This window comes from Stenotrophomonas maltophilia (assembly GCF_004920835.1).
GTDB classification, from domain to species: domain Bacteria; phylum Pseudomonadota; class Gammaproteobacteria; order Xanthomonadales; family Xanthomonadaceae; genus Stenotrophomonas; species Stenotrophomonas maltophilia_AQ.
The window spans coordinates 1-56922 of record NZ_QFHO01000023.1; the positions used below are offsets into that span (position 1 = coordinate 1).

General features: G+C 66.1%; 52 protein-coding genes and 1 tRNA gene (1 of these 53 only partly in view). 33 read left to right on the plus strand and 20 right to left on the minus strand.

Annotated elements, in window-relative coordinates; translation table 11 throughout:
• The 6 genes from DI041_RS21330 to DI041_RS15375 form a co-directional block, all read left to right on the plus strand.
• Positions 1–189, plus strand: a 189-nt coding sequence (locus tag DI041_RS21330) for a hypothetical protein (RefSeq protein WP_211195543.1), incomplete at its 5' end; no start/stop codon positions are given.
• Between the two features lie 376 nt (positions 190–565).
• Positions 566–1741, plus strand: a complete 1176-nt coding sequence (locus DI041_RS15355) for a phosphoglycerate kinase (protein WP_136639347.1) — start codon at positions 566–568, stop codon at positions 1739–1741.
• Positions 1738–2391: an HAD hydrolase-like protein gene (locus tag DI041_RS15360; protein WP_136639346.1), complete on the plus strand. Its 654-nt coding sequence runs from the start codon at positions 1738–1740 to the stop codon at positions 2389–2391. The genes DI041_RS15355 and DI041_RS15360 overlap by 4 nt, the downstream gene beginning before the upstream one ends.
• Before the next feature lie 180 nt (positions 2392–2571).
• Positions 2572–4038 (plus strand): pyruvate kinase, encoded by a 1467-nt coding sequence (pyk, locus tag DI041_RS15365; protein ID WP_006388586.1) that lies wholly within the window; start codon positions 2572–2574, stop codon positions 4036–4038.
• A 164-nt stretch (positions 4039–4202) separates the two neighbouring features.
• Complete coding sequence (locus tag DI041_RS15370) at positions 4203–5207, plus strand: class I fructose-bisphosphate aldolase (RefSeq protein WP_006388532.1); 1005 nt, start codon at positions 4203–4205, stop codon at positions 5205–5207.
• Between the two features lie 129 nt (positions 5208–5336).
• Positions 5337–6482, plus strand: a complete 1146-nt coding sequence (locus DI041_RS15375; protein ID WP_136639345.1) for an iron-sulfur cluster assembly protein — start codon at positions 5337–5339, stop codon at positions 6480–6482.
• Between the two features lie 117 nt (positions 6483–6599).
• On the opposite strand, the gene DI041_RS15380 is transcribed toward DI041_RS15375, so the two are convergent.
• Together DI041_RS15380 and cysK are read right to left on the minus strand one after the other, a co-directional pair.
• A complete protein-coding gene (locus DI041_RS15380) occupies positions 6600–7199 on the minus strand; it encodes an O-acetyl-ADP-ribose deacetylase (protein ID WP_006388480.1) in 600 nt (199 codons plus the stop codon).
• Positions 7200–7474: 275 nt separating this feature from the next.
• Entirely contained in the window at positions 7475–8434 is a 960-nt protein-coding gene (gene cysK, locus DI041_RS15385; protein WP_012511957.1) for a cysteine synthase A, read from the minus strand.
• Positions 8435–8641: 207 nt separating this feature from the next.
• Between cysK and DI041_RS15390 the strand changes: the two genes are divergently transcribed.
• The 8 genes from DI041_RS15390 (at position 8642) to DI041_RS15435 (ending at position 20399) form a co-directional block, all read left to right on the plus strand.
• Complete coding sequence (locus DI041_RS15390) at positions 8642–9625, plus strand: LysR family transcriptional regulator (RefSeq protein WP_012511956.1); 984 nt, start codon at positions 8642–8644, stop codon at positions 9623–9625.
• A 572-nt stretch (positions 9626–10197) separates the two neighbouring features.
• On the plus strand, positions 10198–10605 hold the full coding sequence (locus DI041_RS15405; RefSeq protein ID WP_136639344.1) for a DUF2946 domain-containing protein: 408 nt from the start codon (positions 10198–10200) through the stop codon (positions 10603–10605).
• Positions 10606–10677: 72 nt separating this feature from the next.
• Positions 10678–12741 (plus strand): TonB-dependent copper receptor, encoded by a 2064-nt coding sequence (locus tag DI041_RS15410; RefSeq protein ID WP_136639343.1) that lies wholly within the window; start codon positions 10678–10680, stop codon positions 12739–12741.
• Between the two features lie 304 nt (positions 12742–13045).
• Positions 13046–14152, plus strand: a complete 1107-nt coding sequence (locus DI041_RS15415; RefSeq protein WP_046985475.1) for an efflux RND transporter periplasmic adaptor subunit — start codon at positions 13046–13048, stop codon at positions 14150–14152.
• The gene (locus DI041_RS15420; protein ID WP_046985474.1) at positions 14149–17274 is read left to right on the plus strand and encodes an efflux RND transporter permease subunit; all 3126 of its coding nucleotides are present in this window, start codon (positions 14149–14151) and stop codon (positions 17272–17274) included. Before DI041_RS15415 ends, DI041_RS15420 begins: the two co-directional genes overlap by 4 nt.
• 16 nt (positions 17275–17290) lie before the next feature.
• Complete coding sequence (locus DI041_RS15425; protein WP_136639349.1) at positions 17291–17863, plus strand: GNAT family N-acetyltransferase; 573 nt, start codon at positions 17291–17293, stop codon at positions 17861–17863.
• A 189-nt stretch (positions 17864–18052) separates the two neighbouring features.
• Positions 18053–19570, plus strand: a complete 1518-nt coding sequence (locus DI041_RS15430; RefSeq protein WP_136639342.1) for an alanine/glycine:cation symporter family protein — start codon at positions 18053–18055, stop codon at positions 19568–19570.
• Positions 19563–20399 (plus strand): TrmH family RNA methyltransferase, encoded by an 837-nt coding sequence (locus tag DI041_RS15435; protein WP_136639341.1) that lies wholly within the window; start codon positions 19563–19565, stop codon positions 20397–20399. The genes DI041_RS15430 and DI041_RS15435 overlap by 8 nt, the downstream gene beginning before the upstream one ends.
• A gap of 146 nt (positions 20400–20545) precedes the next feature.
• On the opposite strand, the gene DI041_RS15440 is transcribed toward DI041_RS15435, so the two are convergent.
• The 4 genes from DI041_RS15440 to DI041_RS15455 all read right to left on the minus strand — a co-directional run bounded on the left by DI041_RS15440 (position 20546) and on the right by DI041_RS15455 (position 23726).
• Positions 20546–21967 (minus strand): M28 family peptidase, encoded by a 1422-nt coding sequence (locus DI041_RS15440; protein WP_136639340.1) that lies wholly within the window; start codon positions 21965–21967, stop codon positions 20546–20548.
• A gap of 225 nt (positions 21968–22192) precedes the next feature.
• Positions 22193–22597 (minus strand): large-conductance mechanosensitive channel protein MscL, encoded by a 405-nt coding sequence (gene mscL, locus DI041_RS15445; RefSeq protein WP_046985469.1) that lies wholly within the window; start codon positions 22595–22597, stop codon positions 22193–22195.
• 55 nt (positions 22598–22652) lie between these two features.
• Positions 22653–23369 (minus strand): fumarylacetoacetate hydrolase family protein, encoded by a 717-nt coding sequence (locus DI041_RS15450; RefSeq protein WP_006387611.1) that lies wholly within the window; start codon positions 23367–23369, stop codon positions 22653–22655.
• A gap of 75 nt (positions 23370–23444) precedes the next feature.
• On the minus strand, positions 23445–23726 hold the full coding sequence (locus tag DI041_RS15455) for a hypothetical protein (protein ID WP_046985468.1): 282 nt from the start codon (positions 23724–23726) through the stop codon (positions 23445–23447).
• A 178-nt stretch (positions 23727–23904) separates the two neighbouring features.
• On the opposite strand from DI041_RS15455, the gene DI041_RS15460 reads away from it, so the two are divergent.
• Positions 23905–24240, plus strand: coding sequence for a Rieske (2Fe-2S) protein (locus tag DI041_RS15460; RefSeq protein ID WP_046985467.1), 336 nt, complete (start codon positions 23905–23907; stop codon positions 24238–24240).
• 394 nt (positions 24241–24634) lie between these two features.
• Here DI041_RS15460 and DI041_RS15465 read toward each other — a convergent pair whose 3' ends face one another.
• The 4 genes from DI041_RS15465 to thiS form a co-directional block, all read right to left on the minus strand.
• Positions 24635–26482, minus strand: a complete 1848-nt coding sequence (locus tag DI041_RS15465; protein WP_046985466.1) for an SLC13 family permease — start codon at positions 26480–26482, stop codon at positions 24635–24637.
• Between the two features lie 27 nt (positions 26483–26509).
• Positions 26510–27244 (minus strand): tRNA (guanosine(46)-N7)-methyltransferase TrmB, encoded by a 735-nt coding sequence (gene trmB, locus DI041_RS15470; protein ID WP_136639339.1) that lies wholly within the window; start codon positions 27242–27244, stop codon positions 26510–26512.
• Positions 27244–28038, minus strand: a complete 795-nt coding sequence (locus tag DI041_RS15475; protein WP_006387459.1) for a thiazole synthase — start codon at positions 28036–28038, stop codon at positions 27244–27246. The genes trmB and DI041_RS15475 overlap by 1 nt, the downstream gene beginning before the upstream one ends.
• Before the next feature lie 145 nt (positions 28039–28183).
• On the minus strand, positions 28184–28384 hold the full coding sequence (gene thiS, locus DI041_RS15480) for a sulfur carrier protein ThiS (protein ID WP_046985464.1): 201 nt from the start codon (positions 28382–28384) through the stop codon (positions 28184–28186).
• A 207-nt stretch (positions 28385–28591) separates the two neighbouring features.
• On the opposite strand from thiS, the gene DI041_RS15485 reads away from it, so the two are divergent.
• Together DI041_RS15485 and DI041_RS15490 are read left to right on the plus strand one after the other, a co-directional pair.
• Positions 28592–30427, plus strand: a complete 1836-nt coding sequence (locus DI041_RS15485; RefSeq protein WP_046985463.1) for an autotransporter domain-containing esterase — start codon at positions 28592–28594, stop codon at positions 30425–30427.
• A 121-nt stretch (positions 30428–30548) separates the two neighbouring features.
• Positions 30549–30622, plus strand: a tRNA-Gly gene (locus DI041_RS15490).
• A 136-nt stretch (positions 30623–30758) separates the two neighbouring features.
• On the opposite strand, the gene DI041_RS15495 is transcribed toward DI041_RS15490, so the two are convergent.
• Positions 30759–31496: a hypothetical protein gene (locus DI041_RS15495; RefSeq protein WP_046985478.1), complete on the minus strand. Its 738-nt coding sequence runs from the start codon at positions 31494–31496 to the stop codon at positions 30759–30761.
• Positions 31497–31783: 287 nt separating this feature from the next.
• Here DI041_RS15495 and DI041_RS15500 point away from each other — a divergent pair, with 287 nt between their 5' ends.
• Both DI041_RS15500 and DI041_RS15505 read left to right on the plus strand, forming a co-directional pair.
• Positions 31784–32188 (plus strand): DUF805 domain-containing protein, encoded by a 405-nt coding sequence (locus DI041_RS15500; protein ID WP_136639338.1) that lies wholly within the window; start codon positions 31784–31786, stop codon positions 32186–32188.
• A 39-nt stretch (positions 32189–32227) separates the two neighbouring features.
• Positions 32228–33409, plus strand: a complete 1182-nt coding sequence (locus tag DI041_RS15505; RefSeq protein ID WP_136639337.1) for a hypothetical protein — start codon at positions 32228–32230, stop codon at positions 33407–33409.
• An 80-nt stretch (positions 33410–33489) separates the two neighbouring features.
• Here DI041_RS15505 and DI041_RS15510 read toward each other — a convergent pair whose 3' ends face one another.
• Entirely contained in the window at positions 33490–33912 is a 423-nt protein-coding gene (locus DI041_RS15510) for an acyl-CoA thioesterase (RefSeq protein WP_046985460.1), read from the minus strand.
• Between the two features lie 79 nt (positions 33913–33991).
• Positions 33992–34357 (minus strand): hypothetical protein, encoded by a 366-nt coding sequence (locus tag DI041_RS15515; RefSeq protein ID WP_248298490.1) that lies wholly within the window; start codon positions 34355–34357, stop codon positions 33992–33994.
• Positions 34358–34523: 166 nt separating this feature from the next.
• On the opposite strand from DI041_RS15515, the gene rimK reads away from it, so the two are divergent.
• The 6 genes from rimK (at position 34524) to DI041_RS15545 (ending at position 39428) form a co-directional block, all read left to right on the plus strand.
• A complete protein-coding gene (rimK, locus tag DI041_RS15520; protein WP_006387331.1) occupies positions 34524–35402 on the plus strand; it encodes a 30S ribosomal protein S6--L-glutamate ligase in 879 nt (292 codons plus the stop codon).
• A 246-nt stretch (positions 35403–35648) separates the two neighbouring features.
• Entirely contained in the window at positions 35649–36125 is a 477-nt protein-coding gene (locus tag DI041_RS15525) for a hypothetical protein (RefSeq protein WP_046985458.1), read from the plus strand.
• A gap of 94 nt (positions 36126–36219) precedes the next feature.
• Complete coding sequence (locus DI041_RS15530) at positions 36220–36690, plus strand: hypothetical protein (RefSeq protein WP_046985457.1); 471 nt, start codon at positions 36220–36222, stop codon at positions 36688–36690.
• A gap of 102 nt (positions 36691–36792) precedes the next feature.
• On the plus strand, positions 36793–37254 hold the full coding sequence (locus DI041_RS15535) for a hypothetical protein (protein ID WP_046985456.1): 462 nt from the start codon (positions 36793–36795) through the stop codon (positions 37252–37254).
• A 166-nt stretch (positions 37255–37420) separates the two neighbouring features.
• A complete protein-coding gene (locus tag DI041_RS15540; RefSeq protein WP_005410804.1) occupies positions 37421–38098 on the plus strand; it encodes a response regulator transcription factor in 678 nt (225 codons plus the stop codon).
• Positions 38061–39428 (plus strand): sensor histidine kinase, encoded by a 1368-nt coding sequence (locus DI041_RS15545; RefSeq protein WP_012511942.1) that lies wholly within the window; start codon positions 38061–38063, stop codon positions 39426–39428. Before DI041_RS15540 ends, DI041_RS15545 begins: the two co-directional genes overlap by 38 nt.
• A 200-nt stretch (positions 39429–39628) precedes the next feature.
• Here DI041_RS15545 and coaE read toward each other — a convergent pair whose 3' ends face one another.
• From coaE to DI041_RS15560, 3 genes are read right to left on the minus strand one after another with little or no spacing between them, the layout of a single operon-like run.
• A complete protein-coding gene (coaE, locus tag DI041_RS15550; protein ID WP_136639336.1) occupies positions 39629–40240 on the minus strand; it encodes a dephospho-CoA kinase in 612 nt (203 codons plus the stop codon).
• An 11-nt stretch (positions 40241–40251) separates the two neighbouring features.
• The gene (locus DI041_RS15555; protein ID WP_032128827.1) at positions 40252–41115 is read right to left on the minus strand and encodes a prepilin peptidase; all 864 of its coding nucleotides are present in this window, start codon (positions 41113–41115) and stop codon (positions 40252–40254) included.
• A gap of 7 nt (positions 41116–41122) precedes the next feature.
• The gene (locus DI041_RS15560) at positions 41123–42382 is read right to left on the minus strand and encodes a type II secretion system F family protein (RefSeq protein WP_136639335.1); all 1260 of its coding nucleotides are present in this window, start codon (positions 42380–42382) and stop codon (positions 41123–41125) included.
• 352 nt (positions 42383–42734) lie between these two features.
• Here DI041_RS15560 and DI041_RS15565 point away from each other — a divergent pair, with 352 nt between their 5' ends.
• The 3 genes from DI041_RS15565 to pilB all read left to right on the plus strand — a co-directional run bounded on the left by DI041_RS15565 (position 42735) and on the right by pilB (position 45695).
• On the plus strand, positions 42735–43175 hold the full coding sequence (locus DI041_RS15565; protein ID WP_136639334.1) for a pilin: 441 nt from the start codon (positions 42735–42737) through the stop codon (positions 43173–43175).
• 157 nt (positions 43176–43332) lie between these two features.
• Positions 43333–43740: a pilin gene (locus DI041_RS15570; RefSeq protein ID WP_136639333.1), complete on the plus strand. Its 408-nt coding sequence runs from the start codon at positions 43333–43335 to the stop codon at positions 43738–43740.
• 221 nt (positions 43741–43961) lie between these two features.
• A complete protein-coding gene (gene pilB / locus DI041_RS15575) occupies positions 43962–45695 on the plus strand; it encodes a type IV-A pilus assembly ATPase PilB (RefSeq protein ID WP_136639332.1) in 1734 nt (577 codons plus the stop codon).
• An 83-nt stretch (positions 45696–45778) separates the two neighbouring features.
• Here the strand turns inward: pilB and DI041_RS15580 are convergent, their stop codons facing one another.
• Both DI041_RS15580 and DI041_RS15585 read right to left on the minus strand, forming a co-directional pair.
• Positions 45779–47152, minus strand: a complete 1374-nt coding sequence (locus DI041_RS15580) for a sigma-54-dependent transcriptional regulator (RefSeq protein WP_136639331.1) — start codon at positions 47150–47152, stop codon at positions 45779–45781.
• 60 nt (positions 47153–47212) lie between these two features.
• A complete protein-coding gene (locus DI041_RS15585; RefSeq protein ID WP_046985447.1) occupies positions 47213–48826 on the minus strand; it encodes a sensor histidine kinase in 1614 nt (537 codons plus the stop codon).
• A gap of 376 nt (positions 48827–49202) precedes the next feature.
• Here DI041_RS15585 and sucC point away from each other — a divergent pair, with 376 nt between their 5' ends.
• The 3 genes from sucC (at position 49203) to DI041_RS15600 (ending at position 53083) form a co-directional block, all read left to right on the plus strand.
• Complete coding sequence (gene sucC / locus DI041_RS15590) at positions 49203–50372, plus strand: ADP-forming succinate--CoA ligase subunit beta (protein ID WP_004154430.1); 1170 nt, start codon at positions 49203–49205, stop codon at positions 50370–50372.
• Between the two features lie 20 nt (positions 50373–50392).
• Positions 50393–51268 carry a succinate--CoA ligase subunit alpha gene (gene sucD, locus DI041_RS15595; RefSeq protein WP_005410793.1) on the plus strand — a complete coding sequence of 292 codons (876 nt, stop codon included), beginning with the start codon at positions 50393–50395 and terminating at the stop codon, positions 51266–51268.
• A 180-nt stretch (positions 51269–51448) separates the two neighbouring features.
• Entirely contained in the window at positions 51449–53083 is a 1635-nt protein-coding gene (locus tag DI041_RS15600; RefSeq protein WP_046985446.1) for an NAD+ synthase, read from the plus strand.
• Between the two features lie 92 nt (positions 53084–53175).
• On the opposite strand, the gene DI041_RS15605 is transcribed toward DI041_RS15600, so the two are convergent.
• Both DI041_RS15605 and DI041_RS15610 read right to left on the minus strand, forming a co-directional pair.
• Positions 53176–54378: an alpha/beta hydrolase family protein gene (locus tag DI041_RS15605; RefSeq protein ID WP_136639330.1), complete on the minus strand. Its 1203-nt coding sequence runs from the start codon at positions 54376–54378 to the stop codon at positions 53176–53178.
• 210 nt (positions 54379–54588) lie between these two features.
• Entirely contained in the window at positions 54589–55476 is an 888-nt protein-coding gene (locus tag DI041_RS15610) for an outer membrane protein assembly factor BamD (protein WP_046985444.1), read from the minus strand.
• Between the two features lie 113 nt (positions 55477–55589).
• On the opposite strand from DI041_RS15610, the gene rluD reads away from it, so the two are divergent.
• Both rluD and pgeF read left to right on the plus strand, forming a co-directional pair.
• Complete coding sequence (rluD, locus tag DI041_RS15615; RefSeq protein WP_080103094.1) at positions 55590–56579, plus strand: 23S rRNA pseudouridine(1911/1915/1917) synthase RluD; 990 nt, start codon at positions 55590–55592, stop codon at positions 56577–56579.
• On the plus strand, positions 56579–56922 hold the beginning of the coding sequence (pgeF, locus tag DI041_RS15620) for a peptidoglycan editing factor PgeF (protein WP_136639329.1). Its footprint extends 427 nt past the window's final position; only the first 344 of its 771 coding nucleotides appear in the window; the start codon lies at positions 56579–56581; its stop codon lies beyond the right edge, outside the window. The genes rluD and pgeF overlap by 1 nt, the downstream gene beginning before the upstream one ends.

A 56922-nucleotide genomic window follows, 5' to 3' on the forward strand; every position in this document is an offset into this window, starting at 1 on the left:
ACCTCTGACAGTTTCCGTGTGCGTCCACCCACGGAAGAGAAAGAAGAAGAGCAAGAGCGGAAGCGGGTCGCTTCGCTCGACGGCCATTTGGGTCAGATCCGTTTTCCACAGGAAAACGGATCTGACCCCTTCTTTTTCCAACCGACATCAGAAACCGCTTCTGCTTTTGCCATCCGCTCCGCCTCATGAACCTTTCGAGGCCAGGGTGGTGTGGGCTGGCAGGGGTGTGAGCGGCATGGGCCCGAGGCATGCCTCGGGCGGGTTGGGCAGGACGCCCAACCCCGGTCTTGCCGTGTGCACAGGACAGCGCACAGGAGCAAGCGGCGACCAAGCCCCCATGGATGGGTTTACGGCGTCGCCTGCCAGCCCACACCACCCCGGCTCATCCACAGCACCACGAAGCGCCAGCGCTTTGGCTTCGGCCGTTGCTGTTGCTGTTGCTGTCGCTGTTGCTGTCGCCCTGCGCTTCTGCCTGCCGCAGGCATCGGCCCTCCCACCACCCGCACCCGATACAATGGCCGTCTGCCGTAGCCCGGCATCCCGTCCCTGAGCCAAAGAGTTGCCCATGTCCATCGTCCGCATGACCGACCTCGACCTCTCCGGCAAGCGCGTGCTGATCCGCCAGGATCTGAACGTGCCGATCGAGAATGGCCGCATCACCTCCGAACAGCGCATCACCGCTTCGCTGCCGACGCTCAAGCGCGCGCTGGAGCAGGGCGCGGCGGTGATGGTCACCTCGCACCTGGGGCGCCCGAAGGAAGGCGTGTGGAGCGAAGCAGATTCGCTGGCGCCGGTGGCCCAGCGCCTGTCCGAGCTGCTCGGTCGCGAGGTTCCACTGGTGCGCGACTGGGTCGACGGCGTCGAGGTGCAGCCGGGTCAGCTGGTGCTGCTGGAAAACTGCCGCATGAATGTCGGCGAGGCCAAGGACGATGAAGCCCTGTCGAAGAAGTATGCCGCGCTGTGCGACGTGTTCGTGATGGATGCCTTCGGTACCGCGCACCGCGCCCAGGCCTCAACCCATGGCGTCATCCGCTTCGCACCGGTCGCGGCCGGTGGCCCGCTGCTGATGGCCGAGCTGGATGCGCTGGCACAGGCGCTGGACGCCCCGGCCAAGCCGCTGCTGGCGATCGTCGCTGGCAGCAAGGTCAGCACCAAGCTGGAACTGCTGGCCAGCCTGGTTGGCAAGGTCGATCAGCTGATCGTCGGTGGCGGCATCGCCAATACCTTCATCGCCGCCGCTGGCTACAACGTCGGCAAGTCGCTGTATGAGCCGGACCTGCTGGACACCGCGAAGAAGATCGTCGCCGATGCCAAGGCCCGTGGTGCGGACATCCCGCTGCCGGTCGACGTGGTCACCGCCAAGCAGTTCCTGCCCGACGCCGTGGCTGAAGTGAAGGCGGTCGACGCCGTCGCCGAAGACGACCTGATCCTGGACATCGGCCCGCAGACCGCTGCGCAGTATGCGCAGCTGATCGAAAACGCCGGCACCGTGGTCTGGAACGGTCCGGTTGGCGTGTTCGAGTTCGAGGCCTTCAGCAAGGGCACCGAAGCGCTGGCTCGCGCCATCGCCAGCTCCAACGCGTTCTCCATCGCCGGCGGTGGCGACACCCTGGCTGCGGTCGACAAGTTCGATATCGCCGCGCAGGTCAGCTACATCTCCACCGGCGGTGGTGCGTTCCTGGAGTTCCTGGAAGGCAAGACCCTGCCGGCCGTGGCCGCACTCGACGCGCGCGGCGCATGAATGCCGACCACGGCAGGGATGTGCTGTTCTTCGACCTCGACGGCACGCTGATCGATTCGCAGGTGGGCATCACCGCCTGCATCGCCTACGCGCTGCAGAAGATGGACCATCCGGTGCCGCCGCAGGACACCCTGCTGGGCTGGATCGGTCCTTCGTTGCGGACCACCTTCGCGCCGCTGTTCGTCGAACCGGCGCGGGTGGAACAAGCCGTGGGCTACTACCGTGAACGTTTCGATGCCGAAGGCTGGCGCGAGCACACGGTGTATCCGCAGGTGGAAGACACGCTGCGCACGCTGCACGGTCGTGGCCACCGCCTGGCGGTGGTCACCGCCAAGAACGAGCCGCACGCGCGCCGCATCCTTGCCCACCTGCCGTTCGGCGGGTTGTTCGAGGAGATTGTCGGCTCGACCCTGGACGGCTCGCGCAGCCACAAGCCGGAACTGGTCGGCGAAGCGCTGCGCCGGTTGCAGGTACAGCCGGCGCAATGCTGGATGATCGGCGACCGCCGCATGGACATCGAAGGTGCGCGTCACCACGGCCTGCGCAGTATCGGTGTGCTGTGGGGCTTCGGTGGCGAGCAGGAGCTGACCGAAGCCGGCGCCGGGCAACTGGCACGCGAACCGGCGCAGTTGGAAACGCTGCTGGCGTGATGCGCCTTTGATCGGTAGCGCCGGGCCCTGCCCGGCGCTACCACGACCCTGCGCCAGCGTATGTCCGGCCGATGTCCGTTCGATGACCCGCGAAGTCAGGCAGCGCAAGGCTGTAACCGTATACATGCGGCGTGAAGGATGTGCTAATTTCCGTTCTTTATCGGGAGAGGCCCATTCACCATGTTCGAGCGTCAGCGTCGCACCAAGATCCTTGCCACCCTCGGCCCGGCCACTGATCCGCCGGGCGTGCTGGAGGATCTGTTCCGCGCCGGCGTCAACGTGGTGCGGCTGAACTTCAGCCACGGTGATCCGTCCGGCCAGGCCAAGCGTGCCGCCGAAGTGCGTGCGGCTGCGGCCCGCGTCGGCGTGGAAGTGGGCATCCTGGCCGACCTGCCGGGCCCGAAGATCCGCATCGAGCGTTTCGCCGAAGGCAAGGTGCAGCTGAAGGCGGGCGACCGTTTCGACCTGATCGCCAGCACCAATGCCGGCCCCGGTGATGCGACCCAGGTCGGCGTCAGCTACCTCGGCCTGCCGCAGGATGTCGGCCCGGGTGATGTCCTGCTGCTCGACGATGGCCTGATGCAGCTTCAGGTAGTCGAAGTGGAAGGCGAGCGCATCATCAACACCGTGCTCAACGACGGCGCGCTGTCTGATCGCAAGGGGTTGAACAAGCAGGGCGGCGGCCTGTCGCTGGGTGCGCTGACCGAGCGCGACAAGGAGCTGATCGGCATCGTCGCCAAGATCGGCGTCGACTTCATCGCCGTGTCGTTCTGCCGCAATGCGCAGGACATGAATGACGCGCGCGAGATCGCTGAATCGCACGGCTGCTACGCCGCACTGGTGTCGAAGATCGAGCGCACCGAGGCCATCGAAAACCTCGAAGAGATCGTCGAGGCCAGTGACGTGGTGATGGTTGCGCGCGGTGACCTCGGTGTGGAAATCGGCGATGCCGAACTGCCGGGCCTGCAGAAGAAGATCATCAAGGCCTCGCTGGCGCAGAACAAGGTGGTCATCACCGCTACGCAGATGCTGCAGTCGATGGTCGAAAGCCCGATCCCGACCCGCGCCGAAGTGCTGGACGTGGCCAACTCGGTCATCGACGGCACCGACGCGGTCATGCTGTCGGCCGAAACCGCTGCCGGTGCCTACCCGGTCAAGGCCGTGGAAGCGATGGCGCGGATCTGCCTGGGTGCCGAGCGCCAGTTCCAGACCGAGACCGACTTCAATGCCTCGCCGCGCAACCTGGAACGTGCCGACCAGGCCATTGCCATGGCCACCATGTTCCTGTCCCAGCACGTGGGCGTGCGCGCGATCGTGGCGATGACCGAATCCGGTGGCACCGCCCGCTATCTGTCGCGTTTCCGTGCCAAGGCGCCGGTGTTCGCGGTCACCCGCCATGACGGCGCCCGCCGGCAGATGGCGCTGATGCGCGATGTGTATCCGATCAACTTCGACAGCCGTGGCCTGACCCCGCGCGAAGCCGCGCGCGGCAGCATCCGCCTGCTGGTTGAAGCCGATCTGCTGCAGGCCGGTGACCGCGTGGTGTTCACCAGCGGCGAGCACATGGAAACCCTGGGGGCGACCAACACCCTGCGCCTGCTGGAAGTGGGCGAAGACGGCCGTGCCAGCGGTCTGGGCGACCTGTAAACCCTGGAGCCCGGGTCAGTTCCCCGAAGGGGCTCTGACCCGGCGCAACAGGACATCGCCTGTCCTGTGCGGACATTGGAATCGTTTCCAGCCTGGCCTCCACGGCGAGGCAACGGGTAGCGGGGCTATACTTACGTTTTTCCCGCACCCGCCACAGGAAGTACATGAGCATCGAACAGCTGGCTGAAACCGCCCAGGCCATGGTTGCCCCGGGCAAGGGCATCATCGCGATCGACGAATCCACCGCTACCATCGCCAAGCGTTTCGCCGGCGTCGGTATCGAGAACACCGAGGAGAACCGTCGTGCCTATCGCGAACTGCTGCTGACCACGCCCAAGCTCAACGAGCATATTTCCGGCGCCATCCTGTATGACGAAACCATCCGTCAGTCGACCAAGGACGGCGTGCCGTTCGCCAAGTACATGGCCGACCACGGCATGATTCCGGGCATCAAGGTGGACAAGGGTGCGCACCCGCTGGCCGGCTGCCCGGGCGAGCTGGTGACCGAAGGCCTGGACGGCCTGCGCGAGCGCCTGCAGGAGTACTACAAGCTGGGCGCGCGCTTCGCCAAGTGGCGTGCGGTGATCAACATCGGCGAGAGCATTCCGTCGGGTACCTGCATCGAGTCCAACGCCCACGCGCTGGCCCGCTACGCAGCGCTGTGCCAGGAATGCGGCCTGGTGCCGATGGTCGAGCCGGAAGTGATCATGGACGGCGACCACGACATCGAGACCTGCTACGAAGTCACCGAAGCGACCCTGCGTTCGCTGTTCGATGCGCTGTACCAGCAGAACGTGCTGCTGGAAGGCACCATCCTGAAGGCCTCGATGGTCATCTCCGGCAAGAACTGCGATGAGCAGGCCGACGTCGAGGAAGTGGCCGAGTCGACCGTGATGTGCCTGAAGAGCACCGTGCCGGCGATCCTGCCGGGCGTGGTGTTCCTGTCCGGTGGCCAGAGCGACGAGCAGTCCACCGCTCACCTCAACGCCATGAACCAGATGGGCAACCTGCCGTGGCCGCTGAGCTTCTCCTACGGCCGCGCGATGCAGCAGGCTGCGCTGAAGCTGTGGGCCAAGGACATGAAGGGCAACTACGCTGCTGCCCAGAAGACCGTGTACGAGCGCGCCAAGGACAATGGCCTGGCCGCGCTGGGCAAGTGGAACGGTTGATCCGTCCCATCGCAGGATGAACAGGGCAACGCCGGCATCACGCCGGCGTTTGCTTTTGCGGGTATCTTTTCCGCCCCCACGCACCGGGCCGGTGTGCGGGACATACATGGAAGGCCAAGGAGAAAAAACATGCGTTTGGCAGCAATCACAGTGGCCGTTGCCACGGTCCTGATCGCCGGCGGTTGCAACCGCATCGGTGGCGGTGGTGACGCAGGCAAGGCCGCGTCTCTCGATTTCGACAAGCCGGTGTCCGGCGAAATCACCTCGCGCAGCGGCATCAACTTCAACGACGGCAGCCACCACCAGCTGTACCAGATCAAGCTGGAAGACAAGGACCTGGTCGGTCTGAAGTTGACCGGTGCACTGACCGGTTCGATCGCCGTGTTCAACAACGGCAGCCTGGTATCCACCAGCAATACCGGCTACGAACGCGAAGGCGACGTCTCGCTGGCCTTCCGTGCAAACGGTGGCGGCACCTACCAGGTGGCGGTCAACGCCGATGGCCCGAGCGCCTTCGGTCCGTATCGCCTGCGCGCCGAGAAGCTGAAGCCGTATGACGGCAAGCCGCTGGTGGGTAGCGGCGAGATCGCCGACATGCTGGCCGGCAGCTCGCAGGACTACACCCTGCAGGTGGAGAAGGCAGGCCTGTACGAGATCCGCCTGGTGTCGGATGTGTTCGACCCGGTGCTGAAGCTGTCGGGCCAGGGCGTTGAGGCCGAGAATGATGATGGCAACGACAGCACCAACTCGCGCCTGACCCTGTCGCTGAAGCCGGGCAAGTACACCTTGACCGCGCGCGGTCTGGGCGACGGTGTCAATGGCATGTTTACCCTGTCTGCCAATCGCATCGAACTGCCGGGCAATCTGGTTGAACGCGATGGCACCGCCCTGCCGAAGTCGGGCAGTGTGTACACCATGCTCGACAACGATGGCCGCCGTCGTTTCCTGCTGACCCTGGACCGCCCGGCCGACGTGCGCCTGGATGCGATCTCCAGCCAGGTCGATACCGTGCTGCGCGTGGTCGGCGGTGATGTCGAGCTGACCGACGACGACGGTGGCAACGGTACCAATTCGCGCCTGGAGGAGACCTTGCCGGCCGGTCACTACACCATTGACGTGTCCAGCCTCAATAATGGCGCGGGCATGGTGGAAGTGCGCGTGCAGGTGGAGGGTGCCAGCGCCGACGGTGCTGCCGCCTCGGCCGCGCGTGCCGCTGCGGACGCTGCTGCCGCAGTGGCCGATGATGCCGCCGCAGTGGATGCCGCCAGCCGCTGACATCGCTCCATGCGGTGCATGGATGGGTAGATCCAAGCGACGCGTGGATGGAAGCAGTCGCACAACAGAAAAGGCCGGGCATCGCCCGGCCTTTTCTGTTCCAACCACGTCAGCCGTTCAATGCGCGGCTGCAAATCCGGTATCGCCCAATGGCGGCAGCATCGAGCTGCGCGGCTCGTTGTCCGCGTTCTGTCCGGCAGCGGTCAGCGCCTGCTGGTAAGCCTTGGCGGTAGCGGTATTGAACGCCACCAGCACGATGCGCATCGGCTGTGCATGGCTGCGCTGCCATGCCAGCGTTTCGGTCACTGCGATCTGCGCGGCCTGGTACAGCGGGTAGCCGTACACGCCGCAGCTGATCGCCGGGAAAGCGATCGATGTCACTCCCAGCGATTCGGCCAGCTGCAGGGATTTCCAGTAGCAGTTGGCCAGCAGCGCCGGTTCGTCGCGTTGACCGTCGTGCCAGACCGGGCCGACCGTATGCAGCACATGCCGCGCAGGTAACGCATGGGCGTCGGTGGCACGCACTTCGCCGGTCGGGCAGCGCACACCGGGCCGCAGTTCCGGCAGCTGTTCGCATTCGGCCAGCAGCGCTGGGCCTGCGGCGCGATGGATCGCACCGTCGACACCGCCACCGCCGAGCAGTGTTTCATTGGCCGCGTTGACGATCGCATCCACCGCCAGGGTCGTGATGTCGCCCTGCCAAACTTCGATCTTCATGCGCCCGTCTCCTGCCTGTGAGGTGTTCCGCGCAGCATCTGCGCCGGCTGTTCCCAAGGTAGGGCACAGGGCATTGATACTGCGTCATGACCGTCTCACGCGCTGCGATCCGGCGGCCTTCACGCACGATGGCGGGTGGCGCCTTCACGCAGGCTGAAGCAGAAAGGGGTCAGAGCCTTTTTCCGCACGGAAAATGCTCTGACCCCTGCGATCCATAGTTCTGGCAAACCGGGTCAGAGCCCTTTCCCTGCAGGAAAGGGATCCGACCCGATGCATCACGGCAGGCCGGCCAACCAGTCGTCGTCGGAACCTTCGTTCACATCGGCAAATAGCGGCGTGGAGAAGTAGCGTTCGCCGGTGTCCGGCAGCATCGCCAGGATCACCGAGCCCGGTTCGGCGCGCGCGGCGACATCCAGCGCGCTGGCGACAGTGGCGCCAGCGGAGATGCCAACGAAGATGCCTTCCTCCGCCGCCAGGCGGCGGGCGGTGGCGATCGCGCGGTCATCTTCCACCGTCACCAGTTCATCCACCACATCACGGTTGAGTACATCGGGCACGAAGTCCGGGGTCCAGCCCTGGATCTTGTGCGGCTTCCAGTCATCGCCCTTCAGCAGCGCGGCACCGGCCGGTTCGGTGGCGATGATGCGCGTCTGCGGGCGCGCGACCTTCAGTACTTCGCCCACGCCGGTGAGCGTGCCGCCGGTGCCCCAGCCACTGACGAAGTAGTCCAGTCGCTTGCCGGCGAAATCGCGCAGGATCTCGGCGGCGGTGGTGTTGCGGTGGTAGGCCGGGTTGGCCGGGTTGGCGAACTGGCTGGCCAGGAACCAGCCGTGCTGCTCGGCCAGTTCGGCCGCCTTGCGTACCATGCCGCTGCCGCGCTCGGCGGCCGGGGTCAGGATCACCTTGGCGCCATACGCGCGCATCAGCTTGCGCCGTTCCACCGAGAACGTTTCGACCATGGTCGCCACGAACTTATAGCCGCGCGCGGCGGCGACCATCGCCAGTGCCACGCCGGTGTTGCCCGAGGTGGCCTCGACGATGGTGTCGCCCGGCTTGAGCAGGCCACGCGCTTCGGCGTCGAGAATGATCGCCAGTGCCAGGCGGTCCTTCACTGAGCCGCCCGGGTTGAACGACTCGACCTTGGCGTAGAGGCTGACCTGCGGCGGAGCCAGGCGCTGCAGCTTGACGATGGGGGTGTTGCCGACGGTGTCGAGGATGGAGTCGTACAGGGCCATGGAAGCGCTCCGGAGAGGGGCCGCGCCGGGCTTCGGCGGGCGAAGGGGGAGGGCTGGCTGTTGAGGCCAGCGGCTGCCGGCTGACCGTAGCGCCGGCATATGACGCCCGGAAATGACCAGATACCTTTCTTAAACAACCTTTGGTTATAAGCTGGTGACGGCAATTGACCCTAGAGTGGACCTCCGCCCCCACATCGCCCGCCTGCCATGACGCTGACCCAGCTGCGCTATCTGGTTGCCATCGCCGACGCCGAGCTGAACATCACGCTGGCCGCCTCGCGCGTGCATGCCACTCAGCCCGGCCTGTCCAAGCAGCTCAAGCAGCTGGAAGACGAGCTGGGTTTCCTGCTGTTCGTGCGCAAGGGCCGCAGCCTGGAGTCGGTCACCCCGGCCGGCACCGAGGTCATCGCCCGCGCCCGCTCGGTGCTGGCCGAGGCCAACAACATCCGCACTTACGCGGCCAACCAGCGCCGCGAGAGTCAGGGCCAGCTGATCCTGACCACCACCCACACCCAGGCGCGCTTCGTGCTGCCGCCGGCGGTGGCGGCGATCAAGCAGGCGTATCCGCAGGTGAGCGTGCATCTGCAACAGGCCGGTGAAGCCGATGCACTTGATCGCTTGAACCAGGGCGATGCCGACATTGCGATCATCAGCACCGCCGGCAGCGAGCCCACCGATGGCATTGCGGTGCCGCTGTTCCGCTGGCGGCGCCTGGTGGTGGTGCCCAAGGGCCACCCGCTGGACCGCGCAGGCCGCACCCCGGACCTGGCCGCGCTGGCCCGGCAGCCGCTGATCAGCTACGAATCATCGACTCGGCCGAATTCCTCGCTGCAGCGTGCCTTCGCCGCCAACGGCCTGGTGCCGGATCTGGCGTTGACCGCGCTCGATGCTGATCTGATCAAGACCTACGTGCGCACCGGACTGGGCGTGGGGTTGCTGGCGGAGATGGCGGTCAGTTCCAACGACGAAGACCTGAAGGCGTGGCCGGCGCCGGCACCGATTGCCGAGTGCATCGCCTGGGCGGTGCTGCCGCGCGACCGGGTGCTGCGCGATTACGCGTTGGAGCTGGTGCATGTGCTGGCACCGCAGATCGATCCGCGCGACCTGCGCAGGGTGCTGGATGGCAACCAGGCGGCGGCGTGGCCGGTACCACCGACGTGGGAGTCGCTGACCCAGACCATCACGGTCTGAGGCTGGTCGAGCAGGGCTGCGCCCTGCACCTGCTGCAAACCGGAGCAACAGCAACAGCAACGTCAAAAGCTCGCTATCCGTGGGATGGCGGGGCGGTGTCGGACTGCGGGGACGCCGTGAACCCGTCCCTGGGGGCCTGGCCGCGGCATCCATGCCGCGGACACCCCGCACTCCGACACCGCCCCACCTCTGACAGATTCCGATGGCTGTTGGTAGGTGTCGACCTTGGTCGACACGGTAGATCCACGCCATGCGTGGATGGAAACTGTCAGATATCGAAATACATGTGGGGTCAGATCCGTTCCAACAGACCGCAGGAATCTGTCGAAGGCGGGGTGGGTCCGGTTGCGGGGGCGTGAGCGCCATGGATGGCGCGACCGAGCCTCCATGGACGGATTTACGGCGTCCCCCGCAACCGGACCCACCCCGCCATCCCTCAGGAAACCAGCTTCTGCTGTTGCTTCGGCACCTGCCGTGGCCTCTGCGGGTGCAGGGCGCAGCCCTGCCGACAAACCCCCTCCTGCGACGGTTCGTCGCACGGGCAACCCTGGACCCCGCTCTACACTAGCGGGGTGACCCGCCTGTCCCGCCCGCAGCGCCTTCTGCTCCAGCTCGCCATCCTGGCGACGCTGCTGATGGTGCTTGCGCCACTGGTCAGCCGCGCGCTGCAGGCACAGCCGATGGACCACGCCGCCATGGGCCATGACATGCACGCCATGGCCATGGCCGGGCACGATCGGCACGGCGCTACGCCTGCAGCGCCCAGCCGTCCGGCCGACCCCCACGCCATGCATGGCGAAGCCTGCGAATACTGCGTGCTGGCGATGCGCCTGCTGCCGTGGCTGGCCGTGCTGGTGCTGCTGTTGCCGCTGTTGTGGCGGCCGCAGCTGGCGTTCCCATGGTCGCAGCAGGTGCTGCCGGCGCTGCGGTGGCCGGCACATGCCGCGCGTGGGCCGCCGCGCTTCTCCATCGTTCGCTGATGTCCCTATCGAATCCGCCGCACGACGCCTGACCGGGCGCCGTGCGCGCGTGCGTACTTTGGAGCTGTTCCGATGAAAATGACTTCCCGCCCTGCGGGCGCCTGCGCGCGCCTGCCGGTTGCCCTTGGCCTGGCCGTGGCCGCATCACTGGCACACGCCGCGCCTGCCGACGAGGCGCGCACTCTCGACACCCTGGTGGTGACCGCCGCTGCACCGTCCTCGCCGCTGCATTGGGTGACCGATCCGCGCCTGCCGCGGCAGCCGGTGCCCGCCAGCGACGGTGCTGATTACCTGAAAACCGTCCCCGGCTTCGCCGCCATCCGCAACGGTGGCACCAATGGCGACCCGGTGCTGCGCGGCATGTTCGGTTCGCGGCTGAACATCCTCAGCAACGATGGCAACCTGATCGGTGCCTGCCCGTCGCGCATGGACAATCCGCTGTCCTACATCGCGCCGGAGAGCTTCGACCGGTTGACCATCATCAAGGGCCCGCAGAGCGTGCGCTGGGGCGCGGGCGCCTCGGCCGGCACCGTGCGTTTCGAGCGCGATACGCCGCGCTTCGATGAGCCGGGCCTGCGTGCCGATGCCAGTGCGCTGGTCGGTTCGCGCAACCGCAACGACCAGGTGCTGGACCTGACCCTGGGCAATCCGACCGGTTACGTGCGTGCGAGCGGCAACCGTTCCGAAGCCGATGACTACAAGGATGGCAATGGCGACGTGGTGCCGTCGAAGTGGCGCAAGTGGAACGGCGACGTGGCCATCGGCTGGACGCCGGATGCCGACACGCTGCTGGAAATCTCCGCCGGTGCCGGTGATGCGATCGCGCGCTACGCGGGCCGTGGCATGGACGGTGCCGCGTTCGAGCGCACCAGCTACGCGGCGCGCTTCGAGAAGCGCAACCTGCCGGGTGCGTGGGACACGCTGCAGGCCAACGTGTACTACAACAATGCCGACCACGTGATGGACAACTACACGCTGCGCACGCCGAACCCGCACAGCATGATGCCGATGCCGATGGCCTCGAACGTGGACCGCCGTACCCAGGGCGGGCGGGTCAGTTCCGAATGGCGCTGGCAGGATGTGCAGCTGGTGGCCGGTGTGGATGGCGAGGACAGTCGTCACCGCGGCCGCATGGGCATGGGCCGCGACACCTACCGCCAGGCGGCGTGGGAGACCGATGCCAACTTCCGCCGCTACGGTGCCTTCACCGAACTCACCCTCGGCGCCGGCACCGACCAGCGCTGGATCAGCGGGCTTCGCATCGATCGCGCCAGCGTCCGCGATGAGCGGCAATCGGTGCGCGGGATGATGGGCAACCGGCCGAATCCGACCGCTGGCCTGCAGCGCAAGGAATGGCTGGGCAGTGGTTTCCTGCGCTACGAGCAGGATCTGGCCGACGGCTTGACCTGGTACGCAGGCCTCGGCCACAGCGAGCGCATGCCTGACTACTGGGAGCTGTTCTCGCCCAACCAGGGACCGGCCGGCACGGTGAATGCATTCAGCGGCGTGCAGCCCGAGCGCACCACCCAGCTTGATGTGGGCATGCAGTACAAGGGCCCGCGCGTGCAGGCCTGGCTCTCGGCGTACGCCGGTCAGATCCAGGACTACATCCTGTTCACCTACCACGGCAGCGGGATGATGGGCATGAGCCAGGCCCGCAACGTCGATGCCCGCATTGCCGGGGCCGAGGCGGGCGTGGAAGTGGCGCTGGCCGAACAGTGGAAGCTGGGCGGCACGCTGGCCTATGCCTGGGGCGAGAACCGCGACCAGCAGCGACCGCTGCCGCAGATGCCGCCGCTGGAGGCGCGCCTGAGTGCGAACTGGGAAGGCCAGCGCTGGAGTGCTGGTGCGCTGCTGCGTGCGGTGACCCACCAGCACCGTGTCGCCGATGGCCAGGGCAACGTGGTCGCCCAGGACCTGGGACCGAGCGCCGGCTTCGCCACCTTCGCGCTCAATGCGGCTTACCGCTTCAGCTCGCAGCTGCAGCTCAGCGCGGGTGTCGACAACCTGTTTGATCGCACCTACAGCGAGCACCTGAACCTGGCCGGCAGCGCCGACTTCGGCTTCCCGGCCGACCCGGTACGCATCAACGAGCCGGGCCGCAGCGTGTGGATGAAGGTGAACTACCGGTATTGATCCGCCGGGCATGGCCCGGCGCTACCGTCACGCGCCGGGCAAAAAAAAAACGGGGCCGGATCCCCGCCAGGATCCGTCCCCGCCCGACGCCCTCTGTCGGGCAGCTTCGACTCTACGATGGCAACGTCGGTAATGGGTCGCTGGATACACCCCGACACAAGCCGACACCGCCAACACCAGCCTTGCACGGAACCGGTTGAAGGCGCTAGCGCGGTGCCGGTTCCACGCCGGTAAACGCTTGGCACATACCGCTTTTGCGGGCCCTTGCCTACACTCGGCGGCCGTGGATCAATCAGGACCGTTCATGTTGGCTCGTATCGCTTCGACCCTGGCCTTCGGCCTCAGCCTGGCCGTGCTGGCCGGGTGCGCAGGCAAACAGGAGGCTGCCGCACGTCGGCAGGGCGAAGCAGTGCCGGTCACCGCGCAGGTCGTGCAGCCCACGCAGTGGAACGACACCCTGCAGGCGCTGGGCACGGCCAAGGCGCGCGAATCGATCAGCGTCACCGCCAAGGTCAGCGAAATCGTCGAGAAGGTGCACTTCGAGAGCGGCCAGCACATCGCCGCCGGTGCGCCGATCGTGACCCTGCGCGGGCAGGCCCAGGAAGCGGCACTGGTGCAGGCCCAGGCCACCTTCCACGAGGCCGACCAGCTGTACAGGCGCCAGCGCGAGCTGGCCACGCAGCGGCTGGTATCCAGTGCCACGCTGGATACGCAGAAGTCGATCCGCGATGCCGCCGAAGCGCGCGTGGCGCAGATGCAGTCGGACATCGGTGACCGCCGTGTGCGTGCGCCGTTTGCCGGCGTGCTCGGCATCCGCCAGGTCAGCCCGGGCACGCTGCTGACGCCGACCACGGTGATCGCCACGCTTGACGACATCGAACACATGCATATCGATTTCCAGGTGCCGGAAGTGGAACTGGCCGCACTCGGCGTCGGCGACAAGGTCAGTGCATCCAGCGTGGCCTGGCCGGGCCGCACCTTCGAAGGCGTGGTCAGTACCATCGATGCACGCATCGATCCGGCGACCCGTGCAGTGACCGTGCGCGCCGACTTCGCCAACAGCGACCACGCGCTGCGTCCGGGCATGCTGCTGGACGTACGCCTGTTCCATCCCGAACGGCCGGCGCTGGTGGTTCCGGAAATCGCGGTGGTGCAGGTCGGCCGCGATACCTTCGTGTATCGCATCAAAAGCGACGACAGCGTCGAGCGCGTGGATGTGGTCACCGGTGCGCGCCGTGCCGGCGTGGTCGAGATCAAGCAGGGCCTGGAAGCGGGCCAGCGAATCGTGGTCGATGGCACCGGCAAGCTGCGCCCGGGACTGAAGGTAGCCGCCAAGGACGCAGCACCGGCGAGCGGCGCCAAGCCGGCTGACGCGCCGGCGGCGGTGGTCGCCGAGGGCCACGGCGGATGAAGCTGTCCGACACCTCCATCCAGCGGCCGGTGTTCGCCGTGGTGATGAGCCTGCTGCTGCTGGTGCTGGGCGTGATGTCCTTCACCCGCCTGACCCTGCGTGAGCTGCCTGCCATCGATCCGCCGATCGTTTCGGTGTCGGTGGATTACACCGGTGCCTCGGCGGCGGTCATCGAAAGCCGCATCACCCAGGTGCTGGAAGACGCGCTGGCCGGTATCGAAGGCATCGATACGATCAACGCGCGCAGCACCAATGGCCGCTCGCAGGTCAGCATCGAATTCACCTCCAACCGCGATATCGAGGCCGCAGCCAACGACGTGCGTGATGCGGTCAGCCGCGTTGCCGACCGCATGCCGGAAGAAGCGCGCCCGCCGGAAATCGCCAAGGTCGAAAGCGATGCCGACCCGATCATCTGGTTCAACATGGTCTCCTCGACCATGGACACGCTGGAACTGAGCGACTACGCCGACCGCTACGTGGTCGACCGTTTCTCCAGCCTCGACGGCGTGGCCCAGGTCCGCATCGGCGGCCGCCAGCGCTATGCGATGCGCATCTGGCTGGACCGTGACCAGCTGGCCGCGCGCGGGCTGACCACCGGCGACGTGGAAACCGCGCTGCGCAACGAGAACGTGGAACTGCCGGCCGGCCGTATCGAATCGACCGACCGCGACTTCACCCTGCGCGTGGAGCGCAACTACATCAAGCCCGAAGACTTCGCGACCATCCCGCTGGGCAAGGGCCGCGACGGCTACGTGGTGCGCATGGGCGACGTGGCGAAGATCGAGCTGGCTTCGGCCGAGCGTCGCGCCTACTACCGCAGCAACGGTGAACCGGGCATCGGCCTGGGCATCGTCAAGACCTCCACCGCCAACTCGCTGGATGTGGCACGCACCGCGCGCGCTGAGGCGGAGCGGGTCGCGCTGACGCTGCCCAAGGGCACGCAGATTTTCGTTGCCTTCGACAACACCACCTTCATCGAAGCCGCAGTGGACCGTGTTTACGCCACGCTGGTGGAAGCGATGATCCTGGTGCTGGCGGTGATCTGGCTGTTCCTCGGCAGCTTCCGTGCTGCACTGATTCCGGCAGTGACGGTGCCGGTGTGCCTGGTCGCCGCCTTCATCGCGCTGTATGCGTTCGACTTCTCGATCAACCTGCTGACCCTGCTGGCGCTGGTGCTGTGCATCGGCCTGGTGGTGGACGACGCGATCGTGGTGGTGGAGAACGTGCAGCGCCGCATCGATCTGGGTGAACCGCCGTTGGTGGCGTCCAAACGCGGTACCGCGCAGGTGGCGTTCGCGGTGATCGCCACCACGGCCGTGCTGGTGGCGGTGTTCCTGCCGGTCGGTTTCCTTGAGGGCAACACGGGACGGCTGTTCCGTGAACTGGCAGTGGCGCTGGCTGCGGCAGTGGCATTGTCCGCGTTCGTGGCGCTGACGCTGACGCCGATGATGGCCTCCAAGCTGCTCAAGCCCCATACCGGGCAGGCGCCGCGTGGCCTGCATGGTTTCATCAACCGCAACCTGGAGCGCCTGGCCGGGGCCTATGGGCGGGTGCTCGACCACCACGTCGATCGCACCTGGATCTACCTGCTGGTGATGGTGGCTGCACTGGCCGCCAGCTGGGGCCTGCTCAAGCTGCTGCCATCGGAACTGGCACCGGCCGAAGACCGCGGTTCGTTCCAGATCATGATCGACGGCCCGGAAGGTGCCGGCTACGACTACACCGTGCAGCAGGTGCAGCAGGTGGAAGCGATGCTGGCACCGCATGTCGGCCCTGACAAACCGATCGTGCGCGCCAACCCGCGCGTGCCGGGTGGCTGGGGCGCCAGCGAGGAAATGCACACCGGCCGCGTCAGCATCTTCCTGCAGCCGTGGCGCCAGCGTAGCGAGGGCACGCCGGAAGTGGCCAATGAGCTGCAGAAGGAACTGGACACCATCCGCGGCGTGCGCGTACGTACGCAGGTGGGCGGTGGCCTGGTGCGCAGCGGCGGCCAGCCGTTCCAGATCGTGCTGGGCGGCCCGGAATACGCCGAGATCGCGCAGTGGCGCGACCGCATCCTGCTGCGCATGGCCGACAACCCCGGCCTGGTCGGCCCAGACTCGGACTACAAGGAAACCCGCCCGCAGATGCGGGTCAACATCGACCGCCAGCGTGCGGCCGATCTGGGCGTGCCGGTCACCGCGATTGGTTCGGCACTGGAAACCATGATGGGCTCGCGCCGCGTCACCACCTTCGTCGACAACGGCGAAGAGTACGACGTGCTGGTCCAGGCCGGCCGCGACGGGCGTGCCAGCCCGGCCGACCTTGCCGCGATCCGTGTGCGTGCCACCTCCGGCGAACTGGTGCCGCTGTCCAACCTTGTCACGCTGAGCGAAGTGGCCGAGGCCGGCACCCTGAACCGCTTCAACCGCCTGCGCTCGATCACCATCAATGCCGGCCTGGCGCCGGGTTATCCGCTGGGCGAGGCGATTGCCTGGGCGCAGCAGGTCACGCGCGAGGAGCTGCCACAGTATGCGCAGGTGAATTGGAAGGGCGAATCGCGCGAGTACCAGAGTGCTGGTGGTGCAGTGCTGCTGACCTTCGCGATGGCGCTGCTGGTGGTGTACCTGGTGCTGGCCGCGCAGTTCGAGAGCTTCATCCACCCGCTGACCATCATGCTGACCGTGCCGCTGGGTGTGCTCGGTGCGCTGGTTGGCCTGTGGGTCAGCGGTGGCACGGTGAACCTGTTCAGCCAGATCGGCATCGTCATGCTGGTCGGCCTGGCGGCGAAGAACGGCATCCTGATCGTCGAATTCGCCAACCAGCTGCGCGACGACGGGAGAACCGTACGCGAGGCGATCATCGAATCGGCGATGGTGCGCCTGCGCCCGATCCTGATGACCTCGATCGCCACCGTGGTCGGTGCGGTCCCGCTGGTGGTGGCCGGTGGTCCCGGTTCGGCCAGCCGTGGCACCATCGGCATCGTGATCATCTTCGGCGTGACCCTCTCGACGTTCCTGTCGCTGTTCGTGGTGCCGGCGTTCTACGCGCGGCTGGCGCCATACACGCGCTCGCCGGAAGCGGTGAAGCGCGAGCTGGAGAAGCAGGAAGCGGAGTCGCCGTCGGTGGGTGGACATGCCTGACCTGACCACCAACGGGATGGCTGGCGGGGTCGGATCCCTTTCCCAAAGGGAAAGGGCTCTGACCCCACACCTGCAGGGCGAGGGCTTCCTCCTGCGCCCTTGGCGCAATGAAGACCTCGAATCGCTGCTGCGCCATGCCAACGATGCCGAGGTATCGCGGGGTCTGCGTGATCGTTTCCCGTACCCGTACACGCGCGAAGATGGCGAGGCTTTCCTGGCTGGCCGCGTGCTGGCACCGGGCACGCTCAACCTGGCCATCGAGATCGACGGCCAGGCCTGCGGGAGCGTCGGTGCCCAGCAGGGCATCGCCGAGCGTGGTCACATGGCGGAACTGGGCTACTGGCTGGGCCAGTCCTACTGGGGCCAGGGCCTGATGACCCGGGTGGTCGGCCTGTTCGCACCGTGGGTGATGGACGAACTGCGCCTGTTCAGGCTGCAGGCCGGGGTGGTCGACTTCAACCTCGGTTCGGCCCGGGTGCTGGAAAAGAACGGCTTCCAGGAAGAGGGCGTGGACCGCTGCGCGGTCTACAAGCGCGGCGTGCTGCACGACCTGCGCCGCTTCGCCCGGGTGCGCACGCAGCTTCCGTAACCGGCCGCCGGGCACGGCCCGGCGCTAACGTGGGGGGGCACGGTCATTGCCGGTAGCGCCGGGCCATGCCCGGCGGAGAACACGCCCCCACATCCGGCGCTATCGCAGCGACCTTCGATCAGGGAGAATCGACCGGTCCCTTCCAGCCGACGGGACGTCCTCACAACCCGCCGACTGGAGAGAGCGCGCGTGGAAGCTACCGTACATTTCATCAACAGCATCATCTGGAGCAAGGCGCTGATCTTCATGTGCCTGGCCGCCGGCCTGTTCTTCAGCCTGCGCACCCGCTTCATGCAGATCCGTGGTTTCGTCGAGATGTGCCGCCTGACCGTGTCCGGCGAGAAGTCCGAGGCCGGCGTGTCTTCCTTCCAGGCGCTGGCCATGTCGATGGCCGGGCGCATGGGCATCGGCAACATCGCCGGCGTGGCCACCGCCATCGCCTTTGGCGGACCCGGCGCCATCTTCTGGATGTGGGTCATGGGCTTCCTCGGCGCCTCCACCTCGTACGTGGAATGCACGCTGGCGCAGATCTACAAGACCAAGGACGCCGAAGGCCGCTACCGCGGCGGCCCGGCCTACTACATTGAAAAGGCCATGGGCCTGAAGTGGTATGCCATGGCCTTCGCCATCGCCACGATCATCGCAGCCGGTTTCCTGATGCCGGGCGTGCAGGCCAATGCCATCGCCGACAGCGTCATCAATGCCTGTCGCGGTACCGCGCTGTGCGGCCCGCTCGATGGCCAGGCCTTCGGCATGGAATCGGTGCAGGCGCTGAAGCTGGGCATCGGCATCGTGGTCGCCCTGTTGCTGGGCGTGGTGATCTTCGGCGGCGTCAAGCGCATCGCCAACTTCGCCGAAGTGGTGGTGCCGTTCATGGCCGCCGGCTTCATCCTGATGGCCATCGTCATCATGATCATCAACTACGACCGCGTGCCGGAAATGTTCGGCATCATCTTCAAGAGTGCTTTCGGTACCCATGCTGCATTCGGCGCGATGATGGGCCTGGCGGTGGAGTGGGGCATCAAGCGTGGTATCTACGCCAACGAGGCCGGCCAGGGCTCGGGCCCGCATGCGGCCGCTGCGTCCGAGGTCTCGCACCCGGCCAAGCAGGGCTACGTGCAGGCGTTCGCCATCTACTTCGACACCATGATGGTGTGCACCGCCACCGCATTCCTGATCCTGGCCAGCGGCACCTACAACGTGTACTCGCCGGTGCCGGGTGGCGCGCCGATCTTCCAGGGCCTGGCCGGCATTCCGGAAGGCGCGGGCTATGCGCAGGCCGGCGTGGAAGCGGTGCTGCCGGGCTGGGGCTCGGCCTTCGTGTCGGTGGCGATCTTCTTCTTCGCCTTCACCACCATCATGGCCTATTACTACATGGCCGAAACCAACCTGACCTACGTCAACCACAACAAGCGCCGGCCGCTCACCGTGCTGCTGCTGCGCCTGGGCATCATCGGCATGGTGGTGTTCGGTGCCTTCCACAACGCCACCCTGGCCTGGGCGCTGGGTGATATCGGCGTGGGCCTGATGGCCTGGCTGAACATCATCGCCATCCTCATCATCCAGAAGCCGGCCATGCTGGCCCTGCGCGATTACGAGCGGCAGAAGAAGCTGGGCCTGGATCCGATTTTCGACCCCGATGCCCTGGGCATCAAGAACGCCGATTTCTGGCGTCAACGCAAGCTGGAGTTGTCCCGTAGTGAATGATCCCTGGAAGAATGCCCGCCGCCCGTCGTCGCGACCGCCGCGGGCCACCCCGCTGCCACCGCGTGAGGGCGGCACCCCGCCACCGCCGGGGCGTGGCAATGACGAACTGCGCCTGTATGGCTGGAACGCCGTGCAGGCCCTGTTCGACAAGCGCCCGCAGGCGCTGCGCAAGCTGTACCTGGTGGAATCGCTGATTCCGCGCATGCAGCCGGTGCTGAAGTGGTGCGTGGCCAACCGCGTGGGCTATCGCGTGGTGGAGGAGGGCGACCTCAACAAGCTGGCTGCCACCACCCATCACGAAGGCCTGGTGGCCGACGTGCTGCGTGCGCCGGTGCTGGCGCTGGACGCATGGCTGGCGACGCTGCCGGCTGATGCACCGGCGCTGGCGTTGTGGCTGGACGGTGTCGGCAATCCCCACAACTTCGGCGCGATCCTGCGCTCGGCCGCGCACTTCGGCGTCAAGGCGCTGCTGCTGCCGGCCGGCAGCACGCTGGCGCTGTCCGGCGCCGCAGCACGCGTTGCCGAAGGTGGCGCCGAATCGGTGCCGCTGGTGCAGTTGCCGGACAACGCACAGGCGATGGCGCAGCTGCGAGCGGCCGGTTTCGGGCTGGCAGCAACCCTGGTCAAGGGCGGTGAGGACGTGTTCCGCGCATCGCTGCCGGCACGACTGGTCTACGTGATGGGTGCCGAAGGCGAAGGCATGGACCGCAGCCTTGCCAGCGAATGCGACCTGCAGGTCTCGATTCCCGGCAGCGGCGCGGTGGAGAGCCTGAACGTGGCCTCGGCCACGGCCGTGCTGCTGGCTCAGTGGGTCAGTCGCCGCGATTGAACCTCTGCGCGGGGTCAGATCCCTCGCCACGGCGAGGGCTCTGACCCCGTCCGGTTCCCAATGCAGGATCTGCCGTGGTGGGTGCGAACCTTGGTTCGCACCGCTCCCGCCGCTGCGCTCGCCGGGCATGGCCCGGCGCTACTGCGTCATTCGTTCGGCGGCGTGGTCGCCTTGGCTTCGCTGCCGAAGCTGCCATCGGCTTCCGCCGCCAGATACGCGAACACGGTGTAGGCGGCCACGTTCTGTGCCAGCGCCTTCGGGTCGATCTTGTCCAGCGTGTCGTCGGCGGTGTGGTGCAGGTGGAAATAGTCCGAGCCGTCCTGCGCCAGCCACGCCCATGCACCGCCCTTGGCCGCCAGCGGGCCGACGTCCGGGCCCGGACCACCCTTGTCGGCCTGGTACTCGATGCCCAGCGGCTTCATCACTTCGGCAATCTGCTTCGTCGCTTCGCGCGAGCCTTCCGGGTTCGGCGAACCGGTGTTGAAGGCGTAGATGCGGCCAGCACCGAAGTCGCTCTCGGCGGCCAGCTGGTGCAGGGCCACATCCTTGGCATGCGCTTCGGCGTAGGCCTTGCCGCCATACAGGCCCTGTTCTTCGTTGGCGAACGCGATCACGCGGATGGTGCGCTTCGGCGCCTGCTTCAGCTGGCCGATCAGATGACCAGCGGCCATGGTGATGCCCACGCCTGCACCGTCATCCACCGCGCCGGTGCCCAGGTCCCAGGAATCCAGGTGACCACCGATCACCACCACTTCCTTGGGCAGGCTGCGGCCGGTGATCTCGCCGATCACGTTGTACGAGGTGGCGGTGCCATCCCAGCCGCAGTCCAGCGCCACCTTCACCGTGGTGCTGCCACGGGCCAGCAGGCGGGCCAGCTGATCGGCGTCGGGCACCGACAGTGCCGCCGACGGCACCGGGGTCAGGCCGTCGTCGAAGCGGGTGATGCCGGTATGCGGCACGCGGTGGGAATCGGTACCGGCCGAACGCATCAGGAAACCGACCGCGCCCTTGCGGATCGCCTCGGACGGGCCCTTGCTGCGGATCGCGCCGCCACGGCCGTAGTCGCGTCCATCGCGGAAGGGCAGCATCTGGTAATCGACGAAGGCGATCTTGCCCTTCAACGAACCGGCCGGTGCTGCCTGCAGCGCAGCCAGGTCGGCGAAGCGCACGACTTCGGCTTCCACCGTGCCGCCCGGGCTGCCGCCCAGCGCGGTGATCTGCAGCGGCTGCGGGTTCCTGCCGGTTACGGCGGCGTGTTCACTGCGGCGCTCCCATTTCGGGAAGGTCACCGGCTCTTTCCAGACCTTGTCGAAACCGAGTGCCTTGAACTTGGCTTCGGCCCAGGCCACGGCGCGAGCGTCAGCTTCGCTGCCGGCGATGCGTGGGCCGATCTCGGTGGTCAGCGATTCGACCACCTTCCAGCCGGTGTCGTCAGCCAGCGCCTGGTCGCGCAGCTGCGCAGCGGTGGCCAGCGAAGCCGGGGGCAGGGTGGTGGTGTGCGGCGCCGCGAAGGCCGGGGCGGCCAGCAGGGCGAGGGAGGATGCGATGGCAAGGATGCGGCGACGCATGGACAGCTCCGGGAAGGGACCAAGCCTTGGAGCTTAACAGTCGTTCAGGCCCGCGCATGGGCGGGAGGTCATGGCTGGCGCGAACGCTGTTTTCCGCCACGTCCGGCAAAGCGAAAGCCCCGCCGGAGCGGGGCTTTCGTGCAGTCGCGGTAGTGCCGGCCGCTGGCCGGCACCACGGTTGTTCCGACGTTGCCGGCCAGCGGCCGGCACTACCGGTAGGCCGCCTTATTTCTTCAGGCTGTCGCGGATCTCGCGCAGCAGCACCACTTCCTCGGCCGGTGCGGCCGGAGCGGCTTCCTTCTTGCGCGACAGGCGGTTGATCACCTTGATCACCAGGAAGATGGCGAAGGCCACGATCACGAACTGGATCAGCGTGTTGATGAAGTCGCCGTAGCCGATCACCACGGCGGGGATTTCCTTGCCGTCGGCACCGATGCTGGCCGGTGACAGCGTCCACGCCAGCTGCGAGAAATCCACCTTGCCGATCAGCATGCCCAGCGGCGGCATGATGATCTTCTCGACCAGCGCGGTCACGATCTTGCCGAAGGCCGCGCCGATCACCACGCCGACGGCGAGGTCGATGACGTTGCCGCGCATCGCGAATTCCTTGAACTCGGTGAGCATTCCCATTGTTGTTTTTCTCCGGTGGGGGAAGTGGACAGCGCGCAGGGTAGCGCAGGTGATGTCAGCCGGCGATCACGCCGTGGCGCTCGGCCACGTTTTCCAATCGGGCACTGAAACGGTCGCCGGGCTTCAGCGCCGCCACCCCGGACGGGGTACCCATGAACACAAGGTCGCCGGCACGCAGCTGCCACAGCTTGGACAGCTCATGCAGGATCTCCGGCACGTTCCAGATCATCTGGTCGAGCAGGGCCTGCTGGCGGACCTCGCCGTTGACCTCCAGCGACAGGTTCAGCGCGGCCAGGTCGCCCACTTCAGCGGCATGCACGATCTCGCTGATCGGTGCCGAAGCATCGAAGCCCTTGGCTGCATCCCACGGATGGCCCTTGTCCTTGGCGGCGGCCTGCAGGTCGCGACGGGTCAGATCCAGTCCGACTGCATAGCCGTAGACCAGCGCATCGGCATCGGCCACGGCCAGTTCACCGGCCGGCGCATCACGGCCGATCGCCACCACCAGTTCCACTTCGTGGTGCAGGTTGGCGGTTGCCGGGGGATAGGGGATGGCATCGTCGTGGCCGACCACGATCGCATCGGCCGGCTTGCTGAAGAACATCGGACGGCCGCGGTCGTCGGCCGCCGGCACCGCTGCGCCCATTTCGCGGGCATGGTCGGCGAAATTGCGGCCGACGCAGTAGATACGGTGCACGGGGAAGCTGCCACCACCCACCACCGGCACACGCGGCAGGGCTACGGCAGGAATCACATCGGAGACATCGGACATGCGGGCATCCAGGAAGGGCGTGCCCGCAGTCTAGAACGCATGGCGCCCGCCGTCAGCGGGCGCGGAGGGCGTGGATCAACGCGAGGCCGGCAGCACCGGCTTGCGCACCACGCGGAACTCGCCCTCGACCACGTTCGGGTCGAGAGGACGGGCAGTGCCCGGCTTGCGCGAAGCCAGCAGCTTCCATGCCAGGCCGACCAGGATCATCGCCGCACCGACGAACACGCCAATGAACACCATCGCGGCCAGGATCGCCAGGCCGAGCAGGCCCACGGCAACGCGCACCAGCGGGTGACGCGGCTTGCGCGGCGCGAACAGGGTGCGGAACTGGTTGAAGGCGGATGCGCGATTGAACATGGCGGCTCGATAGGCTGGAATCAGCGAAACCAGAGTATCGGGAGGTGCCACTGTCTTTGAGTGAAAAACTCGTTAAATATAGCCTGTGCTTATTACGAATCAATGACTTGTGTTCATGTTGCAGCCAGTCACCTGAGTGGGCGTGCGACAATGCGCGTTTACTGTCCGAGCCTTCGCCATGACTGCCGCTGCTGCCCTGATCGCCCTTGATGCCATTGCCGATGGCGCGTTCGCCGAGGTCGAGGCGGTGGTCGATGGGGATGCCGAGTCGCTGGTGTTGTATCGCGACGGGTCTCAGGTGCGGGCGTTCCTGAACATCTGCCCGCATGCCGGTCGCCGCCTGGACTGGGCACCGGGCCAGTTCCTGAAGAGCCGCGAAGGCCACCTGGTATGTGCAGCGCACGGCGCCTCGTTCGCGCTGGACAGCGGCGACTGCATCGCCGGCCCCTGCAAGGGCGACCGCCTGCGCGCGGTGCCGGTGGACGTGCGCGACGGGCAGGTCTACCTGGCCTGAGGCCGGAAGCAGTCGAGCACGGCTCGACTCTACAAAAGTCGTGTCGACCAAGGTCGACACCTACCAACAGCGGTCCATGCCGTTCCGACAGATCGCGGAAATCTGTCGAAGGCGGGGTGAGTCCGGTGGCGGGGGTGTCCGCGGCATGGATGCCGCGGCCAAGCCCCCATGGGTGAGGGCGCTTTGCTTGCGAAGCACTGCTTCGCAAGCGCCCGAACGCACAGCCGCCAGCGGCTGGGCCGGTCTGGGGGTTTACGGCGTCCCCCGCAACCGGACCCACCCGCCATCCCAAGGAATGCAGGCCGTTGCCGTTGCCGTTGCCGTTGCCGTTGCCGTTGTCGTTGTCGTTGCCTCGGCGGGTGCAGGGCGCACCCCTGCCAACAAATCCCAACCCTCAGAACATCAGGTTGATCATCAACACCACCACGCACGTATAGATCAGCGACAGTGGTCCGCCAACCCGCCACATTTCGCGTGGGGTGTAGTTGGCCGGGCCGGTGATCATCGAGATCACCGGATTGGAGGCCGTCATCAGGTTGTTGGACGCCGACAGCGCCACGATCAGCGCGAACGCCGTCGGGTTGCCGCCCGCGGCCAGCGCCAGGTTCACCGCAATGGGCACCATCACGATGGTCGCGCCCACATGGCTGATCACCAGCGAGAACGCCGTGGTCAGCAGCGCCAGTGCGACTTCCAGCACCCATACCGGGATGCCGGTAGGCAGCTTGTCGATGGTGTGGCCGGCCACCCATGCCGCCGCGCCGCTGGAGTCCATCGCCCAGCCGAGCGGGATCAGCCCGGCCATCATGAACACTGTTTTCCAGTTGATCGAGGCGTAGGCCTCGTCCATGCGCAGCACGCCGGTCAGCAGCATGCCGGCCACGCCGGTCATCAGGGTCAGCGCCACCGGCAGCTTGCTGGTCAGCGCGATCAGGATGGTCAACGCGAAGATCGCCATCGCGATCTTGAACTTGTGCGGGCGCTGCTCGCCGGTCGGGTAGTCGGTTACCACCACGAAGTCACGACTCCTGGCGGCCTGTGCCAGGTCGGTCCAGATGCTGTGGAAGACCAGCATGTCGCCGGCACGCAGCTGCACATCGCGCACGTCCTCGCGGATCACCTGCTTGTCGCGGTTGATCGCCAGCAGGCTGATGCCGCGCTCCTTGCGCAGGCGCAGGTCGGCCGCGCTCTTGCCGATCACGTTCGAGGTCGGTGGCACCACTGCCTCGGAGATGCCGGCGCGGCTGGGGTTGAACAGGTCACCGAGGTGCTTCAGGCGCGAGGACATGCGCAGGAACTGGTTCTGCGCGAAATCGTGGATCTGCTCGCGCGGGCCCATCGCCCCCAGCACGCTGCCGACCCAGATGCGCATTTCCGCCGGTGGCGCCAGGCGGGTGTCATTGCCGGTTTTCAGGGCCAGCAGCAGCGGCGCATCATGCAGATTCTCGGCCTCGCCCAGGGTCATGCCGACCAGCGGGCTTTCAGCGCTGACCACCAGTTCGAACACGTCGCCTTCGATGCCATAGGTCTTTGCGAAGTAGCTCTCGGTGCGTGCCGGGGTGACCCCGTCGTTGACCAGGCTTTCCTCTTCCACCAGCTTGCGGTCGCCGTAGTAGCGGAAGTACAGCAGCGAAGCGATCAGCAGCGCCACGCCGATCGGCAGCGGCGCGAACATGCGCAGCGGTTCGATGGTGGCCAGGCCCGAGGGCAGGTTGTTGTTGGCCGAGGCCAGCAGATCGTTCAGCAGGATCAGCGGCGAGTTGCCGACCATGGTCAGCGCGCCACCCATCACGATCGCCGCCGAGATCGGCAGCAGCAGCCGCTGCATGGTCAGGCCCGTGCGCGCCGCCAGCCGCGAGGCTACCGGCAGGTACAGCGCCATCACCGACGGATTCTGCATGAAGGACGAGTTCAGGCCGGCGATGGCCGTGGTCATCATCAGCAGCCGCTGCTCCACGCCATGGCCGCGCCGCAGCAGCCATGCGGCCAGCCGGTTCAGCGCCCCGGTGCGGTCCAGGCCGGCACCGAGGATGGTGGTGGCGATGATGCTCATCACCGCGTTACCGGAGAAACCACCGAAGATTTCCTCCGGCGCGATCAGGCCGGTGACGCCGAGCACCACCAGCACCACCAGCGCGACCACGTCGGCGCGGATGCGCTCGAACAGGAACATCGCCATCGTGAAGCCGACCAGCCCGAGCACGAGCTTCATGTCGTTGGTCAGCGTCAGCGCGGTATCCATGTGGGGAGCGGCGTCCTCAGGCGATCGTCAGGTGCGGTCGTACAACAGGTCCCAGACGCCATGGCCGAGCTTCTGGCCGCGGGTCTCGAAGTGGGTCTGCGGCCGCCAGTCCGGGCGCGGCACGCTGCCACGCGGACCGGCGCGGTTGACCAGGCCAGCGGTGGCGTCCAGCACGTCCCACATCTGCTCGGCGTAGTCCTCCCAGTCGGTGGCGCAGTGCAGGCGGCCGCCCGGGCGCAGCTTGCGCACGATCAGTTCGGCGAACGCCGGCTGCAGCAGGCGGCGCTTGTTGTGGCGCTTCTTGTGCCACGGATCCGGGAAGTAGATGCGCACTTCATCCAGCGCGCCATCGGCGATCTCGTTCTGCAGCACTTCCACCGCATCGTGGTGGTACAGGCGCACGTGGTCGGCTTCGTCCTCGGCCAGCGCGTTCAGCAGGCGGCCCACGCCGGGGGCGTGCACTTCGATGCCGATGTAGTCGCGCGACGGGTCGTGCTGGGCGGCGAAGCGCATGGCCGCGCCATTGCCGAAGCCGATTTCCAGCACCTTGTGCGCGGGACGGCCGAAGGTCGCATCCAGGTCACGCGGCTGGCCGCTGTAGTCCAGGCCGAAGCGTGGCCAGCGTTCGTCGAACGCGCGCTGCTGGGCCGGAGTGAAGCGGCCCTGACGCAGCACGAAACTGCGCACTTCGCGGCGACCTTCACTGACCGTGAAGGGCTTGGGCGGGGCCTTGGAACCCGCGCTGTCGAAAGGATTGGTCATCAGCCGATCAACCCGTCAATCGGCGACGACGCACTGGCATAGCGCTTGCGCGGGATTCGCCCGGCCAGGAAGGCCTCGCGTCCGGCTTCGACCGCCTTGCGCATGGCGCTGGCCATCAGCACCGGGTGGCGCGCGCCGGCAATGGCGGTGTTCATCAGCACGCCATCGCAGCCGAGCTCCATCGCGATCGCCGCATCCGAAGCGGTGCCGACGCCGGCGTCGACGATGATCGGCACCTTGGCGTCTTCGATGATCTGCAGCAGGTTGTACTTGTTCTGGATGCCCAGGCCCGAACCGATCGGCGCGGCCAGCGGCATCACCGCAGCGCAGCCGATCTCTTCCAGGCGCTTGGCCAGGATCGGGTCGTCGGAGGTGTAGACCATCACCTCGAAACCGTCCTTGACCAGCTGCTCGGCGGCCTTGAGGGTCTGCACCACGTCCGGGTACAGCGACTTCTGGTCGCCAAGCACTTCGAGTTTGGTCAGGTTGTGGCCGTCCAGCAGCTCACGGGCCAGGCGGCAGGTGCGCACGGCATCCTCGGCGGTGTAGCAGCCGGCGGTGTTGGGCAGGATGGTGAAACGCTCCGGCGGCAGCACGTCGAGCAGGTTCGGCTCGCCCGGGTTCTGCCCGATGTTGGTGCGGCGGATGGCCACGGTGACGATCTGGGCGCCTGCAGCCTCGGTGGCCAGGCGGGTTTCTTCCAGATCCTTGAACTTGCCGGTGCCGGTCAGCAGCCGCGAGCCATAGGTCTTGCCGGCGATCACCAGCGAATCGGGGGAGACTTGAACGTTCATGGCGCGATTATCGCTTATCCGCCTGAAGATGGGGTCACGTAGAGGGCTGGGTCGGATCCCTTTGCCAGGGCAAAGGGCTCTGACCCGCTGCGAAGTGGTTCTGGGGCAGAGCCCATCGCAATTCGATGGGATCCGACCCCGGCCATCAGCCCCCGCCCAGCGCGTGCACGATCTCCACTACGTCGCCTTCGGCCAGCGCATGTTCGCCATGGCGGCTGCGGCTGACGATCTCGCCGTTGACCTCCACCGCCACCCGGCGCTGCAGCAGCTGCTCGGCCTCGAGCAGGTCGTGGAGGGTCGCCGAAGCGGGCAGGGTACGCGGTTCGCCATTGAGCTGGATGTTCATCCGCTCATTGTCGCTGATGGCACGTCAGGATCGGAATGCTTGCAACTTCCTCCGGGCGCCAACGCTGGCACAGCGCACTGTCAGGCGATCAGGCGACAATCCATGCGGCGGCGCAGCGTGAGCAAAAGGCGGCGCGGTGAAACCATTCACCGTGCGCCGGCGTACGTGCGCCGGATTCCTACCTATCTTCCCCACAGGAGTTTCTACATGCAGCTCAGCAAACACCCGATCCGCTCCCTGATGGCGGCCGCGATCGCGCTGGCCGCGCTTCCGGCCATGGCAGGCGAAAACCCGTACTCGAAGGCCGTGTTCTTCGGTGACAGCCTGACCGACGCCGGTTACTTCCGTCCGCTGCTGCCGGCGGCCACCCAGGGGGCCACCGGTCAGTTCACCACCAACCCGGGCTGGGTGTGGTCACAACAGGTGGCCAACTACTACGGCCTCAACAACGGCGCCAACGGCAATGGCCAGAACGGTGACAATTACGCCGCAGGCGGTGCCCGTGTCAGCGTGGACGTACCGAGCGCGCTGGGCGTCATCCCGTCGCTGAAGACGCAGGCCAACCGTTACCTGGCTGCGAACGGCGGCAAGGCAGATCGCAATGCCCTGTACACCGTATGGGGTGGCGCCAACGACCTGTTCGCTGCAGCTGGCGCTCCGACGCAGGCCCAGGCCATCATCGGCGCAGCCGTTACCGATCAGATTGCCCTGGTCGGCGCGCTGAAGCAGGCAGGGGCACAGTACGTGCTGGTGCCGAACCTGCCGAATGTCGGCCTGACTCCGGCATTCCGTGGCCCGAATGCGGCCACCGCCACTGCGCTGTCCGCGGGTTACAACAAGGCCCTGTACGGTGGCCTGAAGCAGGCCGGCATCGAGTTCATTCCGCTGGATACCTTCACCGTGCTGAGTGAAGTGGCTGCCAACCCGGCCATGTACGGTTTCACCAACGTCACCAGCACCGCCTGCAAGATCGATCCGAACAACTCGACGGTCAGCATCCTGACCTGCAATCCGACCAGCTATGTCAGCCCGGATGCGTACCAGACCTATCTGTTCGCCGATGGCGTGCATCCGACCGTCGCTGGCCACCAGCTGCTGGGTCAGTACGCCGTTTCGGTGCTGGAAGCACCGCGCCTGCAGCAGGTGCTGAGCCACTCGGCACAGACCATCGGCCGCTCGCGTGCCGATCAGGTCAGCAATCACCTGGGCGCCCGTCCGGCCGATGGCCTGTCGTGGTGGGGTGGCGTGCGTGGCGACCTGCAGCGCTACGACCACGCGGACCTGTATGACGGCCTCGCTCCGGCCGGCCTGTTCGGCATCGACTGGGCGCGCGACGGCGTGGTGCTCGGCGGCTTCGCCGGCTTCGGCCGCCTGAATGCCGACTTCGGCAACAGCCGTGGCGACTTCACCCAGAAGGACACCACCGCCGGCCTGTTCGCGGCATGGTACGGCGACCGCGTCTGGGTCAACGGCCAGGTCAGCTACACCTGGCTGTCGTATGACGTGAACCGCAAGGTCCAGCTGGGCCCGGCCACCCGCGAGCACGGTGGTTCGCCGGATGGCAGCAACCTCACTGCTGCACTGAACGCCGGTTATGAGTTCGGCACCGAAGGTGGCTTCCGCCATGGTCCGGTCGCTGCGGTGATCTGGCAGAAGGTCAAGATCGACGGTTACAGCGAAAGCGCCGCCGCCGGCACGCTGGCCACTGCCCTGGGCTACGACCGCCAGAACGTCGACTCCACCGTCGGCCGTATCGGCTGGCAGGCCCGCTTCGATGGCGGCACCGTCAAGCCGTACGTGCAGGTGACCTACGACCACGAGTTCGAGGACACCAAGCAGGCCAGCGCCTGGCTGCAGACGCTGCCGGAACTGGGCAGCTACCGCGTGCCGGGCCTGGACTTCGACAAGAACTACGCCACCGCCGTGCTGGGTGCGCGCATGGACCTGTTCGGCCTGCAGGGCAACGTTGGCCTGAGCACCACGGCCGCGCAGAAGCGCGCCCGCGATGCCTCGGTCTTCGCCACCGTCAGCGGCAGCTTCTGATCCAGAGCGGGGGCGGGGTCCTTTCCGCAGGGAAAGGGCTCCAACCCCGCCGCTGCATGGCAGGATGGACCGGCCACCATTGCGCAACACCGGCCGCTCCGCATAGACTTTCCACCGCAACGCGGGCGTAGCTCAATGGTAGAGCTGTAGCTTCCCAAGCTACTGACGTGGGTTCGATTCCCATCGCCCGCTCCATGTCTCCAGGGTATTCACCCCAGGCAGACGCGGCGCAATGGTTGAACCACACCGAAGCCAGGGTGTGGTGGCAGCGCCCTGACTTCTCTCTTCAATGCGTTGGGCTGTGGCTCCTCCGAACCACAGCCCGAGTGGCTTATGCGCCCGCTTGCGCGGCCGCGTCCTTGGCGGCGGCAGTGATGGAGCTTCCGAATCCGGTATACGTTGACCCGTTGCAATGCAGATAGGCACGGAATACGACGCCATTCAGTTCGGCATTGTCGAAGTAGCAGTGCGTGCCTGTTTCGGACGATTTCTTCACAAGGCGCATTGCAATCGCGTTTGAATCATCGACGCTGGAGCCAATGCCGGCAATGCTCCAGGACTGACCTGCTCGGCTACAGGTGTAGGGATACCTGTAGCCGTGTGCCGACCCGTAGTAGTAGTCAACATTGCAGCTTGCCTGCGTCGCAGCAAGATTGATGGCCAGTTCGAGCAGGTTCCTCCCCGCGGTCGTTGTCGACAGGCCGTAGGCGGAAAGGGAGGTGGAATCGCACTGCCCTTTGATTCCGACGCCGGGTGCTGGGATGCTGACATATGGATCGTGTGCGAGGACGCTGCATACGGGGCCTTCCTCGGCGACGGCGAGGAGCCCATTCGCATTGGCTGTCGCATCATCGATATTGCTGCCAACGCCCGAGACCGTACCATTCTTGCCGCATCGCCGGACCGCCACGCCACCGTGGTTCGGCAACATGTCCATGCCAGGATCACAGATGCCCGGCCCGATCGAGGATGCCCCTGAGTGCCCGCTGTGCTCACGTTCCACATTCGGTGCCACCGACGCCTGGGCCGAAAGCAGTGCAAGCATCAGGGGAAAGGAAATCGCAGCCATGTAAAACCTCAAATCCATGAGTGAGCGATGAAGCTAGCAGAAGCGTCTTTTGGGAAAACCGGAATTGAACCAATCCGTCGCTTCAGGAAGCCAGTGCTTCGATTCAAGATGCTCACGGCCATGAAAGTGCGAGGCAATTGGTATGTTGTTCTTGGCTGCGCGGCCTCCTCGGCAACGCCCGCTGTCTCCCAGGCTGTGTCGCGCCGGAAGATTCAGTCGGTGCTCGGCTTGGGGATGCTAAAAGATCGTTAACTTTTGGTTCCCAGCGCCCGCTGCCCGGAGCGAGAATGATCGCTGCACTCATGCCCATCAGGCGATGCCTTGATTTTTCAGGGCGATCCAACCGGACAGAATTCTGGTCGTATTCCCTGCTTGGCGGGTTCGTGGCGGGGTTGGGCTACATTCTGATGAATGCCAGCTCCTGGCTGATCGGTAGCGATCTCTACGATGGGGAAATGTCCCAGCGTCTGCAGGGAGCAGGAGTGGCAGTGGCGATGTTTGCCGTCATCGTCCTCCTCCCGCCGATGCTGGCCCTGGCCGTTCGGCGATTGCACGATATCGACGAGTCCGGCTGGTACGTGGTGATCGCATTCATTCCGTTGGGTGTGTTCGTTCTCTTTCCTCTCATGCTCCTTCCGGGGAGCGAGGAAGAGAATCGATTCGGCGGAATGCCTGGAGTGCCGGGCGCTTGAATCAGCGTTCTGGTGCGAAGTCGCAGCCACCACACCCGCATGATTGTTGATCGCATCACCCTCCGCCGATACACCCAATGGCTGCCGTTCCTGGCTTGGGTCGCCATCTGCGTGGCCTGGTGGTCGCCCTTGGGCGTGGTCGTTGGCCTGGCCGCATGCCTTGCCCTGGGAGGCGTGCTGCAGCGCTTCGATCTGGTTGGCGATGCCGTAGGCGGCGCACAGCTGCGCTCGCGGGCGACGCTGCCCTTTGCCACTCGGCCGCCCACGCACGATGTGCTGCTGGACTGGGGCGAGCTGGGTATGGGCGGGCCCGCCTACAGCACCCAGATGCTGCGCGATGGCGCCATCGTTGAAGGCGTATCGACCAGCGGCAGCCACGATGCCAGTGGTGAGTGGCAGCAGCTGGCAGGAAGCGTGCTGCGCGTGGCCAGTGGCTACATTGATCGCAGCGAAGCCGTGATCGTCTACGACGAAGCGGACAAGAGGGTGATGCACCTGCTGACGATTGTTCCCAGCCTGTTCTGGCAGGAACTGCACGAGCGTCGGCAGCTTGGCGGGGATGCCGAAGCTGCGGCGTGGCTGCGCGATCTTCCCAGTCGATTGACCACACTGCGCCCCTGTCGGGGTCTATGGCTGGAACAGGAACATCCGGCAGTGGCCGCCGGGTTGCCGCAGGCATTGCGGCATGTCCTGCCTGACGGTCGGGTTCTGCAGGCCATCCCGCTGCTTCCCGACGACCTGCGCCTGACCACACATCCGTCCCTGTTCACCCGCGTCTGCCCGTACGCCCTCTGCCTTGATGGCGAGGCCAGTGACCGTCATGCCTGCGATCTGGACACGGTCATCGCCAGCCCGTCAGGGCGATGCGTGGCGGTGGCGGGCAGCGTACTTGATGGGGATCTGCGTCCCATCGAGGGTGTGTGGCTCGTCCACTGGCAGGGGCATTGGCAGGCCATCGGCCGCCGTGCGATGGGCGGCAGTGGCAAGACCCGGAGTGGGGCCTGGATCGATGTGATCGCGGTCGGCGATGACGGAACGCTTCGCTGCGAAGCCTATGAGGAACACTGGACGTTCGAGGCGATCACACGCATCCCCACGCCACACACGGCATTGGCGCTGCCTGTGGAATGGCGGGAAACCGCATTGGCCGTGCGTGTCCGCGATGGGTGCTTCTCGTTGCGCCTGCCCCGTGCTGATCAGCGGCACGCATCCCCTGGATGAGCCATGAGGATGTCCCCGGCGATGGCCCTTCCACCGCCAGAGACGGCAAATGGGTGCGGATGACCGGATTTCCGGATGACTCATGTGCCTGCCGATTGCATCAGCTGCGCATACTCCTCGGTAAACAGCCCCGACAACGCCCGGCGCTGCTCTGCATCGATCACGCGCGAGGCGTTGGCTGTGTAGTCGAAATGCACCATCACGCAGCGCCCGCTGGCCACCAGGGCCTCGAACTGGAACGCCTGCTGCACGATCGACAGCGAGGAGCGGCCGATGTTCTCGATGCGGGTCTCGATGCGCACTTCGTGTCCGGCCTGTATCTGCTGCAGGAAGTCGATCTCGTAGCGGCGCAGGATCAGCGTCAGGTCGCGCATGCTGGCCTCGCGGCTGAAATGCCGGAAGATCTCCTGGCGGCCTTCCTCGAACCAGACGGGCAGGGCGGTGTTGGTGACGTGGCCGAGTACATCCACTTCGGAGAAGCGCGGAAGGATCGTCAGCGGCATGATGCCTCCGGGGCGTAGTGGGTGGGGTCTCCGGCGACGGTGCTGCCTTCGCCGGAGACAGTGCGGCGACTACTGGGCGTCAGTCTGAGTAGAAACCGTTGCCGAGGGTGCCGGGCAGGCCGGGTTCGGGCCACGGCATCAGTGACGTGCAGGCGTCATACAGCGTGCAGAAATCCTGCCGCAGCTGGGCAGGTACCCAGCTGCCGTAGGAAACGTCGGTCGAGTCGCCCTGGCAGGCGTAGGAAACATCGATCCAGCGCGTATTGGCGTGTGAGGCAACGCCCTGGTGCTGTGTCTTGCCTGTGCAGTAGCGCAGGCCCTGGCCGATCAGGGTGTTGTTGGCATCGAAGTAGAGCCGGGAGACTGCATGGGTCGGCGCAGCCTGTACGTCTGTGGCGCCTCCCACCAGGCCAAACAGCAACAACAGCGGAATTCCCATTCGCATCTGTGGTTCTCCTTGGTTTGTGCAAGCCGGCCGTGTCCTGTCCATTGGCCGGCAGGGGCATCTTCGCACAGCACTGCCAGGCGAGCAGATGCCGCCGTTCGCAGAGCATCATCCACCCGCCACACGCCCGCGCTATGCTGCGCGCCTGCCGTCCGATCCCGCCGCGATGAAGCTCGCCATCCTGTCCCGCAACAGCACCCTGTACTCCACCCGCCGGCTGGTCGAAGCGGCGCGCGCGCGCGGCCACACCGTACGCATCCTCGACCCGCTGCGCTGCTACATGCGCATCGCTGCCGATGGCTTCTCGATGCACTACAAGGGCCGGCCGATGACCGGTGTGGACATGGTCATTCCGCGCATCGGCGCCTCGATCACCCGCTATGGCACCGCCGTGCTGCGCCAGTTCGAGCTGATGGGCGCACGCACCCCCAATCCGTCCGATGCGATCCTGCGTTCGCGCGACAAGCTGCGCGCGCACCAGCTGCTGGCGGCCAAGGGCATCGACATGCCGGTCACCGTGTTCGGCGACAACCCCGATGACACCGTCGACCTGCTGTCCATGCTCGGCCCGCCGCCGCACGTGGTGAAGCTCAACGAGGGCACCCAGGGGCGGGGCGTGATCCTCACCGAGAAGGCCAGTGCCTCGCGCGGCATCGTCGAGGCCCTGCGTGGTCTGTACGCCAACTTCCTGATGCAGGAGTTCATTGGCGAGGCCAAGGGCGCCGACCTGCGCTGCTTCGTGGTGGGTGACCAGGTGGTGGCGTCGATGCAGCGGCAAGCGCCGGAAGGTGATTTCCGCTCCAACCTGCATGCCGGGGGGACCGCGGTAGCGGCCAAGGCCAGCCGCGCCGAGCAACAGGTGGCAGTACGTTCGGCCAAGGCACTGGGACTGTCCGTGTGCGGGGTGGACCTGATCCGCTCCGCGCGCGGGCCGCTGGTGCTGGAAATCAATTCCACACCTGGGCTGGAAGGAATCGAAGCCGCCTGCGGAGTGGATGTCGCCACGCGTATCATCGAGCACGTCGAGAAGCTTAAAAAACCCTGATATTTCAACCAATTATGATTCTCATGGGCAAATGACGCCGGCTTTAACGAGCCTTTAATCGGTGCCGGCGTAGGCTTCAGCGAACCGCAGCTCTGCCTCTCAGCAGGATCGGTATCGGGATACAACTTCAGACCCAGGCGGGGGCACCGCCTGGGTCTTTTTTATGCCTGCCGAAGGCCCCTTGTGGAGGCCGCGTGACGGCCGTAGAGTGACGCGCATCGTTCCTGGATGGATCGGAGGCTGGCGATGTACCGCATCACGATGATCGCGTTGTTGCTGGGGCTGTCCGGCGCGGCTGCCGCCAAGCCGGAAAAGACCGCCCTACAGATGGACCGGCAGGCGCCGGTGGCCGGACAGATCCGCCAGGTGGAGGCAGCCCTGGCCACTCCTGAATACGCCGAGTTGTCCAATGAGGACCGCAGCCGCGTGCAGCAGTCACTGGAACGGATCCGCTCGCGGATGGGCGAACGCCAGACCGTGCAGGAGCTGCCACCGCAGGAGCAGGCCGACGTCTTCAACGAGCAGGAGCGGATCAATACCCTGCTGACCCGTGGCCATGACGACAGCCGCCAGATCTGCACCTACCAGCGCACCACCGGCAGCAACATGCCCAAGGGGCGCTGCCTGACCGTGGCCGAGCGGCGCCGTATCGAGGAAAAGGGCAAGGCCCTGATCAACGACCAGCGCAGCTACAGCAACCTCGTTCCGCCTTCCGGGCGCTGATCCCCGTGTCCCACACCTGCCTTGCGCTGCGCATGGCCGCATCGACAGATTCCCGTTTCTAGCCGTTCAATCATGGACGAACATGGAGGTAGTGATGCAACGCATGACCCCGATTGCCCTGATGGTGTGCCTGGGCCTGGCCGCAACGGCGCAGGCGAAGCCAGAAAAGAGTGAAGTGAAGTTCGACGCCAAGGCGCCGGTGGCCGAGCAGATCCAGGCCGTCGAAAAGGCGATCAGCTCCGAGAACTACAGCGAGATCGGCCTGGAGGACAAGAGCCGGGTGCAGCAGGCGCTGGGCCGGATCAAGCTGGCGGTGGGTGACCACCAGAACGTGGAGCAGCTCAGCCCGCACGACCAGACCCAGGTCTTCAACGACCAGGAAGTGATCAATACGATCATGACCCGCGCCCACGCCGACAGCCGCATGGTCTGCCGTCGCGAGCGCAGCACCGGCAGCAACATGCCGCAGAGTGTCTGCCTGACCGTGGCGCAACGCCGCAAGGCGCAGGAAGAAAGCCGCAAGGCGCTCAACGACACTCAGCGCTTCAACAACTACAAGCCCTGATCGCAAGGCATCGCCAACGGTCACCCTGCCGAGCGTCCCTTGTGGGCGCATCGGCGGAGTCGTAAAGTTGGTCCCCATTCATGGAAGAACCTGGAGTGCGTTATGTACCGCAAGACCACGCTGGCCCTGATGCTGTCGCTGGGCCTGGTTGCCACTGTGCACGCCAAGGCCGAGAAGCAAGGCGTTCGGATGGACGGCGGCGCACCGGTGGCCGAGCAGATCCGCCGCGTTGAAGCGGCCATCGGCAGCGAGGACTACAGCGAGATCGGGCTGGAGGACAAGAGCCGGGTGCAGCAGGCACTGAACCGCATCAAGATCAAGATGAATGGCCGCGAGAAGGTTGATGAGCTTGCGCCGCAGGAGCGTAACGACGTCTTCAACGAGCAGGAGATCGTCAACACGATAATGACCCGTGCCCATGCCGACAGCCGCATGATCTGCCGCCGCGAGCGCCTGACCGGCAGCAACATGCCGCAGAGCGTCTGCCTGACCGTGGCCCAGCGCCGCAAGGCCCAGGAAGAAAGCCGCCGCGCGATGACCGACCAGCAGCGGATGAGCCGCTGACCGACGGCCCCGGCCCAGGCCATTCGCGACGGTCGCGGCGCCGGTACGAAATGTTAAGAATGGAACCTGTATCGTTCAGCAGGTAGACGTCGCGTCCACTCCGGCAGGTCCATCCTGCAGGGGTGGGCCTGGCCCCCCGACGACCCTTCAAGAACCAGAGGTTCCAGTGCGCATTCTCGTAATCGAAGACAACAGCGACATCGCCGCCAACCTGGGCGACTACCTTGAGGATCGTGGCCACACCGTGGACTTCGCGGCCGATGGTGTCACTGGCCTGCACCTCGCCGTCGTGCACGAGTTCGACGCGATCGTGCTGGACCTCAACCTGCCTGGCATGGACGGCATCGAAGTGTGCCGCAAGCTGCGCAATGAAGCGCGCAAGCAGACGCCGGTACTGATGCTGACTGCCCGGGATTCGCTGGACAACAAGCTGGCGGGTTTCGATTCCGGCGCCGACGACTACCTGATCAAGCCGTTCGCGCTGCAGGAAGTGGAAGTGCGCCTGAATGCCCTGTCGCGCCGCGGCAAAGGCGTGCAGACCCGCGTGCTGGAAACCGGTGACCTGGAATACAACCTGGATACGCTGGAAGTCCGTCGCCAGGGCAAGCTGCTGCAGCTCAACCCGACCGCGCTGAAGATCCTGCAGGCGCTGATGGAAGCGGCCCCGGCCGTGGTGACCCGCCAGGAGCTGGAAACCCGCGTGTGGGGCGAGGAACTGCCCGATTCGGATTCGCTGCGGGTGCACATCCATGGCCTGCGTGCGGTGGTCGACAAGCCGTTTGAAGTGCCGCTGATCCAGACCCGCCATGGCATCGGATACCGCATCGCCACCCCGGAAGCCTGATTCCGTGGCAGCCAAGGGGGAGCGCCGACGCACGCCGTATCGGCGACGCCTGCGCAGCCGCATCATCGTGTCGTTCGTGTTGTTGGGCTTCTGCCTGACAACACTGTTCGCGTTCGCCACCAACTGGGCCCGCCTGCGCGTGGAAAACCAGCTGGTGGAAGAGCTGATGAACCGCAACATCGATGAGTATGCGCGGCGCTATTACGAACATCCGGGTCACAACCCGGATGCCCCAGTGCTGCAGATCAAGGCGTACGCCTACTCCAAGGACAAATTCGACCGGGTGCGCGAAGAACGTGCGCAATGGGCGGGCTTCTCAGATGGCATCCACAGCGTCAGCGGCGATGAGCACGGCGAGGCGTATTCCTACAAGCTGGCGGTACGCAAGACGCCTGACGCCTGGTTCTTCCTCGCCTATGACATGACCGACAGCGTGCGTGGCGGCAAGCAGCTCAACCGCGCGCTGGTGCTGTCGGTGCTGGTGTTCAGCGTGCTGTCGCTGGTGCTGGGCTGGTGGTCGGCATCGAAGGTGATGAAACCGGTGTCGGACCTGGCCGCGCGGCTGCGTGCCTATCGTGGCGGTACCAGTGATCCCGAACCCTTGGCGCCACGCTTCCCCGACGACGAAGTGGGGCAGCTGGCCCAGGCGCTGGACGACTATTCCTCGCGGCTGACCGAGGTGGTGCAGCGCGACCGGGAGTTCAACGCCGACGTCAGCCATGAACTGCGCACGCCGCTGGCGGTGATCCGTGGCGCTACCGAACTGCTGCTGACCCGGCCCGGCCTGGACGAGAAGGTGCTGCAGCGCCTGCAGCGCATCCAGCGCGCCGAACAGCAGTGCAGCGACCTGATCGGCGCGCTGCTGCTGCTGTCGCGCAACGAGCGCGGGCAGGGCACCAGCAACGTCGCCCGCGTGGCCGAGCAGCTGCTCGATGCACATCGCGCACAGCTGGGCGGCAAGCCGCTGGAGCTGCTGCTGGAAGGCGAGCGCAACCTGGTGATCGATGCGCCCGAAGCGGCCCTGTCGGTGGCGCTGGGCAACCTGATCGGCAATGCCGTGAAGTATTCGCAGGACGGCGAGGTACGCGTGTTCGTCGGCACCAACTCGGTGTCGGTAACCGACAGCGGCCCGGGCCTGAGCGAAGAAGACGCCGCCAAGCTGTTCCAGCGTGGCTACCGCGGCACCCATGCCGGCCATTCGCAGGGCGGTGGTATCGGTCTGTCGATCGTCAGCCGCCTGTGCGACCTGTACGGCTGGCAGGTCAGCGTGCGCCCTGGCGGCGAACGCGGCGTGATCGCCACCCTGACGTTCTCGCCGAAGCCACTGTAAACGGTAGATGCCGACCTTGGTCGGCGCTGGCCCTGACGACCATGTAGAGCCGAGCCCACGCTCGGCTGCGTTGGGCTCCCGGAGCCGAGCATGGGCTCGGCTCTACAGTAGCCTGCGCCATGCATGGACGCCCGATCAGTAGATCCGCGCCATGCGTGGATGCGCTTCGGTAGTGCCGGCGGCTGGCCGGCAACCCGGCCTCAGCCCCCGGCCAACCCCAGATACCGTGCATGCAGCCGTTCCACCTGCACCTGCAGGTCCTCCGGCTGCCCATCATTGACCACCACGTCATCGGCCAGCGCCAAGCGCTGTGCGCGGCTGGCCTGCGCAGCAATCATCTGGTCGGCCAGCGCGGCGTCGATGCCGTCACGCAGCATCAGCCGGGCATGCTGCACGGCTTCCGGCGCATCCACCAGCAGCACCCGGTCCAGCCACGGATAGGCCTGCCGCCCACCAACCTCCGTCAACAGCGGAATGGCGGCAATTGCATAGGGGCTGGCGGCCTGCTCGCACTGCTGTTGCATCAGCAGGCGGATGGCCGGGTGGGTGATGGCTTCCAGTGCCGTCCGCTCGGCCGGGTCGGCAAACACATGGGCGCGCAGCCGGGCCCGGTCCAGGCCGCCATCGGCCAGCAGCATGTCGGCGCCGAAGCGCTCGGCGATGCGGGCCAGCGCCGGGCTGCCAGCGGCAACCACGGCGCGGGCGGCCAGGTCGGCGTCGGCCACCACGATCCCCAGCGCCTCGAAGCGCCGGGTCACTTCACTCTTGCCCGAGGCGATGCCGCCGGTCAGGCCAACCACATAGCGGCTCATGGGGACTCCCCTCAGCGCAGCCCGCTCATCACCAGGTACTGCTCCACCAATGGCGCACCCCACATGAAGTACAGCCAGCCGGCGATGGCCAGGTAGGGGCCGAACGGGATGGGGGTGGCGCGGTCACGGCCCCGGCTGTACAGCCAGATCGAGCCGATGATGGCGCCCAGCACCGAGGACAGCAGGATGATCGGCAGGATGCCCTTCAGCCCGCACCAGGCGCCCAATGCAGCCAGCAGCTTGAAATCGCCATGGCCCATGCCTTCCTTGCCGGTCAGCTGCTTGAACAGCCACCAGACCGTCCACAGCGACAGGTAACCCACCGCCGCGCCCACCAGGGCAGGCTTGGCCGGCATGTACAGGTTGTCGATGCTGCCTATCAGCCCCAGCCACATCAGCGGCAGGGTCAACTGGTCGGGCAGCAGCTGCGTGCGCAGGTCGATGCCGGACAAGGCGATCAGGAAACAGGTCAGCACAATGGCGCCGAAGCCCTGCCAGCCGAAGCCGAACTGCCAGACACAGGCCAGCACCAGCACCGAGGTCAGCGCCTCCACCAGCGGGTACTGCAGTGAGATGGGCGCCTTGCAGTGCCGGCATTTGCCGCCCTGGATGATCCAGCTGAACAGGGGGATGTTCTCGTACCAGCTCAGCTTGTGCTTGCAATGCGGGCAGTGCGACGGCTCCACCACGATCCCCGGTGGGGGTGGTTCATAGAAGTCCGGTTCCTCCAGGACTTCGCGCGCATCGCGCTTCCACTGCCACTCCAGCCGCTTGGGCAGGCGCAGGATGACGACGTTGAGGAAACTGCCCAGCAGCAGTCCCAGGGCGGCCGCGGCGGGGTAGCCGAGGCCGGGATGCTGGTCGAGAAAAGCCATGTATGTGTTATCCGACGACGGCGCCGAGTTTGAAGATGGGAAGGTACATGGCAATCACCATGCCGCCAACAATGGTACCAATGAACACCATGATCATCGGTTCCAGCAGGCTGCTCAGGGCATCCACCGAATTGTTGACCTCCTGCTCGTAGTACTCCGCCACCTTGAACAGCATGGCGTCCAGCGCACCGGCCTCTTCGCCGATGCCGGTCATCTGGATGACCATGTGCGGGAACAGGTTGGTCTGCTTCATCGACATGTTCACCGGGTAGCCCACCGAGACGTCGTCGCGCATGCGCAGCACCGCTTCTTCGTACACGGTGTTGCCGGTGGCGCCGGCCACGATGCCCAGCGCCTCCACCAGCGGCACGCCGGCCTTGAAGGTCACCGCCGTGGTGCGCGAGAAACGGGCGATGGCGCTGTTGTGCATGATCTGCCCGATCACCGGCACCTTCAGCACGAACCGGTCCATCGCATGCTGCATCTTCGGCGAGCGCTTGTAGGCCATGACCAGGCCGACCGCCGTACCGATCGCGACCAGCAGCATCAGCCACCACCACGACACCATGAATCTCGAGAGGTTCACCACCAGCTGGGTGAAGGCGGGCAGCTCGGCGCCGAAGCTCTTGAACACGTCCTCGAACTGCGGCACCACGAACACCAGCATGATGCCGCTGACCAGCATGGCCACCACCACCACCATGATCGGGTAGAACAGCGCCTTCTTGATCTTGCCCTTCAGCGCTTCGATGTTCTCCTTGTAGGTGGCCACCGTGTCCAGCACGGTTTCCAGCACGCCGGCGCCTTCGCCGGCCCGCACCAGGTTGCGGTACAGCTCATCGAACTGCACCGGGTGCTTGCTGACCGCTTCGTACATCGAGGAGCCGCCCTCGATGTCGGTGCGGATGGTGTCCACCAGCTTCTTCATGCGCGGGTTCTTGTGCCCGCTGGCAATGATGTCCAGCGACGACACGATCGGCACGCCGGACTTCATCATCGTGGCCATCTGCCGGCTGAAGAAGGCGATGTCCTTGGGCTTGACCGGGCTGCCGGCGGCGCCGAACAACGGTTTCGACTTCGGCTTGACCTGGCCCGGGTTGATGCCCTGGCGGCGCAGCTCGGCACGCAGCAGGTTGGCGTTCTTGGCCAGCTGCTCGCCCTTCATCTTCACGCCCCGCTTGTCGGTCCCCACCCAGACAAACGGCTGCAGCTCCATGGTGGCGCGTGCCACCGGCTCTTTCTTGATCGCACTGCGACTGACAGACATGTTGGCTCCCCAAGACCCGCCATCCCCAGGCGGGTAACTAGCCGTGGATGGTAGCGGGTTCAAGGCCGGATGGGCAGTTGGCGGGCGGCCCAGCGTGCGATTTCGTGCCGGCTGCCGGCCAAAGGTGACGCACTGCGTCACATTGCCGCGTCCATCGCAGATTCGGATGCGGGGGGTTCCCATCCACGAAATTGCTGCCATCATGGGCGCGGGGAAATCCAGGGGGAGGCGTGCCGGGGTTGGCACGCAACCTGCGTTGATCCACCCGCAGGGTATGGGGCCCGCTCAACCGGCGCTGTCCGGTCCGATCCCGTGCACTGAACTCAACCACCACTATCTTGGGGATGTACCAATGAAGAACCAGAAGGGCTTCACCCTTATCGAACTGATGATCGTCGTCGCGATCATCGCTATCCTGGCTGCCATCGCACTGCCGGCTTACCAGGACTACACCGCCAAGTCGAAGGTCACCGCGGCGCTGGCCGATCTGGCTTCGCACAAGACCCAGTTCGAGATGGAAAAGAGCGCGGGCCGTGATCCGACCGTAGCAACCGCTGGATTCCAAGCTGAAGAGACCGGTAGCTGCGAAAGCATCACCGTGACTAAGGGCGGCATGACCTGTGCCATCCGTGAGCCGGGTAGCCGGATCGGCGAAGGCGCAACTCTTGCTTTGAAGTACACCGACACCGCCGTTGGCGACAACGGTGCCATTACGACCCCGGGTGGCTTCTCCTGCGTCGTGACCGTTATGGATGCTAAGTTCATTCCGAAGGGTTGCACCAAGGGTACCTAATGCACTCAATCCGTAGAGCTTTGTTATAGGAGCTAATGTTCCTAGAGCTCTCTGGGGAGTGAACACAAGGCCCGCTTCGGCGGGCCTTGTGCTGACCGGGCTACCAGAACCGATCGGCACGCAGCAATGGGGATTGCTGGATCAAACAGGGGGAGTCATGAACACGCAGAAGGGCTTCACGCTCATCGAGCTGATGATCGTGGTGGCCATCATTGCCATTTTGGCGGCCATCGCGGCGGTGGCGTTCCAACCGTACGTCGTACGCACCCAGCTGACCGCCGCGCTGGCCGATATAGCACCTGGCAAGACCAAGGTGGAAATCCTCGTCAATGAGGGCCGCTCGGCCAGCCTAGTCACGCCGAACTACATCGGTGTCGCCCAGAACGCCCACTGCTCCAACGTCGAAGCCGAACTCAGCGACTCCGGCGTCGGCCATATCAGCTGCACCCTGAAGGGACACAGTGCGCTGGAAGGCAAGGACCTGATCCTGCGCCGCTCCGCCGAGGGCATCTGGAGCTGCGACGGCAGCGCCTTCGAAGCGCGCTATCGCCCGAGCGGCTGTTGATCACACTTCCGCTCTCCGATGGGATGCTGGCCGACCCTTGACGGGGCTATCATCACCGGGGGAGTCAGGATCGTGCCTGCCGGGTAGGGAGTGCCAGGCGAGGCAGTGTTGCTCATGGATTGGCGATGCCGTTGGCCGTTGGCTGCGGCAGGTTCTGCTGCCCCGTGCGGTGCCCGTACAAGGCGCACGGCAGTGCATGACCCCATGAGCCAAGGATTCATATGAACGCTGTAACCACCGCCAATCTTGTCGGCATCACCGGCCTGGCCCGACGCCTGGTACAGGACGGCGCCCTGGACGAGACCTCGGCCCGCGACGCCATGGCCAAGGCCGCGACCGCGCGCCAGCCGCTGCCCACGTGGTTCGCGCAGAACAAGCTGGTCAATGCCTCGCAGCTGGCCGCCGCCAACGCGGTCGAGTTCGGCATGCCGCTGTTCGACGTGTCCACTTTCGATGCCAGCCAGAACGCGATGAGCCTGGTCAGCGAGGAGCTGCTGCGCAAGCACAACGTGCTGCCGCTGTTCAAGCGTGGTGGCAAGCTGTTTGTCGGCACCAGCAATCCGACCCACTCGCTGGACGAGATCAAGTTCCACACCAATCTGGTGGTCGAGCCGATCCTCGTCGACGAGGACCAGATCCGCCGCACGCTCGAACAGTGGCACGCCAGCCATGACACCATCGGCGACGCTCTGGGCGGTGACGACGACGGCATGGGCAACCTGGATGTCGCGGCCGGTGACGAAGATCTCGGCACCAGCAGTGGCGACTCCGGCATCGATGCCAAGGGCGACGACACCCCGGTGGTGAAGTTCGTCAACAAGGTGCTGGTCGATGCGATCCGCAAGGGCGCGTCGGACATTCATTTCGAGCCCTACGAAGACGATTACCGTGTGCGCCTGCGCATCGACGGCCTGTTGAAGATGGTGGCGCGCGCGCCGGTGAAGTTGAACCAGCGCATCGCCGCGCGCCTGAAGGTGATGGCGCAGCTGGACATCGCCGAGAAGCGCGTGCCGCAGGACGGACGCATCAAGCTCAACCTGTCCAAGACCAAGCAGATCGACTTCCGCGTCAGCACGCTGCCGACCCTGTTCGGCGAGAAGGTGGTGCTGCGTATCCTGGATGGCAGCGCGGCCAAGCTGGGCATCGACAAGCTGGGCTACGAGCCGGACCAGCAGAAGCTGTTCCAGGACGCCATCCACAAGCCGTACGGCATGGTGCTGGTGACCGGCCCGACCGGCTCGGGCAAGACCGTGTCGCTGTATACCGCGCTGGGCATCCTCAACGACGAGACGCGCAACATCTCCACCGCCGAAGACCCGGTGGAAATCCGCCTGCCCGGCGTCAACCAGGTGCAGCAGAACAACAAGCGCGGCATGACCTTTGCTGCGGCGCTGCGCTCGTTCCTGCGACAGGATCCTGACATCATCATGGTCGGCGAAATCCGCGACCTGGAAACGGCGGAAATCGCGATCAAGGCGGCGCAGACCGGTCACATGGTGCTGTCCACGCTGCACACCAACGACGCGCCGCAGACCATCGCGCGCCTGATGAACATGGGCATCGCGCCGTACAACATCACCAGTTCGGTGACGTTGGTGATCGCCCAGCGCCTGGCGCGCCGCCTGTGCGGCAACTGCAAGCGGCGCTCGACCCTGCCGGCGCATGCGCTGCTGGCCGAGGGCTTTACCCAGGCGCAGCTGGACGCGGGCATCGAGCTGTACGAAGCGGTGGGCTGCGATGAGTGCACCGAGGGCTACAAGGGCCGTACCGGTATCTACCAGGTGATGCCGATGACCGATGAGATCGCCACCATCGTGCTGGCTGGCGGCAATGCACTGCAGATTGCCGAGGCGGCGCAGCAGATCGGGGTGAATGACCTGCGGCAGTCGGCGTTGAAGAAGGCGGCGGCAGGCGTGACCAGCCTGGCCGAGATCAACCGCGTGACCAAGGATTGACGTCGATCCACGCCATGCGTGGATGACGTCGGTCGGCATCGGGTCAGAGCCCTTTCCTGCGGAAAGGGATCCGACCCGGCTGATTACTCCATTCCCAGCTTCTTCAGCTTGTAGCGCAGTGCGCGGAAGGTAATCCCCAGCTGCGCGGCGGTGCGGGTCTTGTTCCAGCGGTTCTCTTCCAGCGCGCGCTGGATGGCACTGCGTTCGAGCTGCTCGATGTACGAGGGCAGGGCAGCGCTGCCAGGCTGCAGGTCGGCCACGGCTTCGGCAGGAGCGGCACCGCCGGGGACGCGCGGGGCATGCTGCGGCAGGCGCAGGTCGTCTGCACCGATGCAGTCTTCCTCGGCCAGCGCCAGCGCCCGTTCCAGGATGTTCTCCAGTTCGCGCACGTTGCCGGGGAAGACGTACTGGGCCAGTGCCTCCAGCGCCGACGGCGCCAGCAGCGGGGTGGCGCGGCCGTGGCTGCGGGCCAGTCGTGCCAGCACTGCCGCGGCCAGCTCCGGCAGGTCCTGGCGCCGCTCGCGCAGCGGCGCCACCCTCAGTTCGATCACGTTGATGCGGTAGTACAGGTCGTGGCGGAAACGCCCGTCCTCGACCAGCTCGGCCAGATCGCGGTGGGTGGCGGAGAGGATGCGCACGTCCACCGGCTCTTCGTTGGCCGCACCGACCGGTCGCACCGACTTCTCCTGGATCGCGCGCAGCAGTTTCACCTGCATCTGCAGCGGCAGCTCGGCCACTTCGTCCAGGAACAGGGTGCCGCCGTGCGCGGCCTGGAACAGGCCGGGCTTGTCGGCGTGGGCGCCGCTGAAGCTGCCCTTGCGATGGCCGAAGAACTCGCTTTCCATCAGCTCGCCGGGAATGGCGCCGCAGTTGACCGGAATGAACGGTCCGGCCGCGCGCGCGCCCTGGGCGTGGATGGTGCGTGCGACCAGTTCCTTGCCAACGCCGGACTCTCCCAGGATGTAGACCGGCGCCTGGCTGCGCGCGACCTTGCCGATGGTGGTGCGCAGCACGTCCATGGCCGGCGAAGCGCCCAGCAGGCGTGCGCCCTGTTCGGCATTGGGGCCGGGCAGCGGGCGTTCGGCGTTGTTGAGTTCCAGTGCGTGCTTGACCAGTCCACGCAGCACGGCGATGTCCACCGGCTTGCTGACGAAGTCGAAGGCACCGGCCTTCAGTGCTTCCACGGCCAGGTCCATGCTGCCGAAGGCGGTGATCATCGCCACCGGCGTGCGCGGATAGTGCTGGGCAATCTCGCTGACCAGTTCGATGCCGTTGCCATCGGGCAGCCGCATGTCGGTGATGCACAGGTCGTACGGATTGCTGGCCAGCAGCTCGCGCGCTTCGGCCAGGTTGGCGGCGGTACTGATACGCAGCCCCATGCGGCCGAGGGTCAGTACCAGCAGTTCGCGGATGTCGCGTTCATCGTCGACGACGAGGGCGCTGCGGGTTTCGTTCATGGGCGTGAAAGATAAACGAGGGGGCTGGAAGCGACAAATGTTTGACGCACAGAATCAGAATCAGGTGGGCAACAGCGTGTGCGGGCCGGGCAACACCAGACGGAAGCAGGAGCCGCCCGCCGGCACCGGAATGTAGTCGAGCCGTGCCTGGTTGGCCCGGCACAGTTCGCGGGCGATATACAGGCCCAGGCCGGTGCCATGCTCGGAGGTGGTGAAGAACGGCCGGAACAGCTGCGCGGCAACGCTCTCTGGAATACCCGGACCACGGTCCATCACGTCGATCACCGCGCTGCGCTCGTGCTGCGCCACGCGCAGCCGTACGCGTGCGGGTTGCTGGCCGATGCGGCCGTACTTCAGTGCGTTGTGCACCAGCACGGTCAGCACCTGGTAGAGATGCTTCGCATCGACCTGGGCCATCACCGAACTGTCGTTGATGATCGGCTCGATGCTGTCGGTCTCCAGCGTCTGCCCCTGTTTGTACTCCAGCACGAAGCGGCGCACGAACGCGGCCAGGTCTACGTTCTCGGGGGTGGCGCGCTCGCGCCGGGCCAGGCCCAGCACGCTCTCGACAATGCCGTTGGTGCGTTGGCACTGCTGGCGGATGATCTGCAGCAGGCGGCGGTCGCTTTCGTTGAAGCCGGTGCCTTCCTCCAGCAGCTGTACGGCGTAGTTGATCGCCGCCAGCGGATTGCGGATCTCGTGCGCCAGGCTGGCCGAGAAGCGCCCCATCGCCGACAGGGTGAGTGATTCGGCGCGGCGCGAGACCACGCTGGAGTCGTCCAGGAACACCAGTGCCAGTTCGCTGCCGGCCAGCAGGCGGGCAAAGCGCGGCTGTACCTCGGGCTGGTCGGGGTTGAGCTGCAGCGGCAGCTCGTCCTGCGCCCAGCCGTTGCGCCAGCGCTGCAGGCGGCGGGCCAGTTCCGGCGCGGCGCTGGTCAGGTCCAGGCGCCCACTTTCGCCGTTGCCATCGCTGTCGCCCAGCAGCATCGAGGCGGCTTCGTTGGCCAGGGTGATGCGACTGTCGGCATCCACCACCAGCACGCCGGTACGCATGCGGCGGATGATCAGTTCGTTGATCTGGAACAGGTTGGCCACTTCATCGCCGCGCTGGTTGGCCAGTTGCTGGTTGCGGCGCGCGCGGTTGCCCACCTGGAAGCTGATGAAGGCCAGCGCCAGGTAGCTGGTAGCGAACATCGCCAGCTCGGCGAGGGTGCGTGTGGGGTCGCCCCCTTCCAGTAGTTTCCAGCTGTATTCCGCGCCCGTGGCCAGGCTGGCGGCGATCGCCAGGCCCAGGCCCCAGCTCAGTGGCAGCAGGGTGGCAGCAGCGGCGATGTTGAACAGCAGCGACATCGAGATGCCGGCGCTGGCACCGGGCAGTGCATGTGAGAGCAAGGTGGCGGCGATGATGTCGACCAGCACGCTGCTGACCACGATCGGGCGCAGCCAGCGCTCGTTGCGGCCGATCACCAGGGCCAGCAGCGACAGCAGCAGATAGATCGCCGCGACGGTATCGGCCAGGCGCGGGTGATGCGCTTCGCCGACCATGGCCGACAACGGGCTGTACAGCAGGCCGGCGATGACCGCGGCGATCAGCACCCGGTACAGCGCGAAGAAATACAGCTCACGCCGCGGAATCGATTCGATGCGGTCGATCAATGAAGCACTGGGTGACACGCCGGAACTCCCCTTCTGGCTGCCTGGGTCTGGAATCTGCGGCGGGCCTGCCTGGCATCCCCTGAAGCCGGCCGGTACGTCGCGTCGATGTGGCGTCGAGTCTGCTCGATTCGACCAGTATAGGGCCCCCGGGCGGGCGCCGTCGGCGCGGCCCGGATCGCGCATTTGGCCCGCTGTGGATACCGGTGGCCAGCGTCGGCCGGGGCGCAACTGCCTGAATGATGGTGGAAATCTGGCCGGGTCTGGCGTTTTGTACAGACTTCTTTGCGCCCCGGCGCTGGCTCGGCCACAATAGTGGGCCCGCCGCGGTCCATGCCGGCGCCCCGCCGGGGCCCTGAGGAATTGCGTGCGGTCGTTCCTATTCCCACGGTGACGCATGAATTTCCACGAATACCAGTCAAAACAACTGCTTGCCGAGTACGGCATCCCGGTCCCGGCCGGCAAGGTCGCTGCGACCCCGGACGAAGCTGTTGCCGCTGCCAACTCCCTGGGCCAGGGCCCCTGGATGGTCAAGGCGCAGATCCACGCTGGCGGCCGCGGCAAGGCTGGCGGCGTCAAGTTCTGCAAGACCACCGACGACGTGAAGGCCGCTGCGGCCAAGATGCTCGGCACCAAGATGGCCACCTACCAGACCGCTGGCGTTGAACTGCCGGTCAACCTGGTGCTGGTGACCACCGCCGGCGAGATCGTCAAGGAACTGTACCTGTCGGTGCTGGTTGACCGTGGCACCAAGACCATCACCTACATCGCTTCTTCGGAAGGCGGCGTGGAGATCGAGCAGGTCGCTGCTGAAACCCCGGAGCTGATCCACTCGCTGAACGTCGATTTCGTCGAAGGCGTGCAGGGTTACCACGGCCGTGATTTCGGCTTCAAGCTGGGCCTGACCGCCAAGCAGGCCGGCCAGTTCGCCAGCATCATGGTGAACCTGTACCGCCTGTTCAACGAAAAGGATCTGGCGCTGGTTGAAATCAACCCGCTGGCCATCCTGGACGACGGCAACCTGTACGCGCTGGACGGCAAGTTCGACAGCGACGACAACGCCGCGTTCCGCCAGAAGGCCCTGGTCGCCATGCGCGACAAGACCCAGGAAGATCCGACCGAAGTGATCGCTTCGGAGCTGGACATCAACTACGTCACCATGGACGGCAACATCGGCTGCATGGTCAACGGCGCAGGCCTGGCCATGGCCACCATGGACGTCATCAAGCTCAACGGCGGCGAGCCGGCGAACTTCCTGGACGTGGGCGGCGGTGCCAACAAGCAGCGCGTCATCGAAGCCTTCAAGCTGATCCTGTCCTCGGACAAGGTCGAAGGCATCTTCGTCAACATCTTCGGCGGCATCGTCCGCTGCGACATGATTGCCGAAGGCATCATCGCCGCCGTGAAGGAAGTGGGCGTCAAGGTTCCGGTCGTGGTGCGCCTGGAAGGCACCAACGTGGAAGAAGGCAAGCAGCTGCTGCGTGACAGCGGCATGGCCATCATCCCGGCTGACAACATCAACGATGGCGCCAAGAAGATCGTTGAAGCTGTCAAGAACGCTGCCTGATCCGACACCAAGGAATTCCCATGTCTGTTTTGATTAACAAGAACACCAAGGTGATCGTGCAGGGCTTCACCGGCCAGCAGGGCACCTTCCACGCCACTCAGATGATCGAGTACGGCACCCAGGTTGTTGGCGGCGTGACCCCGGGCAAGGGTGGCACCACCCATATCGACCTGCCGGTCTTCAACACCGTTGCCGACGCCGTGCAGAGCACCGGCGCCAACGCTTCGGTCATCTACGTGCCGCCGCCGTACGCGGCCGACGCGATCCTGGAAGCCGCTGCTGCCGGCATCAAGGTCATCGTCTGCATCACCGAAGGCATCCCGGTGCTGGACATGCTGCGCGTCAAGAACGTGCTGACCCGTTCGCATCCGGACACCGTGCTGATCGGGCCGAACTGCCCGGGCGTCATCACCCCGGGTGAGTGCAAGATCGGCATCATGCCGGGCCACATCCACCAGCCGGGCAAGATCGGCATCGTGTCGCGTTCGGGCACCCTGACCTATGAAGCGGTCAAGCAGACCACCGAAGTCGGCCTGGGCCAGTCCACCTGCATCGGCATCGGTGGTGACCCGATCAACGGCCTGAACTTCGTCGACTGCCTGAAGCTGTTCAACGAAGACCCGCAGACCGAAGGCATCATCATGGTCGGCGAAATCGGCGGCGACGCTGAAGAAGCCGGCGCCGAGTACATCAAGAACCACGTGAAGAAGCCGGTCGTCGGTTTCATCGCCGGTGCGTCGGCTCCGGCCGGCAAGCGCATGGGCCACGCCGGTGCGATCGCCTCGGGCGGCAAGGGCACTGCAGAAGGCAAGTTCGCTGCCATGGAAGCTGCTGGCGTCGTCACCGTGCGTTCGCCGGGCGACCTGGGCGCTGCCATCGCCAAGCTGGTGAAATAAGATCGACTGCCTCCGGCAGACGATTCTGTAGAGCCGGCCGCTGGCCGGCTGCTTGAAACAGAAAGGCCGCCTCCGGGCGGCCTTTCTGCGTCTGGTGTGGGGTCAGATCCATTTTGCTGCGCAAAAGGGATCTGACCCCGGCGTTACAATGGCGGCATTGCAACCACAGGCTGGATTCCCATGGCTTCGATCCGCATCGCGATGGCGCAGTTCGACTTCCCGGTCGGCGATGTCGCCGGCAACACCGAGCGCATCATCGAGATGATCGGCCAGGCGCGCGACGAGTACGGCGCCGAGCTGGTGATGTTCCCCGAGCTGGCGGTGAGCGGTTATCCGCCGGAGGACCTGCTGCTGCGTCCCGGCTTCCTGTACGAATGCGAGCAGGCGATGACCCGCATCGCAACCGCCTGCCGTGGCATCACTGCCGTGGTCGGCTGGCCGCAGGCGGCAGGTGCGGTGGTCTACAACGCCGCCAGCGTGCTGCGCGATGGCCTGGTCGAGCAGACCTACCGCAAGCGCGAACTGCCCAACTACGCGGTGTTCGACGAGCGTCGCTACTTCGATGTCGATCCGGATGGCGGCAGCTGCGTGTTTGAGGTCAACGGCATTCCGGTGGGCCTGCTGATCTGCGAAGACCTGTGGTTCGCCGAGCCGCTGGCCGACACCGTGCGCGAAGGTGCGCAGCTGGTGGTGGTGCCCAATGCTTCGCCGTACGAGCGCGGCAAGCACGCCCAGCGCGATGCCGTGCTGGCCGCGCGAACCCGCGAGAGCGGGGCGGCGATCGCCTATCTCAATGTGGTCGGTGGCCAGGACGCGCTGGTATTCGATGGTGCTTCGGTGGTGGCCGACGGCGACGGTACCGTGCATCCGGCCGCGGCGGCCTTCGTCGATCAGTGGCTGGTGGTGGAGTACGACGGTGAAACCCGTCGCTTCATGCCGCACGTGTGGATGGACGATGGCGATGAGAGCATGGACGCGCTGGCCTGGCGTGCTGTGACCCGTGGCATCCAGGACTACTGCCGCAAGAACGGCTTCAGGAAAGTGTGGCTGGGCCTGTCCGGTGGCATTGACTCGGCGCTGGTGCTGGCGATGGCCGTGGATGCAATGGGTGCCGAAAACGTCACCGCAGTGCGACTGCCGTCGCGCTACACCGCTGGCCTGTCCAATGATCTGGCCGCCGAACAGTGCCAGGCGCTGGGCGTGAAGCTGGAAGCGGTGTCGATCGAGCCAGCATTCAAGGGCCTGATGGAATCGCTGGCGCCCATGTTCGAAGGCACCACCCCGGACGTGACCGAGGAGAACCTGCAGTCGCGCAGCCGTGGCGTGATCCTGATGGCGCTGGCCAACAAGTTCGGCGGCCTGCTGCTGACCACCGGCAACAAGAGCGAGTACGCGGTGGGTTACGCCACGATCTACGGCGACATGTGTGGTGGCTACGCGCCGCTGAAGGACCTGTACAAGACCGAAGTGTTCGGTCTGTCGAAGTGGCGCAACACCGTGGGCGGTGCGCCGGTGATCCCGCCGGCGGTGATCAGCCGCCCGCCTTCGGCCGAACTGCGCGAGAACCAGCTGGACCAGGATTCGCTGCCGGCCTATGACGTGCTGGACGGCATCCTGTACCGCTACATCGACCAGGAGCAGTCGCGCACGGAGATCGTTGCGGCCGGTTACGACGCGGCCGTGGTCGACCGCGTGCTGCGCCTGGTGCGCATCAGTGAGTGGAAGCGGCACCAGGCCGCGCCGGGGCCGAAGGTCTCGCGGCGTGCGTTCGGCCGTGAGCGCCGCTACCCGATCAGCAACGGCTACAAGGGCTGAGCGCAGGTCGCCGGGCAGGGCCAGGCGCTACCAGGTAGTGCCGGCCGCTGGCCGGCAATCCCGTAGACCACGTATCCACGCATGGCGTGAATCTACCGGGCCTGGTCGAGCAGCTGTTCGAAGCCGGCGGTTTCGGTGGCTTCGTCGAACGGGCTGTCCCCCAGCCGCGCACGCACGAACGCCAGGCCATCCGCAGCCGCCGCATCCAGCGTGCCGCGGTGGTCGACCGGATAGCGCCGGAATGCCACGGGCTCTCCACGCAGGGCCAGCCCCGCGGCATACAGCAGGGTGGTCATGTACGGCACGTCGCGGTCCTCGCTGCCATGGCCCAGCATCAGCGGCTGGCTGAAACCGCGGCGCGGCACGCCCAGGTAGTCGTGCAGCAAGGTCCAGATGCCCGCCACGTCGGTCAGCGGTGAGATGAACATCGCGCCGGTATCGGCGCCTTCCAGCGTGGAGGCCAGTTCGCCCAGGCATTGCCCGCGCGCCAGCGCGACCCGTGCACGCCCCTCATCGCTGAGCACGCGGTCGATCTGCGGGGCGACCTGCAGCAGGCCATCCAGCAGATAGGCGTGGTAGGCGTTGAGCGCGCCGGGATTGGCGGTGCGATTGTCCGGTTTCATCACCAGCGCGGTCAGCTCGACGGCGGTGGGCGTGCCGGTGGTGAAGCTGCCGCGGTACCGCAGTGATGGTCCGCCGTAAGCATCCGCGATGTGGCCGGCAGCAAGCGCGGCGGCACCGCCCTGCGAATGGCCAACCGAGACCCAGCGCGGCGACAGCGTGGTGCGGCCGAGGTACTGATGGCTGGCCTTGACCAGATCGATGGCGTTGCGTGCGGCGGTGCGCACGTGCAGGTAGGCGTGGTCACCGGGGCTGCCGAGGCCCTGGTAGTCGGCGGCGACGACGGCATAGCCCTGTGCCAGGAACAGGTCGAGGAAACGCCCGTCGCGTTCAGGCTGGTAGGGGCCGGACACGGAGGGGGCGCAGCGATCGGCGATGCCCTGGGTGCCGTGTGCCCACGACACCACCGGCCAGCCACCGACCGGAGCCGCGCCGGCCGGCAGGTACAGCAGGCCGGTGCCTTCGGCCAACTGGCCACGGTGGTCTGGGGTGCGGTAGTGCAGCTTGTAGGACTGGGCGGCCGCAGACGGCACCCAGCTGGCGCGATAGGGCGCGGCGGAGAGCAGGTCGCCGGGCGCGGCCGGGGTGGCGCCCAGCGGGCCGGAGGCCAGCGCCAGCACGGCCGAAGCGATCAGGGTGGTCAGGTGCCGCAAACGGCGGGGCGGTGGTGTCATGGGGCGCTCCTTGCCGGCCAGGATGGCCGTTGCGCCGCAGTGTGGAGGGCCTTGCCCGCGCCGATTGGGACCGGCGTCGCATCCACCGGGGATTCGGAGAATTCCTAGGCGGCACCCGGGAAGCCGTCGCGCGTGGAGCGTCCTGCTGAGAGCAGTCGAGCACGGCTCGACTCTACAGAAAGAAGAAAGGCCCCTCGCGGGGCCTTTTTCTTACTTCTTTTCCAGTCGCGCGTTGCGCTGGCCGGTGCTGGCGGACTTCTCGCCGGCGAACGGGTTCAGCTTGCGGACCATCCACGGGTACTTCGGCCACTTGCCTTCCAGCCACGGGTGGTCCGGCTGGTTCAGCTGCAGGACGCGGCGGGCGTCGTCGGCCAGGGTCTTGTTGCCCAGGTGGGTGTAGGAATCGGCCAGGACGGCGACGGCGTCGTACTGGAAGGCGCTCTGCGGGTAGGTTTCCAGCAGGTAGTTGGCGCGGCCCGCGGCCGAGACCCATGCGCCGCGGCGCATGTAGTACAGGGCGTTGTCCAGCTCGTGCTGGGCGAACACGTCACGCAGCTCCAGCATGCGCTGGCGCGCATCAGCGGCGTAGCGGCTGTTCGGGTAGCGGTCTACCACGATGTTGAAGTCCGAGTACGCCTGGTGCGGCGTGGACAGGTCGCGGCGGCTTGCATCCAGGGACCATACGCGGCGAAGGAAAACCGTACTGCGGTTGGAGTTGGCCAGGCCGCGCAGGTAGTACAGGTAGGCGATGTTGCGGTGGGTCGGGTAGGTACGGATGAAGCGGTCGATGCTGGACACCGCGTCATCGTGCTTGCCGGCCTTGTACTGGGCATAGGCGGTTTCGATCATCGCCTGTTCGGTGTACGGGCCGTACGGATACTGGGCCACCAGGCGGCGGAAGCTGCCTTCGGCGCCGCTCCAGTTGCCACCCTGCATCAGCTTGTGGCTCTTCTCGTACAACTGTTCGACCGGCGTCCCTTCATCGGGGCGATCACCCTTCTTGGCACCACGATGGCAACCGGTGGCGGCGATGACCAGCACCAGCAACAGGGCGGTGAGGCGGACGGGCGCAGAGAGCATGACGGAGCGTCGGATCATGAGGTCGAGGCGGGACGCGGCTGGAATACGAAGGGTCGATGATAGCCTAGTGTCCTGTCCAGCGACTGAAACCGGCCGCCGGGACCCCAAAATTTCAAAGAATGCCCCCTGCCATGTCTGAACAACCCTCTGAATCGGCCCGCCAGGCCATCGTCCCCGACACCTCTGCCGGCCGCCGTTTCGACGCGGTCGTGGCCGAATTGTTCCCCGAATACTCGCGTTCGCGCCTGACCGAGTGGATCAAGACCGGCGATGTCCTGCTGGACGGCGCCCAGGCCCGCCCGCGCGATCCGCTGCGCGGCGGCGAGGTGGTCACCCTCACCGTGGTGCTTGAAACCCAGACCGACGCCCAGCCGGAGGACATCCCGCTGGACGTGCTGTTCGAGGACGAGTACCTGCTGGTGATCAACAAGCCGGTCGGCCTGGTGGTGCACCCCGGCGCCGGCAACCACAGCGGCACCCTGGTCAACGCCCTGCTGTTCCGCGACCCGTCGGTGGCGGTGCTGCCGCGCGCGGGCATCGTGCATCGCCTGGACAAGGACACCAGCGGCGTGATGGTGGTGGCCAAGACCCTGGAGGCACAGACCGCGCTGGTCGAGCAGCTGGCCGCACGCGACGTGCACCGCCAGTACCTGGCCATCGTGATGGGCGCCCTGGTGGCTGGCGGCACTGCCGATGCGCCGATCGACCGCCACCCGCGCGACCGCCTGAAGATGGGCGTGCGCGAGGATGGCAAGGAAGCGGTGACCCATTACCGCCTGCGCGAGCGTTTCCGTGCACATACCGCCCTGGAATGCCGCCTGGAAACCGGCCGTACCCACCAGATCCGCGTGCACATGGCACACATCCGCCATCCGATCGTGGGCGATCCGCTGTACGGCGGCGCGCTGAAGCTGCCCAAGGGCGCCAGCGACGAGCTGGTGGCCGCGCTGCGCGGCTTCAAGCGCCAGGCGCTGCATGCCGAGACGCTGGAGTTCGTGCACCCGATCACCGGTGAGACGGTGCGCAACACTGCGCCGGTGCCGGCCGACATGCTGCACCTGCTGAAGGTGCTGCGCGAAGACAGCGACGCCTTCGCCGCACGCGAGCGGGACCGCTGGTGATGGCTGCCGCGCTGCCATTGCTGCAGGCGGACTGGCCGGCGCCTGCGGGCGTCCACGCGCTGACCACGCGGCGGCATGGTGCCGGCATCTCGCCGGCGCCGTTCGCGCAGTTCAACCTGGGCAACCGGCACGCGGCCGATGGTGACACCCCGGCCAACGTCGAGCACAACCGCCAGCTGCTGCAGCAGGGGTTGGCGCTGCCGTCGGCGCCGCATTGGCTGCGCCAGGTGCACAGCAGCACCGTACTGCGCTTCAACGCGCCGCCAGTGGCCGGTGCCAGCGAACCGGTCGCCGACGCCGCGGTGACCTCGGTGCCGGGCGTGGTGCTGGCGATCCTGACTGC

Excerpts from the sequence above, each read along its gene's own strand:
- DI041_RS15525 (WP_046985458.1), top strand. The coding sequence starts at position 35,649 with ATGTACCGCATCACGATGATCGCGTTGTTGCTGGGGCTGTCCGGCGCG.
- DI041_RS15380 (WP_006388480.1), bottom strand. The coding sequence starts at position 7,199 with ATGAAGATCGAAGTTTGGCAGGGCGACATCACGACCCTGGCGGTGGAT.
- rimK (WP_006387331.1), top strand. The coding sequence starts at position 34,524 with ATGAAGCTCGCCATCCTGTCCCGCAACAGCACCCTGTACTCCACCCGC.
- DI041_RS15360 (WP_136639346.1), top strand. The coding sequence starts at position 1,738 with ATGAATGCCGACCACGGCAGGGATGTGCTGTTCTTCGACCTCGACGGC.
- DI041_RS15425 (WP_136639349.1), top strand. The coding sequence starts at position 17,291 with ATGGCTGGCGGGGTCGGATCCCTTTCCCAAAGGGAAAGGGCTCTGACC.
- DI041_RS15560 (WP_136639335.1), bottom strand. The coding sequence starts at position 42,382 with ATGTCTGTCAGTCGCAGTGCGATCAAGAAAGAGCCGGTGGCACGCGCC.
- pyk (WP_006388586.1), top strand. The coding sequence starts at position 2,572 with ATGTTCGAGCGTCAGCGTCGCACCAAGATCCTTGCCACCCTCGGCCCG.
- DI041_RS15355 (WP_136639347.1), top strand. The coding sequence starts at position 566 with ATGTCCATCGTCCGCATGACCGACCTCGACCTCTCCGGCAAGCGCGTG.
- DI041_RS15555 (WP_032128827.1), bottom strand. The coding sequence starts at position 41,115 with ATGGCTTTTCTCGACCAGCATCCCGGCCTCGGCTACCCCGCCGCGGCC.
- DI041_RS15545 (WP_012511942.1), top strand. The coding sequence starts at position 38,061 with ATGGCATCGGATACCGCATCGCCACCCCGGAAGCCTGATTCCGTGGCA.
- sucD (WP_005410793.1), top strand. The coding sequence starts at position 50,393 with ATGTCTGTTTTGATTAACAAGAACACCAAGGTGATCGTGCAGGGCTTC.
- DI041_RS15485 (WP_046985463.1), top strand. The coding sequence starts at position 28,592 with ATGCAGCTCAGCAAACACCCGATCCGCTCCCTGATGGCGGCCGCGATC.
- DI041_RS15375 (WP_136639345.1), top strand. The coding sequence starts at position 5,337 with ATGCGTTTGGCAGCAATCACAGTGGCCGTTGCCACGGTCCTGATCGCC.
- DI041_RS15460 (WP_046985467.1), top strand. The coding sequence starts at position 23,905 with ATGACTGCCGCTGCTGCCCTGATCGCCCTTGATGCCATTGCCGATGGC.
- thiS (WP_046985464.1), bottom strand. The coding sequence starts at position 28,384 with ATGAACATCCAGCTCAATGGCGAACCGCGTACCCTGCCCGCTTCGGCG.
- DI041_RS15580 (WP_136639331.1), bottom strand. The coding sequence starts at position 47,152 with ATGAACGAAACCCGCAGCGCCCTCGTCGTCGACGATGAACGCGACATC.
- pilB (WP_136639332.1), top strand. The coding sequence starts at position 43,962 with ATGAACGCTGTAACCACCGCCAATCTTGTCGGCATCACCGGCCTGGCC.
- trmB (WP_136639339.1), bottom strand. The coding sequence starts at position 27,244 with ATGACCAATCCTTTCGACAGCGCGGGTTCCAAGGCCCCGCCCAAGCCC.
- DI041_RS15410 (WP_136639343.1), top strand. The coding sequence starts at position 10,678 with ATGAAAATGACTTCCCGCCCTGCGGGCGCCTGCGCGCGCCTGCCGGTT.
- DI041_RS15420 (WP_046985474.1), top strand. The coding sequence starts at position 14,149 with ATGAAGCTGTCCGACACCTCCATCCAGCGGCCGGTGTTCGCCGTGGTG.
- coaE (WP_136639336.1), bottom strand. The coding sequence starts at position 40,240 with ATGAGCCGCTATGTGGTTGGCCTGACCGGCGGCATCGCCTCGGGCAAG.
- DI041_RS15505 (WP_136639337.1), top strand. The coding sequence starts at position 32,228 with ATGATTGTTGATCGCATCACCCTCCGCCGATACACCCAATGGCTGCCG.
- DI041_RS15495 (WP_046985478.1), bottom strand. The coding sequence starts at position 31,496 with ATGGCTGCGATTTCCTTTCCCCTGATGCTTGCACTGCTTTCGGCCCAG.
- DI041_RS15465 (WP_046985466.1), bottom strand. The coding sequence starts at position 26,482 with ATGGATACCGCGCTGACGCTGACCAACGACATGAAGCTCGTGCTCGGG.
- DI041_RS15565 (WP_136639334.1), top strand. The coding sequence starts at position 42,735 with ATGAAGAACCAGAAGGGCTTCACCCTTATCGAACTGATGATCGTCGTC.
- DI041_RS15535 (WP_046985456.1), top strand. The coding sequence starts at position 36,793 with ATGTACCGCAAGACCACGCTGGCCCTGATGCTGTCGCTGGGCCTGGTT.
- DI041_RS15390 (WP_012511956.1), top strand. The coding sequence starts at position 8,642 with ATGACGCTGACCCAGCTGCGCTATCTGGTTGCCATCGCCGACGCCGAG.
- DI041_RS15515 (WP_248298490.1), bottom strand. The coding sequence starts at position 34,357 with ATGCGAATGGGAATTCCGCTGTTGTTGCTGTTTGGCCTGGTGGGAGGC.
- sucC (WP_004154430.1), top strand. The coding sequence starts at position 49,203 with ATGAATTTCCACGAATACCAGTCAAAACAACTGCTTGCCGAGTACGGC.
- DI041_RS15530 (WP_046985457.1), top strand. The coding sequence starts at position 36,220 with ATGCAACGCATGACCCCGATTGCCCTGATGGTGTGCCTGGGCCTGGCC.
- DI041_RS15570 (WP_136639333.1), top strand. The coding sequence starts at position 43,333 with ATGAACACGCAGAAGGGCTTCACGCTCATCGAGCTGATGATCGTGGTG.
- mscL (WP_046985469.1), bottom strand. The coding sequence starts at position 22,597 with ATGGGAATGCTCACCGAGTTCAAGGAATTCGCGATGCGCGGCAACGTC.
- DI041_RS15370 (WP_006388532.1), top strand. The coding sequence starts at position 4,203 with ATGAGCATCGAACAGCTGGCTGAAACCGCCCAGGCCATGGTTGCCCCG.
- DI041_RS15605 (WP_136639330.1), bottom strand. The coding sequence starts at position 54,378 with ATGACACCACCGCCCCGCCGTTTGCGGCACCTGACCACCCTGATCGCT.
- DI041_RS15500 (WP_136639338.1), top strand. The coding sequence starts at position 31,784 with ATGATCGCTGCACTCATGCCCATCAGGCGATGCCTTGATTTTTCAGGG.
- DI041_RS15475 (WP_006387459.1), bottom strand. The coding sequence starts at position 28,038 with ATGAACGTTCAAGTCTCCCCCGATTCGCTGGTGATCGCCGGCAAGACC.
- DI041_RS15455 (WP_046985468.1), bottom strand. The coding sequence starts at position 23,726 with ATGTTCAATCGCGCATCCGCCTTCAACCAGTTCCGCACCCTGTTCGCG.
- cysK (WP_012511957.1), bottom strand. The coding sequence starts at position 8,434 with ATGGCCCTGTACGACTCCATCCTCGACACCGTCGGCAACACCCCCATC.
- DI041_RS15600 (WP_046985446.1), top strand. The coding sequence starts at position 51,449 with ATGGCTTCGATCCGCATCGCGATGGCGCAGTTCGACTTCCCGGTCGGC.
- DI041_RS15415 (WP_046985475.1), top strand. The coding sequence starts at position 13,046 with ATGTTGGCTCGTATCGCTTCGACCCTGGCCTTCGGCCTCAGCCTGGCC.
- DI041_RS15610 (WP_046985444.1), bottom strand. The coding sequence starts at position 55,476 with ATGATCCGACGCTCCGTCATGCTCTCTGCGCCCGTCCGCCTCACCGCC.
- rluD (WP_080103094.1), top strand. The coding sequence starts at position 55,590 with ATGTCTGAACAACCCTCTGAATCGGCCCGCCAGGCCATCGTCCCCGAC.
- DI041_RS15450 (WP_006387611.1), bottom strand. The coding sequence starts at position 23,369 with ATGTCCGATGTCTCCGATGTGATTCCTGCCGTAGCCCTGCCGCGTGTG.
- DI041_RS15510 (WP_046985460.1), bottom strand. The coding sequence starts at position 33,912 with ATGCCGCTGACGATCCTTCCGCGCTTCTCCGAAGTGGATGTACTCGGC.
- DI041_RS15440 (WP_136639340.1), bottom strand. The coding sequence starts at position 21,967 with ATGCGTCGCCGCATCCTTGCCATCGCATCCTCCCTCGCCCTGCTGGCC.